Annotated in this window: 65 protein-coding genes, 3 tRNA genes and 1 other RNA gene (1 of these 69 only partly in view); 41 read left to right on the top strand and 28 right to left on the bottom strand. The window is 38.6% G+C overall.

Annotation, left to right across the window (positions count from 1 at the left end; all coding sequences use genetic code 11):
• Position 1 precedes the first annotated feature (1 nt).
• The 3 genes from I6E72_RS10815 to I6E72_RS10825 all read left to right on the top strand — a co-directional run bounded on the left by I6E72_RS10815 (position 2) and on the right by I6E72_RS10825 (position 368).
• Positions 2-77 (top strand) — tRNA-Gly (locus I6E72_RS10815).
• 96 nt (positions 78-173) lie between these two features.
• Positions 174-249: transfer RNA gene (locus I6E72_RS10820), tRNA-Gly, on the top strand.
• A 43-nt stretch (positions 250-292) separates the two neighbouring features.
• Positions 293-368 (top strand) — tRNA-Gly (locus tag I6E72_RS10825).
• Between the two features lie 231 nt (positions 369-599).
• On the opposite strand, the gene I6E72_RS10830 is transcribed toward I6E72_RS10825, so the two are convergent.
• The 3 genes from I6E72_RS10830 to I6E72_RS10840 form a co-directional block, all read right to left on the bottom strand.
• Complete coding sequence (locus I6E72_RS10830; protein WP_010554254.1) at positions 600-1,028, bottom strand: secondary thiamine-phosphate synthase enzyme YjbQ; 429 nt, start codon at positions 1,026-1,028, stop codon at positions 600-602.
• Complete coding sequence (locus I6E72_RS10835) at positions 1,025-1,492, bottom strand: chemotaxis protein CheX (RefSeq protein WP_007580265.1); 468 nt, start codon at positions 1,490-1,492, stop codon at positions 1,025-1,027. Before I6E72_RS10835 ends, I6E72_RS10830 begins: the two co-directional genes overlap by 4 nt.
• Before the next feature lie 75 nt (positions 1,493-1,567).
• Positions 1,568-2,005, bottom strand: a complete 438-nt coding sequence (locus tag I6E72_RS10840) for a transcriptional repressor (RefSeq protein WP_007580267.1) — start codon at positions 2,003-2,005, stop codon at positions 1,568-1,570.
• 95 nt (positions 2,006-2,100) lie between these two features.
• Between I6E72_RS10840 and I6E72_RS10845 the strand changes: the two genes are divergently transcribed.
• Both I6E72_RS10845 and I6E72_RS10850 read left to right on the top strand, forming a co-directional pair.
• A complete protein-coding gene (locus I6E72_RS10845; protein ID WP_007580269.1) occupies positions 2,101-2,721 on the top strand; it encodes a MarC family protein in 621 nt (206 codons plus the stop codon).
• 267 nt (positions 2,722-2,988) lie between these two features.
• Positions 2,989-3,414, top strand: a complete 426-nt coding sequence (locus I6E72_RS10850; RefSeq protein ID WP_197112280.1) for a hypothetical protein — start codon at positions 2,989-2,991, stop codon at positions 3,412-3,414.
• 83 nt (positions 3,415-3,497) lie between these two features.
• On the opposite strand, the gene I6E72_RS10855 is transcribed toward I6E72_RS10850, so the two are convergent.
• On the bottom strand, positions 3,498-3,938 hold the full coding sequence (locus I6E72_RS10855; protein ID WP_197112282.1) for a helix-turn-helix domain-containing protein: 441 nt from the start codon (positions 3,936-3,938) through the stop codon (positions 3,498-3,500).
• Between the two features lie 195 nt (positions 3,939-4,133).
• Here I6E72_RS10855 and I6E72_RS10860 point away from each other — a divergent pair, with 195 nt between their 5' ends.
• From I6E72_RS10860 to I6E72_RS10900, 9 genes are all read left to right on the top strand, one after another.
• Positions 4,134-4,391: a pyocin activator PrtN family protein gene (locus I6E72_RS10860; RefSeq protein ID WP_197112284.1), complete on the top strand. Its 258-nt coding sequence runs from the start codon at positions 4,134-4,136 to the stop codon at positions 4,389-4,391.
• A 205-nt stretch (positions 4,392-4,596) separates the two neighbouring features.
• Positions 4,597-5,811, top strand: coding sequence for a replication initiation factor domain-containing protein (locus tag I6E72_RS10865; protein ID WP_197112286.1), 1,215 nt, complete (start codon positions 4,597-4,599; stop codon positions 5,809-5,811).
• Complete coding sequence (locus tag I6E72_RS10870) at positions 5,804-6,160, top strand: DUF1293 family protein (protein WP_089346633.1); 357 nt, start codon at positions 5,804-5,806, stop codon at positions 6,158-6,160. Before I6E72_RS10865 ends, I6E72_RS10870 begins: the two co-directional genes overlap by 8 nt.
• A gap of 2 nt (positions 6,161-6,162) precedes the next feature.
• The gene (locus I6E72_RS10875) at positions 6,163-6,417 is read left to right on the top strand and encodes a hypothetical protein (protein WP_197112288.1); all 255 of its coding nucleotides are present in this window, start codon (positions 6,163-6,165) and stop codon (positions 6,415-6,417) included.
• Positions 6,418-6,440: 23 nt separating this feature from the next.
• Entirely contained in the window at positions 6,441-6,662 is a 222-nt protein-coding gene (locus tag I6E72_RS10880; protein WP_231620543.1) for a hypothetical protein, read from the top strand.
• 137 nt (positions 6,663-6,799) lie between these two features.
• Complete coding sequence (locus I6E72_RS10885; RefSeq protein ID WP_231620544.1) at positions 6,800-8,281, top strand: collagen-like protein; 1,482 nt, start codon at positions 6,800-6,802, stop codon at positions 8,279-8,281.
• On the top strand, positions 8,278-8,697 hold the full coding sequence (locus I6E72_RS10890; RefSeq protein ID WP_197112290.1) for a hypothetical protein: 420 nt from the start codon (positions 8,278-8,280) through the stop codon (positions 8,695-8,697). The genes I6E72_RS10885 and I6E72_RS10890 overlap by 4 nt, the downstream gene beginning before the upstream one ends.
• The gene (locus I6E72_RS10895) at positions 8,697-10,070 is read left to right on the top strand and encodes a zonular occludens toxin family protein (RefSeq protein ID WP_197112292.1); all 1,374 of its coding nucleotides are present in this window, start codon (positions 8,697-8,699) and stop codon (positions 10,068-10,070) included. The genes I6E72_RS10890 and I6E72_RS10895 overlap by 1 nt, the downstream gene beginning before the upstream one ends.
• A gap of 902 nt (positions 10,071-10,972) precedes the next feature.
• Positions 10,973-11,401 carry a hypothetical protein gene (locus tag I6E72_RS10900; protein ID WP_197112294.1) on the top strand — a complete coding sequence of 143 codons (429 nt, stop codon included), beginning with the start codon at positions 10,973-10,975 and terminating at the stop codon, positions 11,399-11,401.
• 499 nt (positions 11,402-11,900) lie between these two features.
• On the opposite strand, the gene I6E72_RS10905 is transcribed toward I6E72_RS10900, so the two are convergent.
• Positions 11,901-12,965, bottom strand: coding sequence for a site-specific integrase (locus I6E72_RS10905; RefSeq protein ID WP_197112296.1), 1,065 nt, complete (start codon positions 12,963-12,965; stop codon positions 11,901-11,903).
• A 107-nt stretch (positions 12,966-13,072) separates the two neighbouring features.
• On the opposite strand from I6E72_RS10905, the gene dusA reads away from it, so the two are divergent.
• The 7 genes from dusA (at position 13,073) to I6E72_RS10940 (ending at position 18,074) form a co-directional block, all read left to right on the top strand.
• Positions 13,073-14,077, top strand: coding sequence for a tRNA dihydrouridine(20/20a) synthase DusA (gene dusA, locus I6E72_RS10910; protein WP_269435270.1), 1,005 nt, complete (start codon positions 13,073-13,075; stop codon positions 14,075-14,077).
• 244 nt (positions 14,078-14,321) lie between these two features.
• Positions 14,322-15,002 carry a PspA/IM30 family protein gene (locus I6E72_RS10915; protein WP_197112297.1) on the top strand — a complete coding sequence of 227 codons (681 nt, stop codon included), beginning with the start codon at positions 14,322-14,324 and terminating at the stop codon, positions 15,000-15,002.
• 9 nt (positions 15,003-15,011) lie between these two features.
• The gene (locus tag I6E72_RS10920; protein ID WP_024599243.1) at positions 15,012-15,218 is read left to right on the top strand and encodes a PspC domain-containing protein; all 207 of its coding nucleotides are present in this window, start codon (positions 15,012-15,014) and stop codon (positions 15,216-15,218) included.
• A gap of 171 nt (positions 15,219-15,389) precedes the next feature.
• Complete coding sequence (locus tag I6E72_RS10925) at positions 15,390-15,716, top strand: hypothetical protein (protein ID WP_197112298.1); 327 nt, start codon at positions 15,390-15,392, stop codon at positions 15,714-15,716.
• Between the two features lie 79 nt (positions 15,717-15,795).
• Entirely contained in the window at positions 15,796-16,305 is a 510-nt protein-coding gene (locus I6E72_RS10930) for a copper chaperone PCu(A)C (RefSeq protein ID WP_442960307.1), read from the top strand.
• Positions 16,306-16,313: 8 nt separating this feature from the next.
• Positions 16,314-17,300, top strand: a complete 987-nt coding sequence (locus tag I6E72_RS10935; protein ID WP_007580283.1) for a DUF2333 family protein — start codon at positions 16,314-16,316, stop codon at positions 17,298-17,300.
• Positions 17,301-17,303: 3 nt separating this feature from the next.
• Positions 17,304-18,074, top strand: a complete 771-nt coding sequence (locus I6E72_RS10940; protein WP_007580285.1) for a TIGR04219 family outer membrane beta-barrel protein — start codon at positions 17,304-17,306, stop codon at positions 18,072-18,074.
• Positions 18,075-18,107: 33 nt separating this feature from the next.
• Here I6E72_RS10940 and I6E72_RS10945 read toward each other — a convergent pair whose 3' ends face one another.
• On the bottom strand, positions 18,108-18,995 hold the full coding sequence (locus tag I6E72_RS10945) for a TIGR03899 family protein (RefSeq protein WP_182194629.1): 888 nt from the start codon (positions 18,993-18,995) through the stop codon (positions 18,108-18,110).
• Positions 18,964-19,545 (bottom strand): SRPBCC family protein, encoded by a 582-nt coding sequence (locus I6E72_RS10950; RefSeq protein WP_197112300.1) that lies wholly within the window; start codon positions 19,543-19,545, stop codon positions 18,964-18,966. The genes I6E72_RS10945 and I6E72_RS10950 overlap by 32 nt, the downstream gene beginning before the upstream one ends.
• Positions 19,546-19,656: 111 nt before the next feature.
• Between I6E72_RS10950 and I6E72_RS10955 the strand changes: the two genes are divergently transcribed.
• Positions 19,657-21,846, top strand: a complete 2,190-nt coding sequence (locus I6E72_RS10955; RefSeq protein WP_197112301.1) for a bifunctional diguanylate cyclase/phosphodiesterase — start codon at positions 19,657-19,659, stop codon at positions 21,844-21,846.
• A gap of 130 nt (positions 21,847-21,976) precedes the next feature.
• Entirely contained in the window at positions 21,977-24,154 is a 2,178-nt protein-coding gene (locus I6E72_RS10960) for a YgiQ family radical SAM protein (protein ID WP_007580292.1), read from the top strand.
• A 457-nt stretch (positions 24,155-24,611) separates the two neighbouring features.
• On the opposite strand, the gene I6E72_RS10965 is transcribed toward I6E72_RS10960, so the two are convergent.
• The 13 genes from I6E72_RS10965 to I6E72_RS11025 form a co-directional block, all read right to left on the bottom strand.
• Positions 24,612-25,019 (bottom strand): protein disulfide oxidoreductase, encoded by a 408-nt coding sequence (locus I6E72_RS10965; protein ID WP_231620545.1) that lies wholly within the window; start codon positions 25,017-25,019, stop codon positions 24,612-24,614.
• Positions 25,020-25,219: 200 nt separating this feature from the next.
• Entirely contained in the window at positions 25,220-26,578 is a 1,359-nt protein-coding gene (gene mgtE / locus I6E72_RS10970) for a magnesium transporter (protein ID WP_010554268.1), read from the bottom strand.
• Positions 26,579-26,708: 130 nt separating this feature from the next.
• Positions 26,709-26,981 carry an HPr family phosphocarrier protein gene (locus tag I6E72_RS10975; RefSeq protein ID WP_002957937.1) on the bottom strand — a complete coding sequence of 91 codons (273 nt, stop codon included), beginning with the start codon at positions 26,979-26,981 and terminating at the stop codon, positions 26,709-26,711.
• Positions 26,982-27,023: 42 nt separating this feature from the next.
• Complete coding sequence (rapZ, locus tag I6E72_RS10980) at positions 27,024-27,869, bottom strand: RNase adapter RapZ (RefSeq protein ID WP_010554269.1); 846 nt, start codon at positions 27,867-27,869, stop codon at positions 27,024-27,026.
• A gap of 18 nt (positions 27,870-27,887) precedes the next feature.
• Entirely contained in the window at positions 27,888-28,340 is a 453-nt protein-coding gene (gene ptsN, locus I6E72_RS10985; protein WP_024590190.1) for a PTS IIA-like nitrogen regulatory protein PtsN, read from the bottom strand.
• A gap of 4 nt (positions 28,341-28,344) precedes the next feature.
• Positions 28,345-28,632, bottom strand: a complete 288-nt coding sequence (hpf, locus tag I6E72_RS10990) for a ribosome hibernation promoting factor (RefSeq protein ID WP_007580301.1) — start codon at positions 28,630-28,632, stop codon at positions 28,345-28,347.
• Positions 28,633-28,657: 25 nt separating this feature from the next.
• Positions 28,658-30,157 carry an RNA polymerase factor sigma-54 gene (locus tag I6E72_RS10995; protein ID WP_007580303.1) on the bottom strand — a complete coding sequence of 500 codons (1,500 nt, stop codon included), beginning with the start codon at positions 30,155-30,157 and terminating at the stop codon, positions 28,658-28,660.
• 69 nt (positions 30,158-30,226) lie between these two features.
• The gene (gene lptB / locus I6E72_RS11000; RefSeq protein ID WP_007580304.1) at positions 30,227-30,952 is read right to left on the bottom strand and encodes an LPS export ABC transporter ATP-binding protein; all 726 of its coding nucleotides are present in this window, start codon (positions 30,950-30,952) and stop codon (positions 30,227-30,229) included.
• Positions 30,949-31,494 (bottom strand): lipopolysaccharide transport periplasmic protein LptA, encoded by a 546-nt coding sequence (gene lptA / locus I6E72_RS11005; RefSeq protein ID WP_024590191.1) that lies wholly within the window; start codon positions 31,492-31,494, stop codon positions 30,949-30,951. The genes lptB and lptA overlap by 4 nt, the downstream gene beginning before the upstream one ends.
• Positions 31,484-32,038: an LPS export ABC transporter periplasmic protein LptC gene (gene lptC, locus I6E72_RS11010; RefSeq protein WP_007580308.1), complete on the bottom strand. Its 555-nt coding sequence runs from the start codon at positions 32,036-32,038 to the stop codon at positions 31,484-31,486. Before lptC ends, lptA begins: the two co-directional genes overlap by 11 nt.
• On the bottom strand, positions 32,035-32,586 hold the full coding sequence (gene kdsC / locus I6E72_RS11015) for a 3-deoxy-manno-octulosonate-8-phosphatase KdsC (RefSeq protein WP_007580311.1): 552 nt from the start codon (positions 32,584-32,586) through the stop codon (positions 32,035-32,037). Before kdsC ends, lptC begins: the two co-directional genes overlap by 4 nt.
• The gene (locus tag I6E72_RS11020; RefSeq protein WP_024607452.1) at positions 32,587-33,558 is read right to left on the bottom strand and encodes a KpsF/GutQ family sugar-phosphate isomerase; all 972 of its coding nucleotides are present in this window, start codon (positions 33,556-33,558) and stop codon (positions 32,587-32,589) included.
• A 3-nt stretch (positions 33,559-33,561) separates the two neighbouring features.
• Positions 33,562-34,530: a calcium/sodium antiporter gene (locus I6E72_RS11025; RefSeq protein ID WP_024607453.1), complete on the bottom strand. Its 969-nt coding sequence runs from the start codon at positions 34,528-34,530 to the stop codon at positions 33,562-33,564.
• Between the two features lie 255 nt (positions 34,531-34,785).
• Between I6E72_RS11025 and I6E72_RS11030 the strand changes: the two genes are divergently transcribed.
• Genes I6E72_RS11030 through murA form a run of 7 tightly spaced genes read left to right on the top strand, consistent with a single transcriptional unit; the run spans position 34,786 to position 39,450 of the window.
• Positions 34,786-35,601 carry an ATP-binding cassette domain-containing protein gene (locus I6E72_RS11030; RefSeq protein WP_076916424.1) on the top strand — a complete coding sequence of 272 codons (816 nt, stop codon included), beginning with the start codon at positions 34,786-34,788 and terminating at the stop codon, positions 35,599-35,601.
• Positions 35,601-36,380, top strand: coding sequence for a lipid asymmetry maintenance ABC transporter permease subunit MlaE (gene mlaE / locus I6E72_RS11035; protein ID WP_002957949.1), 780 nt, complete (start codon positions 35,601-35,603; stop codon positions 36,378-36,380). Before I6E72_RS11030 ends, mlaE begins: the two co-directional genes overlap by 1 nt.
• A 13-nt stretch (positions 36,381-36,393) precedes the next feature.
• Positions 36,394-36,942, top strand: coding sequence for an outer membrane lipid asymmetry maintenance protein MlaD (gene mlaD, locus I6E72_RS11040; protein ID WP_002957950.1), 549 nt, complete (start codon positions 36,394-36,396; stop codon positions 36,940-36,942).
• A 5-nt stretch (positions 36,943-36,947) separates the two neighbouring features.
• Complete coding sequence (locus tag I6E72_RS11045) at positions 36,948-37,628, top strand: MlaC/ttg2D family ABC transporter substrate-binding protein (protein WP_007580315.1); 681 nt, start codon at positions 36,948-36,950, stop codon at positions 37,626-37,628.
• The gene (locus I6E72_RS11050) at positions 37,621-37,914 is read left to right on the top strand and encodes an STAS domain-containing protein (protein ID WP_010554274.1); all 294 of its coding nucleotides are present in this window, start codon (positions 37,621-37,623) and stop codon (positions 37,912-37,914) included. The genes I6E72_RS11045 and I6E72_RS11050 overlap by 8 nt, the downstream gene beginning before the upstream one ends.
• A 5-nt stretch (positions 37,915-37,919) precedes the next feature.
• Positions 37,920-38,177, top strand: coding sequence for a BolA family protein (locus tag I6E72_RS11055; protein ID WP_002957953.1), 258 nt, complete (start codon positions 37,920-37,922; stop codon positions 38,175-38,177).
• Positions 38,178-38,190: 13 nt separating this feature from the next.
• Complete coding sequence (gene murA, locus I6E72_RS11060) at positions 38,191-39,450, top strand: UDP-N-acetylglucosamine 1-carboxyvinyltransferase (RefSeq protein ID WP_007580318.1); 1,260 nt, start codon at positions 38,191-38,193, stop codon at positions 39,448-39,450.
• Positions 39,451-39,550: 100 nt separating this feature from the next.
• Here murA and I6E72_RS11065 read toward each other — a convergent pair whose 3' ends face one another.
• The 3 genes from I6E72_RS11065 to I6E72_RS11075 form a co-directional block, all read right to left on the bottom strand.
• The gene (locus I6E72_RS11065) at positions 39,551-40,633 is read right to left on the bottom strand and encodes a trypsin-like peptidase domain-containing protein (protein WP_007580320.1); all 1,083 of its coding nucleotides are present in this window, start codon (positions 40,631-40,633) and stop codon (positions 39,551-39,553) included.
• 102 nt (positions 40,634-40,735) lie between these two features.
• Positions 40,736-42,088: a Do family serine endopeptidase gene (locus I6E72_RS11070; RefSeq protein WP_010554276.1), complete on the bottom strand. Its 1,353-nt coding sequence runs from the start codon at positions 42,086-42,088 to the stop codon at positions 40,736-40,738.
• A gap of 131 nt (positions 42,089-42,219) precedes the next feature.
• Positions 42,220-42,663: a YhcB family protein gene (locus tag I6E72_RS11075; protein WP_007580324.1), complete on the bottom strand. Its 444-nt coding sequence runs from the start codon at positions 42,661-42,663 to the stop codon at positions 42,220-42,222.
• Positions 42,664-42,797: 134 nt separating this feature from the next.
• Here I6E72_RS11075 and zapE point away from each other — a divergent pair, with 134 nt between their 5' ends.
• From zapE to I6E72_RS11115, 8 genes are all read left to right on the top strand, one after another.
• Complete coding sequence (gene zapE, locus I6E72_RS11080; RefSeq protein WP_197112303.1) at positions 42,798-43,886, top strand: cell division protein ZapE; 1,089 nt, start codon at positions 42,798-42,800, stop codon at positions 43,884-43,886.
• 285 nt (positions 43,887-44,171) lie between these two features.
• Entirely contained in the window at positions 44,172-44,600 is a 429-nt protein-coding gene (gene rplM, locus I6E72_RS11085) for a 50S ribosomal protein L13 (protein WP_007378318.1), read from the top strand.
• 8 nt (positions 44,601-44,608) lie between these two features.
• Positions 44,609-45,001 (top strand): 30S ribosomal protein S9, encoded by a 393-nt coding sequence (gene rpsI / locus I6E72_RS11090; RefSeq protein ID WP_024590200.1) that lies wholly within the window; start codon positions 44,609-44,611, stop codon positions 44,999-45,001.
• A gap of 580 nt (positions 45,002-45,581) precedes the next feature.
• Positions 45,582-46,172: a ubiquinol-cytochrome c reductase iron-sulfur subunit gene (petA, locus tag I6E72_RS11095; RefSeq protein WP_007580333.1), complete on the top strand. Its 591-nt coding sequence runs from the start codon at positions 45,582-45,584 to the stop codon at positions 46,170-46,172.
• Positions 46,172-47,437 (top strand): cytochrome b, encoded by a 1,266-nt coding sequence (locus tag I6E72_RS11100; protein WP_007580335.1) that lies wholly within the window; start codon positions 46,172-46,174, stop codon positions 47,435-47,437. Before petA ends, I6E72_RS11100 begins: the two co-directional genes overlap by 1 nt.
• A complete protein-coding gene (locus I6E72_RS11105) occupies positions 47,434-48,183 on the top strand; it encodes a cytochrome c1 (protein WP_007580337.1) in 750 nt (249 codons plus the stop codon). The genes I6E72_RS11100 and I6E72_RS11105 overlap by 4 nt, the downstream gene beginning before the upstream one ends.
• Positions 48,184-48,263: 80 nt before the next feature.
• A complete protein-coding gene (sspA, locus tag I6E72_RS11110; RefSeq protein ID WP_002957965.1) occupies positions 48,264-48,890 on the top strand; it encodes a stringent starvation protein SspA in 627 nt (208 codons plus the stop codon).
• Positions 48,890-49,327, top strand: coding sequence for a ClpXP protease specificity-enhancing factor (locus tag I6E72_RS11115; protein WP_007580339.1), 438 nt, complete (start codon positions 48,890-48,892; stop codon positions 49,325-49,327). Before sspA ends, I6E72_RS11115 begins: the two co-directional genes overlap by 1 nt.
• 59 nt (positions 49,328-49,386) lie before the next feature.
• Here the strand turns inward: I6E72_RS11115 and dolP are convergent, their stop codons facing one another.
• Genes dolP through I6E72_RS11135 form a run of 4 tightly spaced genes read right to left on the bottom strand, consistent with a single transcriptional unit; the run spans position 49,387 to position 52,840 of the window.
• A complete protein-coding gene (gene dolP / locus I6E72_RS11120) occupies positions 49,387-49,953 on the bottom strand; it encodes a division/outer membrane stress-associated lipid-binding lipoprotein (protein WP_165721142.1) in 567 nt (188 codons plus the stop codon).
• Positions 49,946-50,539: an SIS domain-containing protein gene (locus I6E72_RS11125; protein ID WP_002957968.1), complete on the bottom strand. Its 594-nt coding sequence runs from the start codon at positions 50,537-50,539 to the stop codon at positions 49,946-49,948. The genes dolP and I6E72_RS11125 overlap by 8 nt, the downstream gene beginning before the upstream one ends.
• Positions 50,540-50,571: 32 nt before the next feature.
• Positions 50,572-50,943 (bottom strand): YraN family protein, encoded by a 372-nt coding sequence (locus tag I6E72_RS11130; protein ID WP_165721141.1) that lies wholly within the window; start codon positions 50,941-50,943, stop codon positions 50,572-50,574.
• Positions 50,944-50,962: 19 nt separating this feature from the next.
• Complete coding sequence (locus tag I6E72_RS11135) at positions 50,963-52,840, bottom strand: penicillin-binding protein activator (RefSeq protein ID WP_197112304.1); 1,878 nt, start codon at positions 52,838-52,840, stop codon at positions 50,963-50,965.
• Between the two features lie 61 nt (positions 52,841-52,901).
• Here I6E72_RS11135 and rsmI point away from each other — a divergent pair, with 61 nt between their 5' ends.
• Both rsmI and rnpB read left to right on the top strand, forming a co-directional pair.
• Positions 52,902-53,759, top strand: coding sequence for a 16S rRNA (cytidine(1402)-2'-O)-methyltransferase (gene rsmI, locus I6E72_RS11140; RefSeq protein ID WP_010554279.1), 858 nt, complete (start codon positions 52,902-52,904; stop codon positions 53,757-53,759).
• Between the two features lie 41 nt (positions 53,760-53,800).
• An RNA gene (rnpB, locus tag I6E72_RS11145) (RNase P RNA component class A) lies at positions 53,801-54,164 on the top strand.
• Positions 54,165-54,238: 74 nt separating this feature from the next.
• Here rnpB and I6E72_RS11150 read toward each other — a convergent pair.
• Positions 54,239-55,318, bottom strand: coding sequence for a mechanosensitive ion channel family protein (locus I6E72_RS11150; RefSeq protein WP_197112306.1), 1,080 nt, complete (start codon positions 55,316-55,318; stop codon positions 54,239-54,241).
• Positions 55,319-55,435: 117 nt separating this feature from the next.
• Here I6E72_RS11150 and I6E72_RS11155 point away from each other — a divergent pair, with 117 nt between their 5' ends.
• Positions 55,436-55,791, top strand: the start of a protein-coding gene (locus tag I6E72_RS11155) for a YihY/virulence factor BrkB family protein (RefSeq protein ID WP_197112308.1). It continues 598 nt past the right edge of the window; the window shows 356 of its 954 coding nt (coding positions 1-356); the start codon lies at positions 55,436-55,438; its stop codon lies off the right edge, out of view.

Consider the following 55,791-nt stretch of genomic DNA (forward strand, 5'->3'; position numbering starts at 1 on the left):
TGCGGTACTAGCTCAGTTGGTAGAGCGCGACCTTGCCAAGGTCGAGGTCACGAGTTCGAGCCTCGTGTACCGCTCCAATTTCTAACCAAAAGAAATTGAAGTGAATAAAAGCTAGCTCAGTTGCTAGGATGTTGAACGCAATTTATTGCGCATCAATAAAATAACTGAAAAATGCGGTACTAGCTCAGTTGGTAGAGCGCGACCTTGCCAAGGTCGAGGTCACGAGTTCGAGCCTCGTGTACCGCTCCAATTTCTAACCAAAAGAAATTGTAGTGTTGAATGAAAATATAATGCGGTACTAGCTCAGTTGGTAGAGCGCGACCTTGCCAAGGTCGAGGTCACGAGTTCGAGCCTCGTGTACCGCTCCAATCTTTTTATATCCTTTCAAAATTTTCTATATTAAAAATCATAAATAAAATTATAATTTAAAATCTCTCTTATCTACTTTATTCTATGTGCAATATTCAGCATTGAAGCCTTGGTTGTTAGAAGCTATCGCTTCGCGCGAGCTCAGCGCCACAAGAAAGGTGTCGTACTTTGAAGTTATGAGGTATGAGTGAGGTACAGAAGAGCTAATACTTTGAAACCTGAAGCTTTTGTTAAAATAGCTCCCCCTGAATAGTTGCTATAACTCGTCTAGAGCCACCAGAATCACGATGTTCACCTAAATAAATGCCTTGCCATGTACCTAACGCTAAATAACCATTTGAAATAGGAATACTTAGCTCGCAGCCTAACGTACTGGTTTTTATGTGTGCAGGCATGTCGTCGTCACCTTCATAATCATGGCGATAATAAGGTTGACGCTCAGGGACGAATTTATTGAAATGGCTTTCCATGTCCATACGAACAGTGGGATCTGCATTTTCGTTTATTGTAAGGCTCGCTGAGGTATGCTGAATAAATAAATGTAACAAGCCTATTTTGTAACTCGCCAGTTCAGGAAGTTGAGATAATATTTCGTCATCAATTATATGAAAACCTCGCTGGCGAGGTTTTAATGTAATTTGCTTTTGCTGCCAACTCATAGTTTATCGAAGCTAACTTCAATGTTTGCATTACCAGCATCACAGCTAAATGGCATGATGATTTTTTTACCTTGGCTTTTATGAGTAATTGTATGACCTTTACCCGATACCACAATAGGCGTTGCCATATCAAAGTCGAAACCTTTCTCGCCAAGTAAATTTTTAGCACCACCAGTTACCATGTTGGTTATTTCGCCAACCATATCGGTAACTTCTTCATCTATGGTATCAGGGCGTTCGCCAAGCATACGCTCCATGATGGTTAATGCTAATCCTTCATCAAATGTAATTGAAAATGATCCACGCGTTTGCGGGCCAACCATACCAATCAAACCTGATACATCACCACAGGCTATCTCATCAGTTTTAATGCGAGGTTTACCCGGCTTCAATTGAGTTTGAGCCATAGTGCTTAAAACATTAATTAAAGAAGATAAAAAAGGATTGATGAATTCTACATTCATAGTGGCTACTCTTAAATTTGTTCTGTGAAATGACTATATAGTTTGAGTATAGTCACTAAGGATAACTTTGAAGGATTATGATGCTCTACAAGATTCACATTTACCATGTGCTTCTATTGTTTGCCCTGATACGACAAAGCCACCTTCGGCAGCTAGATTATTAAGCTCATGCGAAATTACACTCGAGTGTAATTCTTTAACAAAGCCACATGTATCGCAAATTAATAATTGTACCGGGTGAATATGATCAAAATGATGGCACAGCATAAATGCATTTGTGCTTTCAATTTTATGAATAAAACCTAGTTCAGCTAAAAAGTCTAATGCACGATAAATAGTTGCAGGTTTAGCACCTGTTTCAGTTACTTTTAATTGCTCAAGCAAATCGTATGCACCAACACCACCTTGTGCACTGGCTAATAGACGAAATACTTTCTCGCGGATAGGCGTAAAACGCGCACCACGGTTGTCACAAACTTGTTTTGCTTTACTTACGAGTGATTCTATATTCATCATTACTCTTATCCTTATGCTACCGTGATATACTAACATACTGTGTTGTAGTTGCAGCGTTTTTATTAAGCGCTTTTTACCTAGGAAACCCAGTAATGCACGAACTATTGGCTATATTTATTTTCTTTTTTGCGGTTATTGACCCCATTGGCACTGTACCTGTATTTATTGCAGTCACACGTGGTGATGATGAGAAATTTAAACGTAAAGTTATATTTAAAGCGGTAGGCGTATCTGCATTAGTGCTCTTATTTTTTGTACTCGCAGGTGAGCAATTACTTAACGCAATTGAAATTCCACTTTCGGCTTTTCAAATAGCCGGCGGTATCATATTACTTATTTTTGCGCTTTCAATGATATTTGGTGAAAGTAAGCCTGAAGCCGAAATTAAAAGTGTACGCGACAGCACTGAAACCGCTATTTTTCCGCTTGCGATTCCGTCTATCGCGAGTCCTGGCGCTATGTTAGGTGCTGTATTAATGACCCGCAATGAAGAATATACATGGGTTGAGCAGTTACTAACGTCTTCAATGATGCTTGCTGTATTAGCGGTTGTACTGGTTTTATTGCTGCTTGCAACGCACGTACATAGATTAATTGGTGATAGTGGTGCAAGTATAATAAGTAGAATTATGGGGCTTATTTTAAGCTCGGTTGCGGTTACCAATATTTTAAATGGCATAGCCCATTATTTTGGCTTGCAGGTGTTCTCTTAACATTGATGCTTGCCAGGCTTTTGTGTAAAATGCAGCGCCTTTTAAGCTGTGCTTAATAACTTTAATACCCTGAGGTTTGCTTTGAATAAATGTACTTTGGATAGACGCTTTTCTGTGGCACCAATGCTTGATTGGACTGAAATTTAAGTTAAACGTCGCCTCTAGGTGCATATGGAACACCATTGGAACTACTTTTAATTTCTACATTATTCAAACGTGCTCCAATTTATTAGTTTGTATACAATGTTTTATTCACTTAGAGGTTTTATGAAAGGCTGGGAAAAGGAAATTTTGGACTGTTATCCCAGAAGAGGGAAGTTGTTTTTCTGGGTAAACGAAGACGATGCATGGCTAGATTTTTCTTATTCTGTTCTTCCCGCTTTTGAAGAAATTAAAATTAAGTTAGAACCACTTTTTAGAAGAATTAGTATTACTAAAAATAACAATGAGCATACTTTTAGTGCTACTTTATCTTTTGAAGAAAAATATGTTGGTAAATCAGCTTTTCAAGTCGAGGCTGAGCTTTATAATTCTTATATCCATATTTCAACATATGATGGTAAATCGGATCGAAGTTATTTTTTAAGGCTAGACTCCGATCGTTTTCTTACAAAGAAACTTATTATCAGTGAATTTATTACTTTTCTTAATGCTAGATCTGAAGTAATTAGACAAAACCCTCCTATTATTTAAAGTTGTAAACCATTAGAGGTGAACCAAATTTTTTACTATTTTGGTTTATCTTCCAGTATGAAATCGATTTTTCCTTTGTGAATTTATTTTGCTGGTTCTGACTTTATATTCATATTTTCCATAAGTTTTTTATTTCTTAATTTAGCTTCATCAGTATTTTGTTCATAAATATAGTTAAGCTCGCTCATTATTACTTCTGTGATAAATGAAATGCTTACATCTTCATCAGGTGTGATAATCCCTGTCTGTATTGCCCTAAAAATACCATCAGTAACTGATTTTCTTAGTTTATTTTCTTTTTCTTCTATTGATTGGTTTACGTTGCTACCGAATAACAAATAATCCATCGTTACATCAAATTTCTCTGCCGCAATAACACAAGCATCAAAAGGAATTCCTCCTCTATTTCGGGTAGAAGCAGCCCAGTTTTTTTTGAAACCAAGAGCTTCAGACAGCTCATTCATTTTTTCAACTTCGTATAGCTTCAAAAGCCTTGAAAAAATATCGTTTGAATTCAATGTCATAAGTATTTACTTCCTAAATATCAAATAAAATAATTGAAACTCACAAAATATGAGTATAGTATTTATTTTGTGAGTCAGGATCACTGCTTGTGATCTTATGTGTTCTATATCTAAATAGTGATTTTACACATCATAGACTCGATACATAACATTTAAATTGTAGTTTTTATAATTAAAAGGATCTTGGGGATTTTAATGAATACTAACTTTGCACTATTAGCACGCTTTGAAACGCCAGTAATTAATCTGAAAGATGTTTGTCAGGAATTCTTTGGCATTTCAGTTAAAACGGCTATGCAAAAGATAAAAGGCCAAGATTTCCCTGTTCCTACTTTTCGATTAGCAAACTCTGAGCGCTCACCCGTATTTATCAAGGTTGAGGATTTAGCTTTTTATATCGACAAACAATATCAAATCGCCTCGAAAGAATGGCAAACAGTACACATGGTTTAACTGATATGTGTATTGAAATTTACTACGAGAGCGATCCAATTATGGGTTTAAATACCTTATATGATTTAAATGGAAAACGTCATTACGATTTTTTCAGCTCTTTTTATTTATTTAATGTTTGGGCTTCATTTGAATTTTCCAATTCCGAATTAATTGAAGTTACTAACAATAATTATCACCAATTGGTAGAGCAGGGGAAAATCTAATGCAAGTTAAAAAGAAAAAAGATCACTATACCCAAACAGCAGAAAATCTAATGGCTCATGAAAAATCTGATGCAATTAAGATAGACCACTTAGCTTTCGCTTTTCCTATTTCGGCACTTCGTCACTGCCGTAAAGCAGGTGAAATTAAGCCAGATATAGAATTAGCTACTAGTTATAAAAAATCGTTTTTTACAAACAATAACATTCCCCAAATTAAACGCGTAAAGCGGAATGGTATTTACCCAAAACCACCAGTTATTAAATCTAGTCAGGCTTTAAATCTTGAAGAGTATGAAGCCCATAAGAATATGGTTGCAATGCTAATGACAGATTTTTATGAAGAAACATTAAAGGTATGGGTGAATAAAGTTTTAGGTTTTGAAATATCTCCTATGCGTGGTCGTGGTTTGCATGGCTATAAAGACTCAATGACTTTACGAGCTAATGGCCTAGATGTTGGCTTTATAGGTGTTGGAGGACAAAGAGATACTATTTATTTTCAAATATCAGGAACTGGCTGTAAGCACTTATTTAGCCATACAACACCTTTTGTTGTACACCACTGGTTATCAAAGGTTTTTACAGTTACACATTTAAGTCGCATTGATTTGGCTTTTGATGATTTCGATAATAATTTCGACTGTGATTATGCTAGAAAAGCTTACATAGATGGTTGGTTTAGCACTTCAAATACAAATAGAGGTTTTAAAGCGGATATAAATGAAAACCATAAGTATAGGTATGACAGCAAGATGAAAAAGATATTTAGTCAGGAAATGATTTGTGTCGGCTCTCGTAAGTCAATTATCTACTGGCGCATTTATAACAAGAAATTAGAGCAAGGTATTAAACAAGATAATTTTTCGTGGTATCGCTCAGAAGCTGAATTAAAAAAATGGACAGTCGATTGTTTACTTAATTTAGCTGCAACATTTGCTGGCCTTTGTCCCTTTGCTGCATCTGTCGATTTAGATAAAGGGATAAGAACTAAAGCAATGACCAAAGCAAAAGAAATTTGTCTCGATGTTGCTGCCCGTATCCGACACGTTCGTCGTTCTGCAGGTAGAGCATTGGGTGATGTATTAGAAGCTTTTGAGGGGGATATATCAAAAACTATGGGTTTAATTTTACCCGAAGAAACAGGAGGTAAGCTTGGAATACCACCTACCTACCAACAATTAATTAATCACGTGACAGAGGTTCAACATGTCTAACAAAATCATTTTATGTGGTCTACAAATTACTAGCTTTCCTGAAAGTAAAAATCCTGATGCAGAATCAGCATTATTACTAATGCTCTACCCATTGGAAAACGTTAATGCACCAAAATTCAAACGTAAATCGGTAGGTCAATCTACAGAAACACCATTTGGTAAACAGTCATTAAGTATTAACGCTAAGTATGCGCATCGCCTCATAGATACACAGGCTTTTGTTTCTAATAAAGAATATGAACTAGTTGTTGGATTTAATACTGATACTTTCGAAAATGAAATTTCAAAAATAACACCTGTTGATCCAGCTGTTAAAAAACATTTTGATGAATGTTTGGGTAATAAATAATTATGTCAGTTTGTGCGGTTGCCGATGCTAAGGGTCGGTTGTTTATAACTGCGGAAACTGATTGTTCTGAGTTTGTTTTATTGGATCAGGCTGAATTTTTAAGTTTTCAGTCCGGTTCGCTACAGAAACTGCTAGAAACTTTGCATTTACTATTTGCGTTTGATGCTGAGCTTTTTGCAATAGTTGAGTTTGCGCTAATTATGGCTTTCTTAACGTCACATTTCGGCGGGCGTATTGTTCGCTGGTTAGGTAAGTAATTATAACTTTTGGAATAAATTATATGATTTCTATAAAAAATTTAAGTAATAAAAAAGTAGTTTTAATTTCAGCTGCCACAGCTGTTTTAGTAAATTTCACTGCTACAGCTGCTGATTATACGGCAGAAATTGCAACAGCATCAACAGAGGGTACTACTAACGTTACTGCGGTTATTGTTGGTGTTATTGGTATCGCAATCCTTGGTTTTGGGGTTAACGCTATGATTTCATGGTTTAAACGTTAATGGTTATTACTATATTTTTTGCTTGTGCTTTGTATTATGCAATGTTTGAGGGCTTCACTTCAGGCATTAGAGCTTCCTAATATAGTTTTTATAAATATTAAGGGAGCTTAGCTCCCTTACTTATAGGCTCTCTAGTAATGAAAATCTTAATCTTTTTTTTACTTTTCATTTCTTCATTCTCTTACGCATCCTTTACAGCAACTTCAGGTAATTACCCGACCAATAATGAAACCTGCACTGATTTTCTAGGCTGCTATTCTATTTTTGCAAACATTTATCAAGAAGAAAATTACTCTTTAAATGGCAACGCTTTTATCATAGGTCAGAAAGTATATGCGGAGTATGTAAAACCTAGTGGTTATAAAATGAATAAGTATATCACTTTCACATATTCAGATGATTGCTATATGTCTAGCTCAGTAGGCATGATTTGCGGTCTTCCATGTAATAGCGAAAACTCCTGTTTCTCCTATGGTTCTTCGCTTTGCTCTGGCTATATTTCCTCTTATGAATACGATGATCCTGCTAATTGGACATATTCATGCTCTCAATTTGAAGATAACAGTTCTCCTATCGATATTGACCAACTACCAGATGAGTCAATAATTACATCAACTGTTAAAGGTGATAGGGGGTTGAGAGGGCAAACTGGAGAAGCTGGAGTTGATGGTAAAGACGGTCAAGATGGTAAAGACGGAGTGAATGGCTTGGATGGTGTTTCATGTTCTGTCAGTAAGCTTCAGGGAACTATTACTATTAATTGTCCAAGTGGAGATACTTTTATATCAGAGTATTCCATAAAAGAAGATATTAAAAATGAGCTAAATAATGAAAATTGTTTCATAAGTTCTGTTGATGAAATTAATAATAAAATATTTTACTCGTGTCCCGATGGGCAAAAAATAGTTCAAGTTAAAAATGGTCTTGATGGTCTTGATGGAACTGATGGAACTGATGGAACTGATGGAACTGATGGAACTGATGGTGCCAATGGTGCCAATGGTAAAGATGGTCTTGATGGGGCTGATGGTGAAGCTGGTGCCAATGGTAAAGATGGTCTTGATGGGGCTGATGGTGAAGCTGGTGCCAATGGTAAAGATGGTATTGATGGAGCTGATGGTGAAGCTGGTGCCAATGGTAAAGATGGTTTTGATGGAGCTGATGGTGAAGCTGGTGCCAATGGTAAAGATGGTCTTGATGGAGCTGATGGTAAGGATGGTAGCGTTCTTAATCTTCAATCTGTTGCTGATGCTATAGATGATGGTTTTGCCTACTTAAAAGAGCCTATTTCAAACTCACCTAGTCAAAGTAACTCTAATGCTTATTCTTCACTTTTTAGTCAACAGTCTATTGATGAAAATAACAGTGAAGTACAAAATTATAAAGACCTAATACAATCTGCCAATATAACGTTTAAAGACACTGTATCTTCTCAATTTAGCTTTTCATCATCATCATCCTCTGGTTACCAAGCAAGGAATTTAGATTTGGGCTCTTGGGGGCAACATGATGTTTCAATATCTCGAATAACTCAGCATTTTGGCGGCTTGGCTAATATCATTTATTTTTTCGCAACACTTCTTGCACTTTCAATTGTTTTATCTGGAGTTAAATTATGAAAATATTATTATTCGTTGTTTTTGCTTTGTGTTCTTTATCCATATCCGCAGCTGGATCTGGGGAGAGCTCTGTAGATGGTACTATGGGGTTCTTTAATTTTGCATCTAGTTTTTTTTCTGACATAAGTAATTTTTTATTTGTCACGATTCCGGAGTCAATTGATAAAGCTCATATTTGGGTGACCTCTTTCTTACTTAAGTTAAAGTTTTTTGCAATGTATGAATCGTTAAAGTTTTCCCATGAAGTAGCTTTAAGTTTTTTGAATCTTATCGATATATCAAGTTTTGTTAATTCTGCTATTTCCGCTCTTCCTCAAGATATGAAACAACTAGCATCAGATTTGCGCTTTTTTGAGTCATTAACTTTAGTTGTCGAAGCTTGGATAACACGAATGGTTTATTCAGGGATAATGTAATGGCTACTAAAATTTTTCATGGCCCTCCTGGTTCGTACAAGTCTAGCACTGCAATGTGGTATGAAATTGTTCCAGCGCTTCGTCAAGGTCGTGTAGTTATAACTAATCTACAGGGCATTAAGACAATGGAGGCCATACAAAAAGAGTTAAATGAAGTGTTTCCTAATACAGCTAGGTTGTTACGAATTTCAATTGGTAATGATTTAGGTATGCTCTTGATGCGAAATTTTTTTCACTGGTTACCCATTGGTTCTTTAATATTTCTTGATGAAATTCAAGATATATATCCAAATGATAAGTCATTTAAACCTTCAGATTACGATTATAAAAACGAAGGTCACTTCAATGAACATCTTCCTGATGAATTTATAGAAATTTATCATGCAGAGCAGAAATCAATAAAGTCATCAATTAACGTGACTGATTTTCAAGATGATATAGGCGAATCCCTTTTTGATGAAAGGGATTATTTACGATACCCAAGAACGCTACGCGAATGCTTTATGCGTCATCGCCATTACAACTGGGATATTCTCATTGCTACGCCAGACATAAAAGAAGTGTCTTCTTTTATTCGTTCAGTTTGTGAGGTTGCGTACTGCCATTCAAGTAAAGATGCTATACCTATTTCTTACTTTAAAAGACGTCCTAGAATTTTAGAGCACTTACCTAAAACGAATGGCTTAACTGCTTCAAAGACGGATATTGTTAGTTATAAAAAGGTGCCTTTAGATGTTTTTAAATTATATAAATCGACCGCGACTGGAAAAAATACTAAGTCTGGCGCTGGTAAATCGCCTTTTACATTTTCTTTATTATTTGGCTTTATTTTTCTTATCTCCTTTATTGTTTATTTATTTTATTTTTTCCTCGATGACACAAGCGATAAAGTTCCTCAGACGACAAGTACTGTTAAGAACGTACAAAAAACTAATGTTTCGAAAATTCCGCAAGAAATTGCGTACGGTAACAATCAAGATAGTACTGCTGTTAAAAAAAATATTAATGCGTTTGATTCTGTTTCTTTTCGTAATGATTCTTTTCAGAATATGTTTACGTCTTCTCGTTCTCTTTTAGAGCCTTTTGGTGTTACTTCTATTTTTGTTAGTGGTATCAGCACTGTTTACCACTCTAAACACAGTATTCAAAGATATTACGTTTTTAAAATGTATTCTGGTGCTGATGAATTTACTGTTAATTCAGATTTTTTCTATGAAATGGGGTTCAAGATATTTTATAAAAGCGATTGCTTGCTAGAATTGAGATATGAATCAATGAGTGATTATATTTATTGTGAGCCCTCTAAAGTAGAAAATATTCAACAGGATATTGATAGCACTAATGTGGTCGATGTATCACTTTTGGGAGACTGACGCGAGAGGCGGACGGCGAAGCCTGAGCAAGGACAACGAACAAGGAAGGCAAGCAAAGCTTGTTTTCCTTGTTTTAAAACAAACCCCTTAAAACACCCCATGTTAACTTCACACTTCCTATTATCTGTAAGTCATAAAATCACTCTGAGATTCTTTAAAATTAAATGTCGTATTATTAACGATGTCTTTTTATCGTTAAAAATCGTCATTGAACAAACGAAGTGCGTTAGTTGTCTTTGGCTAGAAGTTCCCCGTTATGTATTACGGGGGTAGATTCCACCATTTAATAGGCCTTGAATACCCTTAAGCCTAATGTCTTGAGCTAATTGCGTTTCGGAGGCTTTGATTCGTTATTGGAACTTAAAGATTAATGGGTTCTTAATATGGAAATAAACAAATTATTTCCTTGCGGTAAAGTTTCAGGATAATAAATATGTTTTTAACGTTGTATTGAAAGTTCGGTGGGAGTTTCTTCTTTTTATGCAGAGCCAAAGATGCTTGCTGTTTACGGGTGAAGGAGCGTGATGGGCAGGTTGTATGTGTTGGTTCTGAGAGTTCAAAGATCTTTGTTGTGTGCGGGAGAGAAGGTGTAATGGGCAGGTGCATGTGTTTGTTCTGAGAGCTCAAAGATGCCTGTTGCGTGCAGGAAGTGGAGTTTTATGGAGGTGCTGCAGCTGTTAATTTTGAGAGGACAAGGATCTTTGTTGTTGCGAATGAAAGGAGTTGGTGTGCAAGTTGTGCGTACTGATTCTGATGGTTCAAAGATCTTGGGATTTTCTGATTTATAGGTTTGAAGGATCTTTATTTGATTGTTTTGGGGTTATTGCGGATTTAACGAAGATTTACTGTTGCGCGAAGACTTAAAACTATTTATACTTTATTAAAAGCTAGAGGAGATAATTATGTTTGACAATATAGACTTCAAAAGTGCAGTTTCAAATTCAAGAGGGGCAGCATCTGGCAGCCCTGTTTTTATATCGCACAATAAAGGCGAGAAAAAAGAAGAGCAAACTTATAAGATTAGTAAAGAAGCCATGGATAAGTGTAACTTTAACTATAAAGACAAAGTTGATATTCAGTTTTCGCCTGATTTTAAAGTTTGTAGAATAGTAAAATCTTCTGCTGGATTGACTTTAAGTCAGCAAACAGCAAACAATCCCCAATCATCAGCAGTTACTAGAATGTTGTATAAGGAAAATGTTCATCCTGATCTTCTACAGATGGCATTCGATGAAAATGGGGTAAAAACAAATAAAGCTATGTTTGAGAACGGAGATATAGACTATAAGGATGGAGTTTTAACTTTCGCACTTAAACTAGTTAAGAAATGAGATAAACCCCTAATAACTAGGGGTCAACTCTAAGATCAAAGTTGTCACTTAGGAAGCGACAGAGCTAAAATCTTGCTTGGCGGCGAGTCAATATTAGCCCTTTTGTGCACTAAATGTCAACTTTGAAAAACATAAGCTCCTAAATATAGGAATTTAATTATGGTACTAGAACCATTGGTTTATGACTCTATAAAGAGTCGCAGAGTGTCGGCATGTTGTTGTATAAGAAATCAATTATGCCTTTGGTGTAACATTAATAAAGGGGTTCTAATATGAGTAATCATACTGTAAAAGACGGTTGGGTATACTGCGATTATTTCATTCACTATCGTACTGGGAAGAAGGTATATCCTAAGACGGCAAAGTGTTTTAGGTTTAAAATAGGTCGATAGTATATTTTTAATAAATATCGCTAATTAGTTATTTTTGTAGAAAAGTTAAACTTTTTGCTCCAAGTAGCCTTTTAGCTGTTGAATAAGAGCCGCATTATGCGGCTTTTTTATGTGCTGAATTTATCGTGTAATTTATGCGGAAACAATTGTGTGTAGACTTGCCATAATATGTTTAAATTTCTATGTCCCGTCACTTGAGCTACTTCTTCAATGCTATAACCTTTTTCAAAAAGTCTTGACGCACCTTCTCTTCTTAAATCATGGTATCTTAAATCTGTAATTCCTAGAGATTTCCTGACGCGCTGAAAGCCTGCAGTAACAGACTTTGAATTATACGGAAATACCCTGCTTTCTGTTTGTTCTTGTTTTTTTATCAATTCAAATGAGCCTGCAAGCAAAGGCACTATCATATGATTTCCTTCCTTTTTTCTTGGATCCTTTCTATCTCGCACGATTATAGTTTTATGTTCTTCATTTAAGTCTTCCCATTTTATCGCGCAAACTTCACCAATCCTCATACACGTCAGTATTGAAAAATTAAGAATATCAACGAATGGAATATTACTCCCTTGCTTGTTTTGCCTCACTGTTAATGCTTCGATTAGCCTTTCTAATTCATATTCAGTAGGCCTGCGTGTACGCTTTTGGCTTTTACCAACTAATTTCATTTCAATTAATACAGGTACTGCATCTTCAAATATTTTCCAATTAGCTGTTATATCAAAAACGGGCAGAGCAATTTTCATTACACTACGTAAATAGGCAATATCATGATAAACAGTTGCTCCGCCTGCACCTGCTGCTCTGCGCATTTTACAGTGATTAATTAAATCACTACTTTTTAGTTCATTTGATAAGACCGAGGCTATGGGACAATCACGTAGCATTTGTATAACGTATCGTTTGGTTCTGCCAGTGTTAGCCCACAAATCAACATCATTAAAGTAAAGGTCTAGTAGTTCGCCAATTGTTATTACTTTATTTTGTTTTACGATGCTATTTAATTCCACAGCCTCTTTTTGTATTTTCCCCCAGGTCTTTGCTAATTCTTTTTTGCTGAATGTTCGTGATTCTCTATGTATAATCACGCCATTCTTTTTTACACGCACAGTGCAACGGAAACTAAATTCTCCGTTTGCCTTTTGGCGTTTATCAATTGTTACTGATGCCATGGTATTATTCCTTAATCGTCCTACTAATAATGGGGCGCATTTGGAACACCCTATATGGAAATTGAACGAAAGTACAGGCGATTCAGAGCAGTTTAGGTAGTACATATATGCACACAAATAAGGCTTCAACGCCAGATATTACAGGCTCTACAGTGAATCGCAGGTTTAGTGTTGCACCTATGCTTGATTGGACTGATCGCCATTGTCGTACTTTTCATCGCAAAATGACTAAACATACTGTGCTTTATACAGAAATGATAACCACAGGGGCTATTTTATTTGGTCGAGGCGACTACTTACATTTTAATAAACACGAAGGCCCAGTTGCACTGCAACTTGGTGGCTCTGATCCTAAAGCGCTTGCGCAATGTGCAAAACTGGCAGGTGAGCGTGGCTATGACGAAATAAATTTAAATGTAGGTTGCCCGTCAGACAGAGTTCAAAATGGTCGATTTGGCGCATGCTTAATGGCTGAGCCTCAATTAGTTGCGGACTGTGTTGCAGCAATGAAAAACGAAGTAAGTATTCCTGTAACTGTTAAAACGCGTATTGGTATTGATGAGCAAGATTCGTATGAGTTTTTATGTGCGCTTATTGAAGCGTCTCATAAAGTAGGATGTGATGATTTTATTATTCATGCTCGTAAAGCATGGCTTAATGGTTTAAGCCCAAAAGAAAATCGTGAAGTCCCACCGCTTGATTACCCACGTGTTTATCAACTTAAAAAAGATTATCCGCAGCTAGACTTAAGCCTAAATGGCGGCGTTAAAACAATTGAGCAGAGCCTAGAACATCTACAACATATTGATGGTGTAATGATTGGGCGTGAAGCTTACAGTAACCCATTTATGCTCAATGACGTTGATGAGAAAATTTATGGTGATGCTGCAAACACACAATCACGCCACGACGTAGTGCGCTCAATGTACAGCTACATTGAAGAAGAAATGCGTTTGGGTGCTAATTTTTGGCATATTGCACGTCACATGCTCGGTATTTTTCAGGGGCAGCCTGGTGCACGAGGTTTTAGACGCCATCTTTCTGAAAGTGGTCATGGTAAGCAAGCTGATTTATCGGTAATGGATAAAGCATTAAGCTTTGTACCAGAATAAAGCTAAGCTTTAAAAGTTCTAAATTTAAGCCACTTTCGAGTGGCTTTTTTGATCCTAAATATTAGTCAAAAGCATGATTTATTGGCCAATTACACTCTATGCTGTTCAGCTGGAAGTCACTAAAAACTAGAGTGCTTGTTGTTTATCACTATGATTTTAAGTGTTTTATTTTTGTTTTGATGAACTTGGCACAACTCTTGGAATCTTCTTGTTGAAATTAATTAAAAATCAACAGGAGAATACCATGGGAATATTTAACCGCGTAAATGATGTAATTCAATCAAACATTGTCGCCATGCTTGATAAAGCAGAAGATCCAGAAAAACTTTTAAACCTAATGCTTACCGAGATGCAAGATGCATTGAATGAGTGCCGTAGTACAGCAGCCGCTTTATTGTGTGAAGAGAAAGTAATTAATCGCCAAATTGATACTAAAAAAACAGAATTAGCAGCTTGGCAAGTTAAAGCAGAACGTGCGGTTGAGAAGGGCAGTGATGACCTTGCTAAGTCTGCCTTACTTGAAAAGCAGCGCGTTAACGAAAGCATTGAAGATAAGCAAACTCAACTAGAAACACTGCAAGAGTCTATTGCAAAAATTAAGGTTGATTGTGAGCGTCTGCAGCAAAAAATGGCTATGGCTAAAACTAAGCAAGCTCAGTTAATGCAACGCCATAATGTTGCTATTGCTAGAGAGCGAATCAGTACGCAACTACAAAGCGATAAAGTAGCTCATGCGTTGTCTCGTTTTGAACAAATAGAGCAGCGTGTTGAAGGTATTGAAGCTCAAGTAGAGGCTTATGAGCTGACTGATACAGCAAGCTCTACGAGTGCCCAAATTGAGTCGTTAGTTAAAAATGAAAAAATTGATGCTGAACTGGCTCGCTTAAAAGCGAACTTAAATACTAATTTAAAACAAACTGCTTAGGAGATTGCTATGAACAGCTTTAATCGTCAACGAGGTTGGTATAAAGATACGTTAAATAAAAAAATATCAGGTGTATGTAGTGGTTTGGCGCATCGATTAGATTTTCCGGTGTGGGCAACGCGCTTAGTAACTATTTTATTATTTTTAAGCTTTCCGTTTGCAGTTGCTCTTGGTTATTTTATTGCGCATTGCTGCCTTGAAAATAAAGAGTATTAATACCAATAGGCATAAATATTTGAACAATTTAACGAATTAAATCACTCTATAACGTTGTTAAAATTTATATTTATAACAACTAGATATAAAAACTTTTGCCTAGTTATAGCGCAATTTGCTTATCGTTAAATAAACCCCGTATATAAGCCGGTTGGTATAAGGAGAATTACTATGAAAGCTTTGGCAGTATGTGTAATTATCTATTTATTACTGTTTACTGATTTAATAGCGTTTGTGCACGTCGACTCTTGGCAGTTGCCGTTATGGATTGCTGATATTAGCTGGGCAGGGCTAGAGCTTGTAGGCGCTTTGGCCGCAATTGTTACTGTAGTTACGGTAGTAGCTTTAATTACTATGGGATTAGTAGGTGCGGGTGTAGTGGCATTAGCAGGGACTTTTTTAGCGCTTTTATTCGGATCTATAATGATTGCATGGCCGTTACTATTTGTTGCAGTGTTGTGTTGGCTTGTTGCCGATAACAAAAAAGTAGCCTCTTAATCCTTAATTTGACTGACTATTATAGGTTAACTATGTTAAATTTAGCCTGTAATTTAAAGTTTTCATAAGGATAAGAATGATGACGAAACTATGTTTTTCGATGGCTTCTGCATTAATATTTAGTTTTTTTTCGTCATCGTTGGCGGCGCACTCAGGGCACGATCATGGTTCTGATGTGGCTGTGCTCGAAGTAACTAACGCGCAAATTAGAGAGTTTTTACCTGGCAGTACTTCAACTGTAGGTTATTTAACGCTAATAAATCACAGTGGAGCCGCAGCAACTTTAACTAAGGCAACTATTGATGGCTTAGGGCGTGTTGAAATACACGAGCATTCACATGTAGACGGCATGATGAAAATGCAACAAGTTGAATCAGTTGAAATTAAAGCGCACGAAAGTGTCAGTTTTCAACCTGGCGGTTATCATTTAATGGTATTTGAACCACAAGAGCCATTAAAAGTAGGACAAGATCGTAAACTCACACTATATTTTAGTGACGGTAATCGCTTGTTCACTAATGCTCAAGTCGTGTCGCTTGAAGCGCAAGCTACGCAGTCAAAACCATCTACTCAACACGCTCATCACTAGGAGTACACATGTCGCAACACAAAGGAAAAATAGCAGGAATAGTTGTTTTACTGCTTATCATATTTTACGCAATTGCTGTTTATTGGAGCACTGAGCCTTCACGTTTTGATGTTGTTGCAAACGCCAAAGAGCAAGCGCAGCTTCGTAATGAAAAAATAGTTACGGGTTATGTAACTACTTCTACATTAATTACAGTAGCAAATACCTTACTAGATAAACCCGGTGGCTACTTATCAAATGATGTAATACCACCAAGTATTATTATGGATGATATGCCGGCGTGGGAATATGGCGCGCTAGAAATGGTGCGTGATTTGTCGCTTTCTATGCGAAAAGATTTTAGCCGTTCGCAATCACAATCAACGGAACATGAAGCACTTAAAAAGGCGCAGCCACAGTTTAATATTAGCTCTGAAGCATGGGCATGGCCAAGTGCTGAAGGTGAGTATCAAAAAGGTATTGATTATTTAATGGTATATCGTGGACAAATTGCTAACGAGCATGAGCGCGATAGCCAATTTTACGCACGAGCAGATAACTTACGTAGTTGGCTTAAAGAAGCTGAAAAACGTTTAGGTAGCTTAAGTCAGCGTTTAAGTGCCAGTGTAGGCCAAGAAAAAGTGAACACCGATTTAGCGGGTAATTCATCTAATAAACAAGCAACTCTTGCTCCACTGCAGCAGCAAGTAAGAACACCGTGGTTAGAAATTGACGATGTATTTTACGAGTCGCGCGGTGCTACTTGGGCATTACTACATTTTTTACAAGCGATAGAGTACGACTTTGCTGATGTACTTGAAAAGAAAAATGCGCGTGTAAGCGTTCAACAAATTATACGTGAGCTTGAGGCAACCCAAGAAACAGTGTGGAGCCCACTTATTTTAAACGGGAATGGTTTTGGCTATGTTGCTAACCACTCTTTAGTTATGGCAAATTATATTTCTAGAGCCAATGCGGCTTTAATCGAACTTAGCGAACTACTAGCTCAAGGATAAAAAATGAAAAAGTATTGTTTAGCAGCAGCCCTTTCAATGGCATGTTTAGCACCAGCAGCGCAAGCTGACACTCTACTAGGTTTATACGTAGGTGTTGATGGATGGAAGTCAGATAACGATGGCCAATTTTCTTACAAAAATAATGCATCTCAAGATTTTAATTTTGAAGATGAGACTTTTGTAAGTTATTACGCGGCGCTTGAGCACCCAGTGCCGTTAGTACCAAATATCAAATTAAAGTATACAGAGCTTGAGTTAAATGGTTCTGCGCTGCTTACAGATACATTTAGCTTTAATGGTTCTGATTATGTTGTTGGTTCTACTGTAAATACGGTAAGTGATTTAACGCATATTGATTATATTTTTTATTATGAAATTTTTGATAATGACTTAATTTCAATAGACCTAGGTTTAAATGCTAAACAGTTTGACGGTGATATTGTTGTAAGCGGCACTACCCAAAATGGTGGTACTAACTTTACCGAAACCAAAGACTTCTCTGGTTTTGTTCCTCTTGCATACGGCCGTGCCGAAGCAGGCTTACCATTTACTGGTTTAAGTGTATTTTTTGAAGGTAGCTTTTTGGCTATTGACGACAGTAAAGTACAAGATTACCAAGTAGGCGTGGCGTGGGAACTTATTGATAACTTGGCAGTAGATGTTGCTGTTAAAGCCGGTTACCGCTCTATGGTATTAGAACTTGATGATGTAGATGATATTACTACTGATATTGATGCATCTGGCCCATTTGCGGGTATTCAGGTTCATTTTTAATTAGTATTTTCTAATTAAACAAAGCGTGGCATATTATTTTATTGCGTGCCACGCTAAATCAAACTCTCCCTCTAGCGCATTATTAATCAACTGCTTATAGACCTTATTGACAGGGAAATTAATGAGTTTAGATAGCTCGTCACCTGTTTGCGTAAACTTGTAATAGCTTAATACCAAATCACTACTCTTTGCTTTTAACGTTACCTTTTGCGATAAAAATGAAAGGGTAAGTTCTTGTCCCGCTTTAAGCACTGCAGATTCAATTTCTTTTCTATACAGTAAATTAAGATCCATGAGCGTTAAAATATCAGGAAAGCTAATACCCGTTTTTCCTAAATTTAGAGATACTTTATTGCCTTTTCGTAGCAAATCAAACAAGGACGGTTTTTTGTAAAAGCCGAGTAATATAAAGTGGCTGTCGTCTTTTTCGTTATAGCCTGAGAGCGACACACATTTTTGCAAAGAGTCTGCTTCTCGCTGTGTCATATGTTTTAAAGTTTGTAGGCTTTTAATTGAAAACGTACCAGGATTAAGTGTTTCTCCTGTTAAAATTTTTGCCCATAAAATTTGCATTGATTCATTAGAAGTATCTTCACACAGAGCTATAAAATGCTCTACCCAATCAACATCGGGCTGTTTACTACTTGCTACATCAGGGCAAAACCCCATAGCCATTGCTAAAATTGATTCTATATTTTGTTGTTGTTTAATAAGTAATAAATCTTGGCGCTTTTGAGCGCGAGCTAAAACAGAGTTTTCACTGTTAATATGATAAAGCGGCTTAATTTGGCCCTTAATATCGTAACTTTGCTCATTAGTAGGTAGTACACCGTTATTACCTACTTTTGTTATAGGGTAACCAAGTAAGGATTCGATGATGTTGGCAAGATTAATTCTCGCCTGTGCTGTTTTGACTGTCATGGCTGTGCATTGTCCTTTGTGAATGACTAAGCTGAGCAACAGTTTTAAGGTTATTTAATCCCAGAGACACTGTATTGCGCAGCACATACTCGCTCAAAATTGCGGTGTAGCCAGATATTAAAGGAGTGGTTGTTTGCCCTTCAATATTACATATTAAAGTAACAATACCGTTTTGCTCACTAAAATTAAATGTTCCTCTGATAATATGTTCAGCATTTAAAAGTATGTTAAAGCTGACTTTATTTTGGCTTACCGAAGTTATGATCATTTCACCATACCCCCATTTTCCTTTCCAAGACTGATGAGCCCCTAGGCCAGAACTGGGTTCGCCCAAAGTAAAACGTATGCTGGGGTCTACTTTTTCCCATGGAGACCATTTTTGCCATTGGCTAAAGTCGGTGATAAGCGGCTTTATTACTTTAAGATTGGCATTAATTTCGATTGTTTTATTTACACTATAACTTTGAGGCAGTATTAGCCCTACCAGTGCCAATACTAATAGTAATAACAGTACGCATTTGATTAATATTTTTAATGGTTTAATAAGCACACCTTTTATTAGTTTTTCAAGTTGAAATACAACAACTTTTTATTAATCGACTATAGTATGAATTAGATTATAAACCAAAAATAATTTATTGATTGCTACTTAGGAGAGCGAATGTCGTCAGATCAAAACGATTTTTTATTTTTTGAACAAGATTTTGAAGACGATGCTGTTGTTGAGCAGACTAAGTTTTGGGATATTTTAATTGTTGATGACGAACCTGAGATTCATTCTGTAACAAAATTAGCTTTGTCTGGCGTTGAGTTTTTAGGGGCTGGCTTGCGATTTCACGATGCTTATTCGGGTGCAGAAGCAATAGAAGTGCTAGCTAAAAATAAAAATATTTCGGTTATTTTTTTAGACGTTGTTATGGAAACTGACGATGCCGGTTTGCAGGTTGTAAAAAGGGTGCGTGACGAATTAAATAATCAACATGTAAGAATTATTTTAAGAACAGGGCAAGCAGGTATTACACCAGAAGAAAAAGTAATACGAGAATACGACATAAATGACTATAAAACGAAAACAGAGCTGACTCGTTCTAAGTTAGTAACTTCGCTTATAACCGCTATTCGCTCATACGAGCAGGTATGTCAGCTTGAATATCAAAGTGATGCAATGAACACGATTGTTTCAGCATCAAAGTCTATTTTAGGACTTACTGATGTTAAGCAATTATGCAAAGAAATCATCAAGCACATGAGTATTATTTTAAAATGTTCACCTAGAGGGCTTGTTTGCAGTAAGTTAGATGGCGATGATTTTATTCAGGTCTTAGGTGGTTGCGGGCATTACGAAAGCTATTTTGGTAAAAAATTAATTAATGTTGATAGCAAAGTATTTGAACAAGTTGAGTCGTGTTTTGGTTTGTCAAAGCACCAACACATAGACTCAAGTTCAACATTTATATTAAAAAGTAAGCATCGAAAAGCGGCTTTATATATAGAGTGCGACCACATTCCCTTACAAGCACAGCTACAATTTGCTGAAATTTTCTTAACTAATGTAAGTGTAGCACTTGATAACATAAGGTTATTTGTAAAGTTAAGAGATGCTGCTTATAAAGATGTGCTTACTGGTATTTCAAATCGTACTAACTTTATTGAGCGTGTGGTGAGTTATCAAAAGCCACAAGTGAACGATCATGTATTTGTATTACTTGATGTAGTTAATTTTGCAGATATTAATAACGGCTTAGGGCAAGAGGTCGGCAATAAAGTATTAATTGGCATTGTGCAAAGGTTAAGAGAAAATTACCCAACAGCTAAATTACTATCACGTATTGGCGCTGATGTTTTTGGTTTTATTATTCGCCAAGACGAATTTGACTTAAAAAAGTTGAATGAGCAATTAGGTATTTCATTTTACGCAGAAGAACATTTACTCCCTATCGATTTTAGAGTGGGCTTATGCCAACAACAAGACTTTCAAAGTAGCGGTATTGATACACTGAAAGTTGCTTATATTGCACTTGACCAAGCTAAAAAAGCAAAACATAAAGAAGGCGTTTATTACAATATTGATATGCAAGATAAGATGGCTTGGCGGATAGGGATTATTAGGCAGTTACGTCATGACTTTGCTCGAAATAAATTAGAGGTATGGTACCAACCTCAACTTGCACTAGATGACTTATCGCTAATTGGATGTGAGGCATTATTACGCTGGCCGGCAAGTGATGGCGTGTATATATCGCCGGCTGTGTTTGTGCCACTTGCAGAGGATGCGGGCTTAATTGTTGATATAGGGCAGTGGGTATTAGAACAAGCTTGCCAACAGCAAAAGCGCCTAGAAAATATGGGCACAGAAATTTGTATTGCAGTTAATGTGTCTGTTCCACAGTTTAAAGTAAAAGGTTATGCGCAAACTGTTAAAAATACATTGTTAAAATATAGTGTTAAGCCAAAAAACATAGAATTAGAAATCACCGAGAGCGTAGTAATGGATGAGCTGGAAACGGTTATTAGTACACTAAGTGAGCTAAAAGAACTCGGAATGGAAGTTGCTATTGATGACTTTGGTACTGGTTTTTCGTCGCTGAGTTACATTCAAAGTTTACCTTTGGATCGGTTGAAAATAGATCGTGCATTTATTAAAGATTTACCAAATGATGACACTGGCGCTATTGCTGCCTTAGTTATATCTCTTGGTGCTAAGTTGGGCTTAAAAACGATTGCTGAAGGGGTCGAAACACAAGAGCAAGCCCAGTTCTTAAAAAATTTAGGATGCGATGAAGTACAAGGTTTTATGTATGCTAAACCCATGCCTGAAAATGAATTAATAGAATTTATAAATAAACGCTAAAAAGATTAACTTATTATTTAAGCTAATGAACGATTTAGAATTTAAGGCGCGATATGCTTTGACTACTTTGTATATATAAACAATTTAGTAGGGTATAATTCGCGCCTTTTGTTATTCTACGGCCACAATTATGAGCACACTCAAAGCTAAGCGCGCCTTATTTTCATACCCTAAATACTGGGCTGAATGTTATGGCACCGCGCCATTTTTACCAACTACACGTGAAGAAATGGATGCACTTGGCTGGGATAGCTGCGACATAATAATAATTAGTGGCGACGCGTACGTTGATCATCCTAGTTTTGGTATGGCGGTAATTGGCCGTGTACTTGAAGCGCAAGGTTTTAGAGTAGGTATTATCGCCCAGCCAGCATGGGACTCTAAAGATGCATTTATGGAACTAGGCAGACCGAATTTATTTTTTGGTGTAACAGCTGGCAACATGGATTCGATGATTAACCGCTATACAGCTGAAAAGCGTATGCGCCACGATGATGCTTACACGCCAGATAACGTAGGTGGTAAACGTCCAGATCGCGCCGTAATGATTTACTCGCAAAAATGTCGTGAAGCATACAAAGGAATACCAATTGTTATTGGTGGTATTGAAGCGAGTCTTCGTCGTATAGCTCATTACGACTATTGGCAAGAAAAAGTACGTCGTAGTATTTTGTTTGATGCAAAAGCTGATATTTTAATTTACGGTAACGCAGAGCGTCCGTTAGTTGAAGTTGCACACCGTATTGCCGCAGGCGAAACAATGGATACTATTCAAGATATTCGCGGCACGGCTGTTATCAGAAAAGAACCTTTACCAGGTTGGCGTGGAAGTGACTCCACCGCTATAGATAAAATTGGTAAAATTGATCCAATTCCAAATCCATACGGTGCTGATGATGTTGGCTGTAGTAAATCTGAATTTAAACAAGCGGGTATAGACTTAAAGGCAGAAGCTGCAAAACCAATTATGGTTCAGCCTGCGCGACCTAAACCGTGGGAAAAAACCTATGTTAAGTTACCTGCTTATGAACAAGTAAGTGTTAACAAACCTCTATACGCCCACGCTTCGCGTATTCTACATCAAGAAACAAATCCTGGTTGTGCAAGAGCACTGTTTCAGCGACACGGCGATCGTTCTATTTGGGTAAACCCGCCAGCATACCCATTAGAAACACATGAGATGGATGCTGTGTTTGGTTTACCGTATCAGCGTATTCCTCATCCAAGTTACGGCGACTCTAAAATTCCTGCTTACGACATGATAAAAACGTCAGTTAATATTATGCGCGGTTGCTTTGGTGGGTGTTCGTTTTGCTCAATTACGGAGCATGAAGGGCGTATTATTCAAAGCCGTTCGCAAGAATCAATTATTGAAGAAATTGAACAGATTAGAGATAAAGTACCCGGTTTTACTGGTGTTATTTCTGATTTAGGTGGTCCAACTGCAAATATGTATAAACTGCGTTGTACGAGCAAAAAGGCAGAAAGTACCTGTAGACGTTTATCATGTGTGTATCCTGAAATTTGTAAGCATATGGATACAGATCATACGCCAACAATAGACTTATATAAAAAAGCACGTGAAGTTAAGGGTATCAAAAAGGTATTGATTGCTTCTGGAGTTCGTTACGACTTAGCTGTACGCGACCCGCGTTACGTTAAAGAATTAGTAACGCATCATGTAGGTGGCTACTTAAAAATAGCCCCAGAGCATACAGAGGATGGTCCATTATCAAAAATGATGAAACCAGGTATGGGGGCGTACGATCAATTTAAAGAATTATTTGATAAGTACTCTAAAGAAGCCGGTAAAAAGCAGTATTTAATTCCTTACTTTATATCTGCTCACCCAGGGACAAAAGATGAAGACATGGTAAACATGGCTTTATGGCTTAAATCAAACGACTTTAAGCTTGATCAGGTACAAAATTTTTACCCATCACCGATGGCTAATGCGACGACTATTTACCACACAGAAATGAACTCTTTACGTAATATAAAAAACAATACAGAAGTTGTTCCAGTACCTAAAGGTGCTCGCCAACGTAGATTACATAAAGCTATTTTACGTTACCATGATGCAGCAGGTTGGCCGATGATACGTGAAGCACTGCGTAAAATGGGTAAAGCTAATTTAATTGGTAAAGGGCCTAACTGTTTAGTGCCTGAAGAAGGGCGTGATGAAAAAGCAGGTAAAGGTGGCAGTAAAGGCGGACGTCCTGCACTAACGCGACATACCGGTTTTAGCCAATTTAAAAAGGCAAACACTAAACCAAAAGTAGGCGGTAATCGTCAAAGTACACGTTAGTGATTCAATCTATTAATAACTAGGGCGTGTTGATCTTTGGTGGGTGAATTTGCAGCAGTATGTTTGGTTTTTAGGCAAGGCGGAGCCTATGTAGTGTGGTTATTCCCCATGAATAGGCGATAACGCAGCATAAATACCAAACATGCGCTGCCCTTTGGGTTCTTTCTAGGGACGATTAACTCTTTGTTGCTCGGTTTTTACTTAGCCCACTAGGTTACAAACCTCGCGCCGCGATTTAATCGCCCCTAGATTGAACAAATTTCAATCCACAAAGATCAACACGCCCTAGTAGATTAGTTTAATTACGCTAAGGGTTTTTAAACCCTTTTCATGCGTAAATTAAGTAAACCTTGCTCTTTATTATCTATATTATTGTAGGTGATAAAGAGCGAGCTTTTAGAAACCCCTCTTGAGATAGCACGTATTTAGTGCCTATATACTTGCAGTTAGTTTTTTCTTAAAACGTTGATGATAACCACAAACGTAATTTTAGTGACCATAACGGCTGAATGCCTGTTAGCCCTTGCGTCATTTTATTATCTTTTAAGATTATATAAGATGGCGTGACTTGCCCTTGCCAATCGGCAAATATCTCACCGTGTTGATCGTTGACAGTGGTAAAACTGTAGCCATGATCATTTAGATACTCATGTAGTTTTTGATCCGAGCCTGATTTTATTGCGATACTCACGACAGGGTAGTTATTCTCGTTTGCGAGTTCGTTTATGGCAGGGGAGGTAATACTACAAATAGGGCACCAAGTTCCCCAAAAATAGACAAGTGTTGGTTTATCTTGGCTCATTGCTGACAAATCAATGTTTTGCCCTTTATAATCTATTAATTGTAATTGAGGATTTGCTGGCATAACAGGTTGTCGCCACCAATTGACAGCGTTATAAATTACGAAAAATATGAAACTATATATCAACACACTTTTTAATATTGATAGGCCTTTTTGTTTTGGCGTTTTTTTAGGTGTGTCTTTTTTATTTTTGGTACCCGTTGTCATAGTTGCAGCTTTACCCTAAGTGTTTTTTACTTTAGTTATTTGCAAAAGTTTCTAATTTAAACCAGCAACCAAGTAGCAGTACCTAAAAAGGCGAATATACCCACAATATCTGTCACCGTGGTTAGCACCACACTCCCTGCAAGTGCTGGGTCTATATTCATTCTTTTAAGAATAATAGGGATACTCGCACCAGCAACACCTGCCACCACTAAGTTCATAAACATAGCGAAGGCGAGTACGCCACCAAGCATAAAGTCCCACTGCCATAGGGCAATAACACCTGCTATTAACAACGACCACAAAACACCGTTTAACGCGCCAATAGCAAGCTCTTTCATCATCAAGAAACGTTGGTTTGTTTGATTTATATGACCTACCGCAATACCACGAATAACAAGCGTTAATGATTGGCTACCTGCAACACCGCCCATAGAAGGGACAATACCGTTAAGTACAGCTAAAATAGGTAAAACATCTAAAGTGCCTTCAAAAAAGCTAGCTACAAAAGCAGCTGCAAGTGCAGTTAGTAAGTTGACACCTAACCAAACTGAGCGTTTTTTAGAGCTTTTTAGTACTGGCGCAAAGGTATCTTCTTCATCATCAAGGCCGGCTAAGCCCAATAAACTATGCTCAGCATCTTCGCGGATTACGTCAACGATGTCATCGATAGTGACACGGCCAAGGAGCTGATCGTTATCATCGACTACGGGGGCCGATATCCAATTATGACGTTCAAATAATTGCGCGACTTCACTTTCATCCATAGAGATTGGAATGGATTCACAATCTTCATCCATTAAATCGCGAACAATTTTTTCTGGCGGGTTAGTTAATAATGTACTCAGCGATAAAGCGCCTATAAAGCAGTTATGCTTATCAACAACGTACAAGTCATCGGTACCTTCTGGTAACTCGCCACGTAGCCTAATATACCTAAGTACAACATCAAGCGTAACATCAGGGCGAATGGTCACCGTATCGGTGTTCATTAGCGCGCCAGCAGAACGCTCTTGATACGAAAGTGCTTGTGTTGCACGTTCACGGTCTTGAATGTCCATCGCGCTAACAACGTCTTTATAAACGGTGTCCGGCAGACTACGTAATACTTCACCTAAGTCATCGTGGCCCATATCTTCTGTTGCGGCTGCAATGTGCTTAGGTTCCATTTGGGCAATAATGCCTAAACGAACATCTTCTGAGAGTTCTTCAAGAACATCACCTTGCACATCAGGATCAACCAACTGCCAAAGGAGTCGGCGAATTTTATGTGGTGATGATTCTAATAATAATGCGGTATCACAAGGAGCTGTTTTTGCGAGCATGCGCCTAACTTGAACAAATTGACCACTATTGAGTGACTTAGTCACCTGTTTTAGTTGCTGTAGTGGGTAATCTTGTTCAAAAGCTTCAGGCATTGGCGTCCTTTATAAATTCTTATATTACTTTATGGGGAGAGGTGAGTTAACTGGCGTCACTAACCGTATTTATTTTATATATCTGTTTTAGTTGGGGCATTAGTAATGCGAGCATTATTTTTATAACTGTTTATTCTTGTTCATTAAAACGTTGTGCTATTAATTCTCCAACAGCGTGTAAAGCTTGCTCAGAATCGGGGCCTTTACATACAACTTTTACTTCTTTGCCTTGGCTACTTTCAAGTAACATTAGTGCAAGTACGCTATCGCCTGCGGCTTCTTTGTCATCTTGAAATAATGTAATTGTCGCATCAAACTGCACTGCCAATTGGGCAAGCACGGTGGCTGCTCTGGCATGCAATCCTAATTTGTTTTTTATTAAAAAAGTGTCTTCACAATGCATAACTTACTCTACCTAAGCTGAACAGGTGATTATTCAGCTATATTATTTTTCTTGTTCGCGATGGCGAATTTTCACATTGGGATGTGTCATTGCAAAACTTTCACCGATAGTTTGCGCTAAATATACAGAGCGATGTTGTCCGCCTGTACACCCAATGGCAATGGTTAAATAACTGCGGTTATTTCGCTCTAAGTGCGGTAACCATGTTTGTACAAATGTTTGAATTTGCCATGTGAATTTTTGCACTATGCTGTGATTGGCCAAATAATCTTTAACAGGTTGATCTAACCCATTTAAAGGTTTTAATTCAGGTTCCCAATGTGGATTGGGTAAAAAGCGTGCATCAAATACGTAATCTGCTTCTTTTGGTATACCGTATTTAAAACCAAACGATTCAAACGTGACAATCAGTTGCTTATCTTTTTTACCTAAAATCTTTTCACGAATAGATTCAGCAAGTTGATGAACGCTTAAATCAGTTGTATCTATCATAAAGTCGGCGCGGGTGATTAATACATCAAGTAATTCTTTTTCTTTTTTGATGGCTAAATCAAGAGGCAACGAGTCAATTGATAGTGGGTGTAATCTACGAGTTTCAGAAAAACGTTTGATCAATGTTTGATCGTCGCTATCTAAATAAAATAACGTAGGTTTTGCAAAGCCAGGCAAGTATTCAAGAATATCGTTAAATTCATCTTGTTGTTTAGGGATGTTCCGCACATCAATGCTAACAGCAATTTTATCATAGCTATCAGACACACTGCGAACTAATGAAGGAAGCAAGTTAACTGGAATATTATCTACGCAATAATAACCTAAATCTTCTACAACGCGTAAAGCAACCGACTTTCCAGAACCAGAACGGCCGCTTATGATAATTAACTCCATTTAACACCCTTTATAAAACTATGATTGATTGACAATAACTTGGTAAAGCTCAGTATCTGATTTTGCACTGCGTAACTGTTTACAAAAATCTTTATTGTTTAGTTTATCAGCAATGGTTGCTAGAGTCTTTAAGTGCTGCTGGTTATCGCCATCTGGTACGATGAGTGCGACGAAAATATCAACAGGGCGATTATCGATTGCATCAAAATTTATTGGAGTTTCGCTAACGAGTACTAAAGCCAAAGGCTCTTCTGCACCGCTCATTCTTCCATGAGGAATGGCAATGCCACGCCCTATACCTGTACTACCCAATTTTTCTCTGCTCATTAAAGCATTAAGAATATCTTGTTGCGGTAAATACGGAAGTTTGTCGTGAGCAAGTTCGCTAATGAACTCTAAAATTCTTTTTTTGCTATTAAAAAGGACCGCAGCTTTGCTGCAGTCCTGGCATATAAGTGAGCTTAATTTCATCATATTAGTGTCGAGCAAGCTTCTCTTTGTGTTTAATTACTTGTCGATCGAGCTTGTCGATCAACGAGTCAATGGCGGCATACATATCTTGATGTTCTGTAGAGGCAAATAACTCAGCACCGCTTACGTGTATGGTGGCTTCTGCTTTTTGATTTAATTTTTCTACATCGAGAATGACATGAACATTATTAATATGATCAGAGTGTCTTTCTAGCTTCGCAAATTTGGTATTAATATAGTCTCTTAGTGAATCGGTTAATTCTACGTGACGACCAGTTAAGTTTAGTTGCATAAGCATTACCCTCTTTTTTTGCGTCTTAAATCAAACTTTTACGTTGATTTGACGGTGGAATAGCCAGAGATTCGCGGTATTTTGCGATTGTACGTCTCGCTACTTTAATTCCTTGCTCAGCCAATATATCCGCTATTTTGCTATCACTCAATGGTTTTGCTGAGTTTTCTGCTGCGATTAATTTTCGGATAAGCGCACGGATTGCTGTAGATGAACATTCACCACCGTTTTCGGTGCTTACATGGCTTGAGAAAAAGTATTTAAGCTCAAATATACCACGGGGTGTGTGCATATACTTTTGGGTTGTTACGCGCGAAATTGTTGATTCGTGCATTTCTACCATTTCAGCAACATCATTTAAAACCATTGGTTTCATGGCTTCAGGACCGTGTTCAAAAAAGCCTTGTTGTTGTTTAACAATACAATTTGTTACTTTTAATAGCGTGTCGTTTCTACTTTCTAAGCTTTTAATAAACCATTTAGCTTCTTGTAAATGCGAGCGAATAAACTGGCTGTCACCACTGGATTTTACAGTGCGAGACATTGCCGCGTATTGGCTATTAACACGAATTTTAGGCATGCTATCTGGGTTTAACTCAACAACCCAGCGGCCTTTAATTTTTTTAACTGACACATCAGGAATAACATACTCAGATTCTTCTCTTACAATAGTATCTGCAGGTTTAGGGCTAAGAGTATGTATTAATGTCATTACTTCTTTAAGCTCTTCTTCTTTGAGCTTAGTTTTCTTCATTAATGTACGATAGTCACGAGCAGCTAATAAATCAATATGCTCGGTTAAAATCATTTTTGTTTCATTAATGTAAGGTGTTTCTTTATCAAACTGGTTAAGCTGAATACACAAACACTCTTGTAAGCTACGTGCAGCAATGCCTACAGGATCAAACAGTTGGATGCGTTTTAATACAGCTTCAATTTCATCAAGTTCGACTTCGTTATCATCTTCGTTTTCTTGATTAAAGCTTTCTAAAATCTCTTCGCAGCTTAGTGTTAAAATACCTGAGTCATCGACGGCTTCTACAATAGCAATAGCAATAGCTTCGTCTGTAGGGCTAAATGGCGTTAGTTGTAACTGCCACATTAAATACTCATGGAGCGTTTCAGTAGAGGCGCCTTGGTATATTGATTCGTCTTCAGGCATCGGACCCGATGATGCTGCTGGGGCGGCACTCATGTACTCATCCCAACTAACATCCATAGCCATGTCGTCACTTAGCGTGTCTTTTGCAAGTGCTTCACCACTATCTTGTTCGTATTCGCTTGGAGCATCATCGGCAGATGCGCTAACAGTTATGTCATCTGTATCTGCTTTTTGCTCGTTTTTACCTGCAGCGTCTTCTGAATAGTCTGCTTCTTCAACCTCTAATAGCGGGTTGCTGTCGAGAGCTTCTTGTATTTCTTGCTGGAGATCCAATGTACTGAGTTGCAACAAACGAATAGCTTGTTGCAGCTGTGGAGTCATTGTAAGTTGCTGGCCCATGCGCAGCTGTAGTGATTGCCTCATGTATCTCTAACAATCCTTTTATGTTGTTATAATTAATACTAGCAGATGCTTAAAGACATGGCGTAAATGTTACAGCCTAAATTGCTCGCCTAAGTAAACATCGCGTACTGTTTTATCATTTAATACGTGTTCTGGAGTACCTGATGCAATCAGCTCCCCATGAGAAACAATGTAGGCTTTTTCACAAACATCAAGGGTTTCTCTTACGTTATGATCGGTAATTAATACACCAATCCCACGATTTTTAAGATGTTCTATTATTTTCTTTATGTCTAATACCGAAATCGGGTCAACACCTGCAAATGGTTCATCCAGTAATATAAATTTAGGATCTGCTGCCAGCGCACGTGCTATTTCAACACGACGACGTTCGCCACCCGACAATGCCATACCTTGGCTATCACGAATGTGTTGTATGCTAAATTCATCTAATAATTTATCGAGAGTGTCTTCTCTAGCTTGTTTATTTAACTCTTTGCGCGTTTCTAAAATGGCCATTAAGTTTTGATAAACAGTCAGCTTTCTGAATATTGAAGACTCTTGCGGTAAGTAGCCAATGCCTAATCTAGCACGACTATGCATAGGTAAAAGAGTAATATCGTTATCGTCTATCGATATTTTACCTTTGTCGCTAGGTACAAGTCCTACTATCATATAAAACGTGGTAGTTTTACCTGCGCCGTTAGGGCCAAGTAAGCCAACAATACTGCCAGCTTTGACTTCAAGGCCGACGTTTTTTACAACTTCACGGCCTTTATAGCTCTTTGCTAATAGCTCTGCTTTTAATGTGCTCATGGTTGACCTTTGTCGCTTTTTTTACTTTTTTTAGTCTCGATTGGTACTAAAATTGTGTGAACGCGGTCAGTTGAGTTTTCATCTTTTTCGGCACTGATTAGCTGCTGCTCTATATCGTAGGTAATGCTTTTAGCATTTATTTTTTGTCCCGCTTGCGATACTTGTGCATTACCAACAAGCGTTAAAAAACGCTTAGATACATCATAACGTACTTCGTCAGCACTGGCGCTCATAGTCGTGCCATCTGATTGCTTTTCTTCAAAGTGCGCAGGGCTACCTGTAGCAATTAATAATTGTTTATTATCGCCAAGTTCATCGCGTTTATGTACTTCTAAGCGGTCGGCTGTGATACGGCGGTTACCGTGAATAATTTCAACGTTTTTCTCAAAAATCCCGACATTAGCTTTTAATTGGCCTTCTTGCTTATCGGCGCTTATTGAAATTTGATTTGCAGCCGGTTGCGTGTTTTGCTCTGCAGCACTACTATTAAACGCTAGTATAAGTGTAGGAATAATAAGTGATTTTAATATTTTATTGGTCATAATATATGGTTCGCGTATGGTTAATTAGTTTTATCACTTCGGTTTTTAAGTCGGCTTCTAGGCCTTTACCAGTGATTTTTAAATTGGGTCCAGTGATAATAACGGGTTGCTCCGAACGCATTGTTAATAGCTTTATATCTACCTGAATATTATCAGCATTGATTTTGTCTATCATGGCGTTATCGGTTAAGTTTTTGGCAACCACATTGCCTTCTAAAATTAATTGTTTGTCTTCGTATAATGTTGCTTCGTCTGCATTTATTTGCCACGTTTGCTTTTCGTTATATAAAGTAAAAATAGGTTTTTCAAAAAACGTAAAACCTAATTGTTGATATAGCTCCATTTTAGCCGCAGTGACTTTGTGGCTAATTTTACCTTGTTCGTCATAGGCTGTTTGTTTGAGTTCTATGGCTATGTAATCAGGCTTGGCAATAACTTCAGGCTCAGTCTGAGGCACAATATTTGTTTGTGTAAAATAAGGGTACCAAAGCCAAACCATACAGCTAATGAATAAAACGCTTAATATTATGCGCGCTGCATTCATGAACTAGTGCCTTGTGTAGTCAATGCTTTACCATTTTCAAGCATAAGTAAGTCGGTGAGCTCTCTTACTGCACCAAAGCCGCCAGGCATTTGCGTTACATAGTGTGATAAACGTTTAATAAGTGGATGGGCATCATTTACTGCAACAGCAAAGCCGACTAATTCCATAACGGGCATGTCAGGACCATCATCACCGATATAAGCAATTTGTTCATCGCTAAGGTTGAGTTTGTCTTTTAATTCTTGATAGGCAATGAGCTTATTTTCTTGGCCTTGATAAATATGCTGTACGGTTAAGCTGCTCATACGTTGTTGCACTATTTGTGAATGACGACCAGTAATTACAGCCACTTCAAAGCCACTGTTTATAAGCGCTTTAATGCCAAAACCATCTTTTGTATTAAATGCTTTTAGCTCTTCACCTTGATTACCAAGATAAATACGGCCATCAGAAAATACACCATCAATATCGCATATAAGTAGCTTTACTTTTTTAGCGCGTGCTTTTGCATCATCGCTCAGCGGTTGATAGAGTTCTTCAAATTGCATTTATAACACTCCTGCTTTTAATAGGTCTTGCATGTTTAATGCGCCAATAGGTTGGTTTTTCTCATTGACGACGATTAAGCCATTTATACGTTTGTGTTCCATAATATTAAGCGCTTCAGCGGCTAAAATATCTTGTGTAGCCGTAGTACATGACTTAGTCATAACAACATCTATTTGTGTTGTATGAATATCAATTCTTTGCTCTAAAATACGACGCAAATCGCCATCGGTAAATAATCCCACGAGCTGCTGATTTTCATCAACAATGGCTGTCATGCCTAAACCTTTAGCAGACATTTCAATAAGGGCATCTTTAACTGTTTGTGAAACGCTAATAATAGGTGTATTTGCGCCGCTGTGCATAACATCTTTTAAAGTAAGTAATAAGCGCTTGCCTAAACTACCACCTGGGTGAGATAGCGCGAAGTCATCAGCTGTAAACCCGCGAGCTTCTAATAATGCAACTGCCATGGCATCGCCCATCGCAAGCGTTGCAGTGGTACTTGATGTAGGAGCTAGACCCAATGAACAGGCTTCTTTTTCTACTTTAATACACACATGTACATTAGCAAGGGTCGCCATGGTTGATTGCGTATTGCCAGTCATCGATATCATTTTGGCACCAAGTCGTTTTAAAACCGGAATGATATTTAAAACTTCGCTGGTCTCCCCTGAATTAGAAATAAGCATAACCACGTCATTTTTAGTGATCATCCCTAAATCACCATGACTTGCTTCACCAGGGTGAACAAAAAATGCTGGACTGCCAGTGCTTGCAAGGGTTGCCGCTATTTTATTGCCAATATGACCTGATTTACCCATACCAATGACAATAATACGGCCTTCGCAGTCGTACATTAATTGGCACGCGTTATGAAAGTTTTCATCTACATATTGTGCAATATCACTAAGTGCTTGGCGTTCAACATCTAAAACGCGAAGGCCTTGTTCAATAAAATTTAGCGTTGCCATCATTTACCCTACTTGACTAAAAATATACCCTTGGTAACCCAAAAATGCTATTAGCAATAAGCCGCCTTCTACTCTATTGATACGTTGGGTGCCTCTAAAGTTCAATGACATAATAATAAGAGCAAGTGTTGCGCCAATCATAATTAATACGTCTCGGCTTACTAATGATGGGTCAATGGCAGAAGGGTTAATAATACCGGCAAGTGGTAATACCGCTAGAATATTAAATATGTTTGAGCCAACAATATTACCTAGTGCTAAATCATCTTCATTTTTAAGTACACCTGCAACCGAAGCGGCAAGTTCAGGCAAACTAGTACCGATGGCAATAATTGTTAAGCCAATGACTAAGTCGCTTAAGCCGAAGTATTTAGCAATATCGACAGCCGAACCTATTAAAAAATGAGAGCTAACAGGTAGGAGTATCATGCCGACAACTAACCAAAATACCGCTTTTTTCGTAGGTACATCGTTTGGTACATCGTCGCAGGCTTCTGAGACAAATGGGTCATCTTGGTTTTTTGCACGCATAGATACAATAATTAACCCACCGATGAATACGATAAAGCCAACCAAAAGTGCAACACCTTCATTAAATGAAAAGTAGTTATCTGAGAACACATACCAAGTAGCTAAAGATACGAGCATCACTAATGGCATTTCACGTTTTAATGTACTTGATGAAACTGAAAGAGGGCGAAATAGAGCAGTGATACCTAACACAAGTAAAATGTTTGTAATATTAGAGCCAACAGCATTGCCAACCGCTGTGTCGGTTTTGTTAGCCAGAGCGGCAGAGGCTGAAACCATCATTTCGGGTGCTGAAGAGCCCATAGCTACCACGGTTAAACCAACAATAAGTGTAGGTACACCAAAGTTTTTAGCAAGAGCCGCAGCGCCATAAACAAACCTGTCTGCACTCCAAACAAGAGCTGCAAAACCAAGAATTAAAATAACAAACGAGGTAACCATTGTGTTAAGCCAGTTATACAAAATACGGATGGCGCGAATAGTAACAAAAGCCAAGATGAAAGTATAAATAAAAGAGTAAGGTCAACTAGGTAACAATGCTGCTTTTAAACAGCTAATTTAAAAATTTAAGCCGGGGTTAAGCTGTTTTGAGCGAGTCTTATAATCCTTTTCATGGGTGTATTACAAAATCTTACGAATTGTTTTTTCCATCTTTGACAAAAAAGCTTTAAAATAGGCGCACTAGTGAACATTTTTATGGAGAGCGACTTGTCGCAATCAATAGTAGAAGTCAAGGATGTTAGCTTTTCGAGAGGCAATAGAACTATATATAAAAATATGAGTTTTAGCGTTCCTAAAGGTAAAATTACTGCGATCATGGGGCCAAGCGGAATTGGCAAAACCACTATGTTGCGTTTAATTGGTGGTCAGCTTAAACCAGATTCAGGTGATATTTTATTTGAAGGTGGCAGCATTCCTAAAATGTCTCGTAAAGAGTTATACGAAGCACGTACTAAAATGAGCATGCTTTTTCAAAGTGGTGCGCTGTTTACTGATATGTCGGTATTTGACAATATTGCATTTCCTATAAGAGAGCACACAAAGCTAAGTGAAGACCTTATTCGATTAGTTGTATTAATGAAATTGCAAGCGGTTGGGCTACGTGGCGCTAAAGATTTAATGCCCTCTGAGTTGTCCGGCGGTATGGCAAGGCGTGCTGCACTTGCGCGCGCTATAGCACTTGATCCTGAGCTAATCATGTACGATGAGCCATTTGCAGGACAAGATCCTATTTCGATGGGCGTATTGGTTAAGCTAATTAAGTCGCTTAACGAAGTATTGAGTTTATCGTCTTTAATTGTGACACACGATGTGACAGAGGTAATGAGTATTGCCGATCACGTTATAATTATCGCCGATCAAGGTGTAATTGGTTGTGGTACTCCTGATGAAATGCGCAATCATGAATCTCCTTTAGTTCAACAGTTTTTAAAAGGCTTGTCGGATGGTCCAGTACCATTTCATTTTCCGGCTCAAGCTTATGCAGACGAACTACTTGGAGAAAAAGCATAATGTTGGATTTATTTCAAAAGCTAGGGCATAAAACGCTAGGACGTTTTGCGGCTCTTGGCCGTTCGGCTTATATGCTATTTAGTGCGCTTGCGCATGTTCCTAATTTTAAAAAAGGCACACCGTTACTTGTTCGCCAACTTTATATGGTCGGTTCGCAATCGTTGCTGATTATTATGGTGTCGGGTTTGTTTATCGGCATGGTGTTGGCTCTACAAGGTTACACCGTATTAGTTGGTTATGGCGCTGAGGATAGTTTAGGGCCGTTAGTGGCACTGAGTTTATTGCGAGAACTGGGCCCGGTTGTTACTGCATTACTATTTGCAGGACGCGCAGGTAGCGCATTGACTGCTGAAATTGGCTTAATGAAAGCAACAGAGCAACTTTCATCACTTGAGATGATGGCAATCGATCCGCTAAAACGTATTATTGCACCGCGCTTTTGGGCGGGTTTTATAAGCATGCCATTGCTTGCATTGATATTTTCAGCCGTAGCAATCATAGGCGCTCATTTAGTGGGTGTAGATTGGCTGGGGGTTGATACAGGTAGTTTTTGGTCAATCATGCAATCACAAGTGTCGTTTCAGCAAGACATACTAAACGGTATTATTAAGAGTTTTGTATTTGCCATAGTGGTGACCTGGATTGCGCTTTATAAAGGATATGACTGTGTGCCGACCTCAGAAGGGATCAGCAAAGCAACCACCGAAACGGTTGTTCATTCGTCATTAGCAGTTTTAGGTTTTGACTTTATTTTGACAGCGGTAATGTTTACCAGCTAATAGGGTATAGATAATGAATTCACGGAAATTAGAAATTTTAGTTGGTTTTTTTGTAGCACTTGGCATTTTAGCTTTTGCGATGCTCGCACTTAAAGTTGCCAATTCAGGTATTAGTGGCTCTGGCGAAACATATACGCTTAATGCCAAGTTTGAAAACATTGGCTCATTAAAAGCACGTGCACCAGTAAAAGTAGGTGGTGTTGTAATTGGTCGTGTTGAATCAATTTATGTTCACCCACAAGAATTTTTACCAGTGGTAAACATGACCATTGATGCACAGTATTTATGTCGTTTTTCAGACACAAGCTCAATCTCTATTTTAACGTCGGGTATTTTAGGTGAGCAGTACTTAGGTATTCACCCTGTCATTTCTCCAGATTCGGCTAAACAACGTTGTTTAGGCGAAACAGTGACTGAAAACAAGCAAGATGAAGCAATTGACGATTTGTTTGGTGTGGAAAGTAAAGCACTAGGTGATGGCGATTCAATTACTGACACTAAGTCTGCCATTGTACTTGAAGAATTAATCGGGCAGTTTTTATTCAACCAAGGTAGTGAGTAATTATTATGTTGAAAAAGTTTTTAGCTATTGTAGCAATTGGCACAATGACGCTAACTCAAAGCGTAAGTGCAGCAGATGTGAAATTAATCGATCCAAATAAAATGGTACGCCAAGTTGCTGATAATACATTTGCACGTATTAAAAAAGATCAGCCATTAATTGTTAAAAATCAAGAGCATCTTCGCGTAATCGTTGAAGAAGAATTAATGCCTTATATCGACTACAAATATGCAGCACTTCGCGTACTAGGTAGTGAAGTATCTAAAGTACGTGCAATTACCGACGAAGCTGAAAAAGCCAAAGCAATTAAAGAAATTCAACGCTTTATTGGTGTTTTTAGAGAGTATTTAGTTGCTACTTATGCAGGTGTATTCACTCAATATACAAACCAAAAAGTTGAGTTTGGTGCAGAACAAGCATTTAAAGGCAAAGATGTCGTTGTCGTTAAAACTAAAATTATTGAAGATGGTAAACCTGATATCAGAATCGATTTTAAAGTACGCGAAGACCGTGACGGTGAATGGCGCGCGTACGATATGATTGCTGAAGGTATTAGTTTACTAGATGCAAAACAAAGTGAGCTACAAGGTATTTTGCGTCAGCAAGGTATTGATAATGTAAGTAACCTTTTAGAGCAAAAGAGTCAGCTACCAGTTCAGTTTAGAGGCAGTAACTCGAATGACTAAATTGGCAATAAGCCAAGTTGATGGACAACATTTTCGAGTAAACGGTGAGCTTACTCGAAATTCAATTGGCGATGAACAGCTTCTGAACAACAAGCTATTAACCAAGCATAAAATCATCTATTTCGACCTAAGTGGTGTATCTAGGGTTGACACAGCGGGCTTAGCTTGGTTAATTCACTCTTTTGCAGAATTAAAGCAGCAAGGCATTCGCCTTGAATTGCAAAACCTACCTGAGCAATTGCAAAATTTAATGCAATTGGGTCAGGTTACAACCCTATTTGAGTGAGAGTTATGGAAACTAGCCAAGTCGAAACATTATTACGCGAAGAACTTCAATTAGCTGAAGTACATGTAAAAGCCAATGGTAGTCATTATGAAGTTGTTGCAGTAGGTGAATGCTTTGACGGTTTAAGCCGAGTTAAAAAGCAGCAGCTAGTTTATGGCCCATTAATGAATACAATTTCAGATGGCACAATTCACGCAGTATCTATTCGTGCATTTACTCCTGTAGAGTGGAAGCGTGAACAAAAATTTATTTTACCGCAATAAATAGGGCCTCTTAATGGATCAATTTGTAATTCAAGGTGGTACTTCACTTGCTGGTGAAGTGACTATTTCTGGCGCTAAAAATGCCGCACTTCCTATTTTGTTTGCTTCATTATTAGCTGATGGAAAAAGTACATTTACTAATGTACCGCGCCTTCGCGATATAGTGACCACAGAAGCCTTATTAAAAACTCTAGGCGCTGATGTTAATTGGCACGGCGATACGCTAGTGATTGACGGCGCAACGGTTAATAAAACATTAGCGCCATACGACTTAGTTAAGCAAATGCGTGCCTCTGTACTTGCATTAGGCCCTTTAGTTGCACGTTTTGGTGAAGCTCAAGTGTCTTTACCTGGTGGGTGTGCTATTGGTGCTCGCCCTGTTGATATACATATTCAAGGTTTGGAGCGCATGGGCGCACAAATAAACGTTGAAAATGGTTATATTAATGCCAAGGTAAACGGTCGCTTAAAAGGCGCTGAAATCTTTATGGAAATGGTAAGCGTAGGCGCTACCGAAAACCTATTGATGGCAGCTGCCCTCGCTGATGGTAAAACCATACTTGATAATGCTGCACGTGAGCCCGAAATAATTGATTTAGCTAACTGCTTAATTGCTATGGGCGCTAAAATTACGGGTGCAGGCACTAGCCGCATTGAAGTTGAAGGCGTTGAGCGTTTAGCAGGATGTGAGCACAGCATTTTACCCGATAGAATAGAAACAGGTACATTTTTAGTCGCTGCAGCAATGGCAGGCGGTGAAGTACTTTGTAAAAACACTGACTTTCATTCTCTTGAGCCTGTGATTGAAAAGCTACGTGCAACAAATGCACACTTAGAAGTACATAACGACAGTATTTATCTTGATATGCGCGGCCGAGAACTGAGAGCCGTAAATATTAAAACAGCTCCACACCCAGGTTTCCCTACGGATATGCAAGCTCAGTTTACAGCATTAAATGTAGTAGCGAATGGTAGTGCGACTATTACAGAAACGATTTTTGAAAACCGTTTTATGCATGTACCTGAGTTGCAGCGTATGGGCGCTAATATTCGTTTAGAAGGGCATACCGCAATTTGTGGTGAGACTGAGAGCCTAACGGGCGCGCAAGTGATGGCAACCGACCTACGCGCTTCAGCTAGCTTAATCTTAACGGGTATAGTGGCACAGGGTGAAACGGTTGTTGACCGTATTTATCACGTTGATAGAGGCTATCAGCGCATTGAAGATAAGCTAAGTGCGTTGGGTGCAAATATTAAACGTCGAAGTAGTTAAGTAGATATTTAACTAGCTAAGCTATTTTAAAAAGGTCGGATACGCAAATTGCTATCCGACCTTTTTATTGACGATTTATGAAAGTTGGTATTATTTTTTATTAAAGCTTTGTTTCAAGCTCAGCTACCACCACCATGATTTTTTCTATTTTACCATTCCGGTAAAGCTCAAATTCTATTTCTTTACCTGGTTCTGTATTACCTATTTCTTCCAGCACTTTTTGTGGATTTGCTACCGAAAGCCCTGCAATTTTAATAACAATATCTTGCTCTTCAATACCCGCTTGCCATGCTGGTCCCAAAGGGTCTAAATTAGTAATACGCATGCCAGTAACTGGGGTTAGGCTGTCGTTTACTTCCTTGCCGGTACTATCTACTGCTGTGCCTTCAAAGCCTAAATAGCCGCGCACAACACGACCATGACGAATGAGCTTACCCATTACTTTTTTAGCAAGTGAGTAAGGAACCGCAAAGAATATTCCTTGAATATTCAAGTTCTCACGCGTTTTAAACTGCGCAGAAGTAATGCCGACTAAATCACCATTGGAGTTAACTAATGCGCCGCCAGAGTTGCCCACATTAATAGCCGCATCCATTTGCAATAAGTTATTGTACGGACTGTCTGTAATTTTTTGCTTACCCGTTGCGCTAATAATGCCTTGCGTGATTGTTTGGCCTAAATTAAGCGGGTTACCTATGGCAAGTACAACATCGCCTACACTGGATACATAGCTATCATTTACAGGAATTACCGGGAGGTGATCTGCGTTTATTTTAAGTAAGGCTAGATCAGTAATAGTATCAAAACCAATTAGCTGTACATCAAAAAAGCGTCTGCCATCGGTTAGAATAACCATAATTTGATCTGCATTATTAACAACATGGTAGTTGGTAAGAATATAACCGTCTTGCGACATGATGACGCCAGAGCCTAGCTCTTGTACCGTGTTTTTTCTTTTATAACGAGGTTCTTTGGAAATACTTTCTGAAAAAATAGTAACCACAGAAGGCGCTGCTCGTTTAACTGCATCAGAAAAACTCAAGTGACTCGAACTCATTGCGCTTGGTAGGGGAACATTTGGCAGTAAGGCCGCTCGCATATTAGGGCTGAAAAAAACCACTAAAAAAGCAATACTTAGGCCTGCAAATAAAGGGGGAAGAATAAATTTTATTAGTTTCAGCACGATTTTCTTATTATGTAAGTGAGCAATCTCTTTATGATGACATAAAAAAAATAACAGCGGCAAGTGCCACTGTTATTTTTATTACATTAATAGTGCTATTTATTACTGAATTAAAATAAATATAGACTCACGACCACGTTGCACGCCAAGTACTATATTACCTTTTGTACTGTCGATGATTTTATTCATGTCGCGAATCGTTTCAACTCGTTGACGATTCACTTGCATAATAATATCGCCTTCTTCAAGGCCAACACGGGCAGACGGTGAGCGAGGATCTACAGAAGTAACCTCAACACCTTTATTACTGTTTTTTTGTACATTTTCAAGTGTCGCGCCTTGGAATGCAGGATGCAGCTCTTCACCGGTCGCTGTAACACCTGATGCACCATCAAGAGTTACTTTCACTGTTTTAATTTTACCATCGCGGTAAATGCCTAGTTTTATCTCACGGCCTTCACCTAGCGTAGCAATTTTGCTGCGTAGTTCATGGAAGCCGCTAATGTCGCCACCGTTTATGCTAACAATAACGTCACCAGCTTCAATTCCAGCCTTACTGGCGGCAGTGTCGTCCATTACTTGCATTACATAAGCACCTTGTTTGACATCAAGTTGCTGTGCTTTTGCAAGTCCAGCATCAAGTGGACGACCAGAAATGCCTAACGAGCCTCGACGTACTTCACCATGTTCAATAATTTGATCGACTAGATTTTTCATCATATTAGATGGAATCGCAAAACCAATACCCACGTTGCCGCCAGAAGCACCTAAAATAGCGGTATTAATACCAATCAACTCACCATTGAGGTTAACTAAGGCACCGCCAGAATTACCCTGGTTAATAGCTGCGTCGGTTTGAATGAAATCTTCGTAGCCCTCAATGTTTAAACCACTTCGACCAAGGGCACTAACAATACCTGATGTAACTGTGTGGCTAAGGCCAAATGGGTTACCAATAGCAACCGCAAAGTCGCCCACTCGTAAATTATCTGAGTTAGCGAGTTTGATTTCGGTTAAGTCATCAGCGTCTATTTGTAAAAGAGCGATGTCTGATTCTGTGTCAGTACCAATTTTAGTTGCTTCAAATTCACGGCCATCTTCGAGAGTAACTACCATTTTTTCGGCGTCTTGGATTACGTGGTTATTAGTCACTACATAGCCCTCATCAGCATCAATAATGACCCCAGAACCTAATCCACTAAATTGGCGTTTTTGACTGCGAGGCTGTTGCTGTCCAAAAAAATATTCGAGAGGATCTGCGCGGCGGCGTACTTCTTTAGAGCCTGAAACTTGGATACTTACAACACCAGGAGATATTTTCTCTAGCATGGGGGCAAGAGTGGGTAGTTGTTGACCATTTACTGCAATTGGCATTTTTGCATAAGACGCTACAGGGCTCATTAATAAGCTTGTAGATAAAATAGCTGCGCTGATAAGTGATAATTTCATTTTCATAGTCAGGGGTAACTCCACTTAAGATAAAGCAAAAACAAAAAGGGCTACTTTAAAAGCAGCCCTTTTTGGTTTATTAAGATAAAACAACAAAGCTGTTATATCTAAAGACTATGGGGTCTAAAAAAAGTTCATCAAGATACTTTAGAATGTTCTGAAACTTTATTTTGACCAGCAAATAAACCAGATTCACCCGATACATAATCAGCTGGTTGCGCTGCGGCTGAAGAACGATCTGAACGACGTTCTTTTAAAGACGCTTGTAGTTGTTCTGTTGTTTCTTTAGAAAAATAAGGTTCTGCTGGTGCTTTATTTCTATCTTCTAGAAGAAGTTGGTTTGTTTCTTCAACGTGACTAAGCAGTTGATCATAGTTTTCTTTCATTTTATTTACGAGCTTGCCAGTATTCGCTAAATGATCAGCTACATCTTGACGATACTGCTCTAACGCATTTTCAGCTTGCTCTGCCTGCTCTTTTAATTCATCTTGTTTGAATTGTTTTTTAGTAACAAATGCGCCAATAAAAAATGCTACAACAGCAGCAATAACAATTAAACCTACCCACATAACTGTGCCCATAAAAACTACCCCTTTGGGAAAATAACTAACGAATGCCGATTCAATTATAAATCATACTAAGTGTAATATACCCCGAGTTATGATGCGTGTTAATATGCTTTGCAAATTAAACTGTGTTTTAACTGTAAATAGATATGACTCCTTGGCAAACATACCAACAAGACTTAAAGCGAGATGACTTTGTACACGACGCAGCACAAGAAAATGCTGTGCGCCATTTACAACGTCTATACGATGACCTAACTCAGGCAAAGCCAAAACAAAAAGGTTTTTTTGCTAAGTTATTTAGTAAAAATGAACCTGCGCCTATAAAAGGTTTGTACTTTTGGGGTGGAGTAGGGCGTGGTAAAACTTATTTAGTTGACACTTTTTACGAATCACTACCGGGCACACGTAAAATGCGCGTGCACTTTCATCGATTTATGCACCGAGTGCATAATGAGCTTAAAAAACTAAACAATACGGCTAATCCATTAGAAAAAATAGCTGACACTTTCAAAGCTGAAACAGACATAATTTGTTTTGATGAGTTTTTTGTTCAAGACATTACCGATGCTATGTTGCTAGGTGGCTTAATGGAAGCGCTATTTGCACGGGGTATAGTACTTGTTGCTACATCTAATATAGTGCCTGATGAGCTTTACAGAAATGGCTTGCAGCGTGCCCGCTTTGTCCCTGCTATAGAACTGGTTAAGCTCAATACAGAAATAGTTAATGTAGACTCAGGTATTGATTACCGGTTACGCACTTTAGAGCAAGCCGAAATTTTTCATAGTCCGTTAGATAAAGAAGCGGATAAAAACTTATTTGAATACTTCGATAAGCTATCGTCAGAGCCTGGACAATTAGATGAGCCGATAGAGATAGAAGGTCGTTTAATCAAAACGCGAAAAGTAGCTAAATGCGTGGTGATGTTTGAGTTTAGTGAATTATGCGAAACAGCGCGTAGTCAGGTTGATTACATGGAGATTAGTCGCTTATATAATACGGTGATTATTTCTAACGTAAAACAGCTTGGGCAAACTAATGATGATGCCGCTAGACGCTTTATTGCTTTAGTAGATGAATTTTACGAGCGCCATGTAACTTTAATTATATCGGCTGAAAAACCTATTACCGAACTTTATACCCAAGGTAATTTAAACTTTGAATTTAAGCGCTGTATAAGCCGTTTGCAAGAAATGCAGTCTCTAGAGTATTTAGCTAGAGAGCATTTGGTTTAAATTAGTAGGTAAAAGTGTAATAGGTTAGCCATTAAAAATAAGAGGTGCATATATAGTACTTCTTATTTCTAAAATTTCTTGTGGAAAAAACAACCGGCGAGTAGCAATGTGTTTTAAGTGCTGGTATACTCCCGCGTCTGCCACGTTGCGTTCTATGCCCTCATATAGTCTAGCCACTTGTGAGCGGCGCAAAAGTCTAAAACTCGAAGGGGTTATAGCAAACTTAGAGCAGTAGTTAATATTAACTACTTGTGGTTTTAATTGAAAAACATTGGATTTTTATAAATGAAAACGTTTGTTGCTAAACCAGAAACAGTAAAACGTGACTGGTACGTAGTTGACGCTGAAGGTAAAACTTTAGGTCGCATCGCTACTGAAATCGCTCATCGCCTACGCGGTAAGCATAAAGTTGAATATACACCGCACGTAGATACTGGTGATTATATCATCGTTATCAACGCTGAAAAAGTTACTGTAACTGGTAACAAATTCAAAAACAAAGTGTACTATTCACACTCTGGTTTTCCAGGTGGTCTTAAGTCTACTACTTTTGATAAACTTCAAGCTGCAAAGCCTGAAATGATCATCGAGAAGGCTGTTAAGGGCATGTTGCCACGTGGTCCTTTAGGCCGCGCTATGTACCGTAAACTTAAAGTTTACACAGGTACTGAGCACAACCATGCTGCACAACAGCCTCAGGTTCTAGACATTTAAGGAGCACCATCATGGCAAATCAATACTACGGTACAGGTCGTCGTAAAAGTTCAAGTGCTCGCGTATTCTTACGCCCAGGCACTGGTAACATCGTAATCAACAAACGCTCTCTAGAAGAGTATTTTGGTCGCGAAACAGCACGCATGGTTGTTCATCAAGCTCTTGAGCTAGTTGATATGACTGAAAAATTTGACCTTTACATCACCGTTTCTGGTGGTGGTACAACTGGTCAAGCTGGTGCTATCCGTCATGGTATCACTCGTGCACTTATGGAGTTTGACGAATCATTACGTTCACAACTTCGTAAAGCAGGTTTTGTTACACGTGATGCACGTAAAGTTGAACGTAAGAAAGTGGGTCTTAAGAAAGCGCGTAAGCGTCCACAGTTCTCAAAACGTTAATCTATACGTTATCAAGAATTCAAAAACCCAGCTTATGCTGGGTTTTTTGTTTTCAAATCAAAATGTTTACATTTGCAACTTAATATAAAGTTATTTATATCGACGGTGATACTGGGTGATTGCAGTAATTAATGATGATCAAATTGATTAATAACTGCGTATTAATCAAACGAAAGTTAAAAAACACTCAGATAGCTGCAAAAAAGTTAAATAATTATCGTAATTAGTTTAAATCCATCAGTTAATTGGTGGAATTTTTTGCTACAATTGGCATTGAAGTAAAATGAGTGAGTTTAACCGCACTATGTACAGTTTTTACTGTTTCCTCTTAGTGGTGTTGATCTTGGTCAGTATATTGTTTTTACAGAAGCGTTATTATAGTCGTTCGGCTTTATTCTCGAACCTACTTAATCAAATTTTGATCAAGTTAGTTTTATTCGAGCATAGGGCTTTGAATAACCTTGTTTTAATCAAGGGTTTTAATTATGATCGCTTCTATTTTAAAAATTCGAATAATTAACCTGCTGTAACTGATGTTCTCAATATAGCAAGTGTTGAGAATCATAGTGGAGATAAGTGGATGAGCAATGCGCCTGTAGACAATGGCCGACGTCGCTTTTTAACCATAGCTACCTCTGTTGTAGGTGGTGTTGGTGCGGCTGGGGCTGCTGTTCCTTTTATTGCGTCTTGGAATCCAAGTGAGCGAGCTAAATCTGCGGGTGCGCCTGTAGAAGTAGATATCAGCAAACTTGAACCGGGACAATTAATACGTGTCGAGTGGCGTGGTAAACCTGTATGGGTTGTATCACGGACCCCAAAAATGCTTGAGCAAATGAAAGAACATGAAGGTCAACTTCGTGATCCGCATTCGCAAGAGCCACAACAATTAGAATCATCAACAAATGATTACCGTTCATTACGTCCAGAAATCTTTCTGGCTGTAGGTATTTGTACGCATTTAGGGTGTTCACCTGGCTTTTTCCAAGGTAACTTTAGTGAGAAAGTTGAAGGAACCGATGATGGCTTCTATTGCCCATGTCATGGTTCTAAATTTGATATGGCTGGCCGTGTATTTCAATCGGTACCTGCTCCATTAAACTTAGAGATACCACCTTATACTTTTCTTGATGAGACCACTATTTTAGTGGGCGAAGAAAAAGGGGCAGCCTAATGTTTGGTAAGATTATTGGTTGGATAGACGACCGTATCCCAATGACACGTGTTTGGAACATGCATATTGCACAGTATCCAGCACCTAAAAACTTTAACTTCTGGTACTTTTTTGGCTCATTAGCCATGTTGGTACTAGTAAACCAAATCCTAACGGGTATTTGGTTAACGATGAACTTTGTTCCGTCTTCTGAAGGTGCATTCGCTTCAGTAGAATACATCATGCGTGATGTAGAATATGGCTGGTTATTACGTTACTTGCACTCAACCGGTGCATCAGCGTTTTTCATCGTTGTATATATGCATATGTTCCGTGGCATGATCTACGGTTCTTATCAAAAACCACGTGAGTTACTGTGGTTATTTGGTATGTTTATTTTCTTAGCGCTAATGGCTGAAGCATTCATGGGGTATTTATTACCATGGGGGCAAATGTCGTTCTGGGGTGCACAGGTAATCATCTCCTTATTCGGGGCTATTCCGGTTATTGGTGATGACTTAACACTTTGGATCCGTGGTGACTATGTAATATCAGGTGCAACGCTTAACCGCTTCTTTGCATTACATGTAATTGCACTACCACTGGTTATTGTAATCTTAGTTTTCTTACACATTGTTGCTCTACACGAAGTGGGTTCAAATAACCCTGAAGGTATTGAGATTAAACGTAAGAAAGGCTCAGTAGCTGAAGAAGATAAGCCTAAATTTAAATTTCATGAGTATTACACCGACAAGAAAGATATTGTTGATGCGATACCGTTCCACCCTTACTACACAGTTAAAGATATTGTGGGTGTGGTTGGTTTCTTAATATTGTTCTGTTGGGTTGTGTTCTTTATGCCAGCGATGAATGGCTTCTTTTTAGAAGGTCCAAACTTCGAGGCAGCTAACCCACTTAAAACACCTGAGCATATTTTCCCGGTTTGGTACTTTACGCCATTCTATGCAATCTTACGTGCAATCCCTGATAAGTTAATCGGTGTTGCGGCGATGGGTGCATCGATTGTGGTACTTGCGTTACTACCTTGGGTAGACCGTGGTAGAGTTAAATCGGTTCGTTACCGTTGTGGTTTCCATAAATGGAACATTGCAGGTTTTGTTGTAACTTTCGTTCTTCTAGGTTGGGTGGGTGCAACTCCACAAACTGATATGAAAACGATTATTTCTCAAATCTGTACTGTGACTTACTTTATGTTCTTCGTACTGTTGTTTGTATACAGTAAGAACGAAAAAACTAAGCCATTGCCAGAGAGGTTAACGAAATGATGAAGAAGCTTATTATTGGTTTATTTGCTTTATCAGTAAACTTGTTGCCGAACATGGTTATGGCAGCGGGTCCATCGGTTCCTTTAATGGAAGCGAACAACGACCTTACTGATCAACCATCTTTACAACGCGGTGCAAAGTTGTTCATGAACTACTGTCTTGGTTGTCACCAAATGCAGTATCAACGTTATGAACGTACTTTTCGCGATATCGGTATCCCAACAGAGGTTGGTTTAGAGCAGTTGATTTTTGACGGCTCTAAAGTAGGTAGTCATATTACTAACGCGATTACAAAAGACGATGCAGCAAAATGGTTTGGTGCGGCTCCGCCGGATTTAACTCTAATTGCTCGTGTAAAATCACCAGATTATATTTACACGTACTTAAAATCGTTTTATAAAGATGAATCTCGCCCGTTTGGGGTTAACAACATTGTTTTCCCATCGGTAGGTATGCCTCACGTTCTTCAAGAACTACAAGGTTTACCAACACCTATCACTAAGGAAGTACAAGAGCATGGTCACACTGTGACTAAAGTTATTGCTACCGAAACAGATGGTACGGGCGAATTAAGCATAGATGAATACGACCAAGCGGCTCGTGATTTAACAAACTTCCTTGAGTACGTGGGTGAACCTTCACGTCTTGAATCAGAAGCGCTAGGTATTAAGGTAATAGGATTTTTAATTATCCTGTTTATCTTGGCATTTATGCTTAAGAAAGAATACTGGAGAGATGTTCATTAGGTTGAACATTTTTAAAGGTAATTTTGCAATAGGGGCTTAAGCCCCTTTTGCTGTTTTAGTTATTTAATGGAGGTATAGGCATGGCCGTAGCTGCCAATAAGCGCCCTGTAATGACCCTTTTTTCTGGTGCTAACTGTATGTATAGCCACCAAGTACGTATTGTACTTGCGGAAAAAGGTGTAAGTGTAGATATTCATTTGGCTGAAAAAGATAACTTGCCAGAAGCACTTCACGAAATTAACCCTTACGGTACAGTGCCAACACTGATTGACCGTGAGCTTGGTTTATACCAGGCAAACATCATCATGGAATACCTTGATGAGCGTTTTCCTCATCCTCCACTAATGCCTGTTTACCCGGTAATGCGTGGTCGTAGCCGCTTAATGATGCATCGTATTGATACTGATTGGTACAGCCTAGCTGACAAAATCAGTAACAACACGTCAGATGCTGCTCAAGCTCGTAAAGAGCTAACAGAAGCATTGCTTGCTGTAGCACCTATTTTTAGCGAAGCACCTTACTTTATGAGTGAAGAGTTTAGCTTAGTAGACTGTTATTTAGCTCCACTGTTATGGCGTTTACCAGAGTTTGGTATTGAGCTTAATGGTGCAGGGTCTAAAGAGCTTAAAGAGTACATGATCCGTTTATTTGAACGTGAGTCATTCCAAGCCTCTTTAACTGAAGCTGAGCGTGAGATCCGTTTATAATGACGCCTAATCGTCCTTATTTATTACGTGCTTTTTTTGATTGGATAGTCGATAACGAGTGTACACCGCATTTAGTGGTAGACGCTGGATTTGCAAATGTACAAGTGCCAACACAATTTGTTCAAGACGGACAAATTGTTTTAAACATAAGTCCATCAGCGGTCACACAGTTTTCGTTAGACTTAACCCAACTTAGCTTCAGTGCGCGCTTTGGTGGTCAGCCAATGCAAGTGTATGTACCTCTAGGTGCTGTGCTTGCAATATACGCGCGTGAAAATGGCGAAGGAACAGTCTTTACCGCAGATGAGTTTTTAGAGGACGAAGACGATTTTGTGCCAGAGCTTGAAAGTGTTGATTCATCAGCTGAGTTTATTGATGAAACACCACCAGAAAAGCCTGAGAAGAAAAAAGGCTCTCATTTACGCGTTATTAAATAACAAGTAAATGCCAAAAAAAACCGCTGAATAAGCGGTTTTTTTATGTCTGTATTTTGTGTTTACAAGTATTCAAATACTTTAATTACACGCTCTACGCCAGAAACATTGCGGGCAATATTTACAGCTTGAGTTGACTCAGAGTCAGATACTAAGCCCATTAAAAAAACTTCAGCATTTTCTGTCACTACTTTAATGTTATTACTGCTAATGTCTTTTGCTGTTAGTAGCTGGGCTTTTACTTTAGAAGTTAGCCAAGAGTCGTGAGTTTGTGTAGTAATGCCAGTATTTGAGCCAATACGAATTTGGTTATGTATTTTACGAATACCTGAAACGCCCTCAATAGTGCGCTGCGCTTCGTTTCTCATTTCTTCGTTAGCAACTTGGCCAACAAGTAAAACAATACCGTTAACACTTACAGCGCTTATATTGGCAAATTTTTCAAGACGTTCTACTTCGCTAAGTGCAATACTGGCTTTTATTTCAATATTGTTATCGTCAATTTGAGAGCCAATAGTACGGCGGTCGTTCGCTGCAGTTACTGCACTGGCTGTACCTGCAACAACAGCGGCTGCGCAGCCTTGCAGTAATACAACAGTACCTAAAACAATAAGAGAGCGTTTAAACATAATTTTCATCCTGAGGGAAAAGCGTTAAATCAACAAGTTCGCTTAAACAATGTAAGTTAACTAAATGGGATTCGATAATGCGGCTAGGGCGTTTAGATGGCGATCTAATTTCAACATCGTTAGGTCCAAGTAGGCCTACCAACTCGCCACCATCATCACCAACCATAACTATGACCTTCATATCTTTAGTTAGTGCAGCTTCAACGGCAGAAATAACATGTTTTTCGTTACCGTTTATAGCCAGTACAAGCAATAAATCACCTTGTTGGGCAAAAGCGCGGACTTGGCGAGCAAATGTATCGTGATCGTCTACTTGAGTACTTTGCCCAAGATTAACGTTTTCTTGCGATAGAGCAATTGCAGGTAAGCAGGGACGTTCGGTTTCATAATGATTAACCAACACACCCGCCATATGCTGAGCGAGCATGTGGCAATTTGCAGTACCGCAGCAAATGAGTTTATTTCCGTTGATCAGACTTTGTGCAATAGTAAATGCAGCTGACTCAAGAGCACTAGGTAGCACTTCACCAGCAGCGATTTGAACTTGAATGCTTTCTGTAAAAATTTCTTTAATTGTGTCTTGCATAGCCTACCAATAATTTATCTTTGTATTTGCGTTTAAAATACATTTTTAAGCCAATTAATATTAGGAGATGCTTCTCCTGTAATGGCTACATAATCAATTCTTAGAGCTTGGTTAGTTAAATTTTTAGCTGCTAAGTAATGATAAATACTACGTTTTAATCGAGCTTGTTTTTGTGGACTAAGCGCATAGTTGGCACCGCCACGAGCATTATTTTTGCGAAACTTAACCTCAACGAATATAAGGGTATCGCCTTCTTTCATAATGACATCAAGCTCACCAAAGGGGCAGTAATAATTACGTTCTATGGGTGTTAGCCCTTGAGTAACTAAGTATTTTTGCGCTTCAAGCTCATAATACTGGCCTTTTTCGCGACTATTGTGCCACAGCTCTTTAAACCACGACATGCCGCCCCCTTAATTAAGTTTAATTGATAGTTTGTATGTCACCCGCTGATTGCATAAACAATGGTACAGGGCGTTGTGTTTCTAATTGCACAGGCTTAATGCGACGGTTTGTATATTGAGCCCAGTCGAGCGTGCGTTCTATATGGCCGTTGGTATTAACAGATAACTTACCGCTTAAACCACTATATTGATTGCCTGGCATTACGCTTAACTGCCTGATGTCATGTAATATTGATACAGCATCGTACGCCATTGCAAATAAGCGCTGGCTAATATCTACTTGCTCTGGCCATAACGAATCATACTGCTGGCGTAAGTTATGTTGTTTAATTTGCGAATCGAGCATCCACGGCAATTCAGTGAAGTATAGGCCGTCTAAGTCGCCTTTGTCAGTACTGTCAATTTGTTTACTATGACTTTTAGAGCTGGCATAAAGTGGAATACGATCTGCAAATGTACTTACGTTTACATCAAGGTAAGGTTTAATTAAGCGTGTTTCTATTGCATCACCCAAAATATAAATAACGTCTATATCACTACGCGAACGGGTTTCGTTTTCTACTTCCTGTTTAAATAGTGCTTTAATCGTTTTTATGCGCTCTTTTGATTTATCAACTTCTAACAAGCTGGTAATTGTATTAGGCATATCTTTTTTATCGTTATAAAAACCTATTTGCGGCTTGGTTTCGCTATAGCGTTGCCACTGTAAGTTAAAGTAATCAACCAAGCGTTGGCCATTTGCGTTATTTGGTGCAAGCAACATAGGTTTCTGATAGCCCTTAGTTAAAAAGTGTTCTAAGGCTTGTTGTACTTCGTGCTCAGGGTTTAGTGCAAAGTAATAATGCTGAAGCGAAATTCGCTCACCATCAAAGGTGTTTAAATGTAGTACCGGAGTATCAATAAAAGTTTGTGCATTGGCAAGTTTATCAATATTTGCTTTAAGTAGAGGACCAATTACAAAGTCAGGCTTTATTTCTTCAAGTTGTGCTGCAATTTCTTCTGTACTTAAGTTTTCATCAATAAAAATAGTGTCGTTGATATTTTGCGTATCAAGTGCAGCTAATACGCCAGCTTTAAGGGCATCACCTAAACGTTCGTTAGGGCCCGATTGTGGAAATAACACAACTAAGCGCTCTATATTGATAGGAGCAAGTTCAGTAAGCATTTCATCTTGTTCAGGTAATACAGTAAAAGCCGGATGCCCAATATAGCGTCTGCGCCAATTGTTGATCGCTTGATCTAACTCTACGCCACTACTTGCATATACTTGATGATATAACGCTAGGTTAGCCCACCCTTGCTGAATAACCGAACCACGGTTAAAGCGTTCAAGCGCGTAAGAAGAAAGTTGCTTTAAGTTATCCCACAAATTTTGATTAAGTTGAGGGATTTCTATATTATTTTTTGTTGCTGTTTCAGAGGCTCTAAAAAAGTAGGGGGCAGCTTTTTTAGGAAAATTTTGCGATGCGTAAATGCTGGCCGTTAAAAACTGATGCCAAGCAAAATGCTCAGGTTGAGTCAGTTGTCCGTCTAGCGACTGTAAAATAACCAAAGCTTGATCATTTTTATTCTGTTGTTTTTGTGCAAATGCAATATAAAGACGGTTCTGGATTTGATCAACACTTGCGGTTAATTCAAGCTCATTACCAATTATCTCCAATAAAGGCCAGTTTTGCTCACTAATTGCTGCATCACGGGCGCTATACAATAACTGTATTTTATCGGCACCTTGGCGGTTTTGCGCCAATTGATAGATGGATTGCGCACTGGTTGCCTGATTTTGCAGTGCATTAGTGCGGTTACTTACGTTATCGCTGTTTTTAGTTGGTTTTTCGGTTGTGCTACACGCCGATAACCCTGACAATATAATTAATAGACTAACTAGTTTAAGTCGCACAATGATTTCCCAATACGTTAACGCGATTTGCTTATATTACTGACTGACGCAGGAGACCTCAATGTTAAATGAGGAGAATTCACAGAAAATTGGCACTCTTTACATTGTTGCCACCCCAATTGGCAATTATGACGACTTAAGTCACCGTGCCATTGCGACATTATCGCAAGTTGACTTAATAGCTGCTGAAGACACTCGCCATACCGGCAAGCTACTTAGCCACTTTGGTATTAAGGCAAAAACGTTTGCATTACACGACCACAACGAAAAGCAAAAAGCACAACAAATTATTGATCAACTTAATCAAGGTTTAAATATTGCTTTAGTATCTGACGCTGGTACACCGCTAATTAGTGATCCAGGCTACGCTGTTGTAAATCTATGTCGTGAACAAGGCGCTCATGTTACACCTGTTCCAGGTGCATGTGCTGCAATTACAGCCGTGTGTTGTTCAGGCTTACCAACCGACCGCTTTCAGTTTATTGGTTTTACGCCAGCTAAAAGTAAAGCTCGCCAAGACTTTTTTACCGAAGCTGTTAACTCAGGTATTACCAGCATAATGTACGAAAGTACGCACCGTATTATGGCAAGCCTTGATGATTTAGCACTAGCCCTTGGTGATGAGCAGCAAGTTGTGTTTGCTAAAGAGCTAACCAAAACCTTTGAAACATTTTTTAATGGTAGTGTAAGTGAGCTTAAACAGTTTTTAACTGATGATCCTACCAAGCAGCGCGGCGAAATAGTGCTTATGCTTCCGGGCAAACCAAAGCAAATAGACGATGTTCCGCCTGAAGCGCGCAAAATGCTGGCACTTCTTGAAAGCGAAATGCCAATGAAAAAAGCCTGTGGCGTTGTTGCTGAATACTTTGGAATGAAGAAAAACGCTTTATACAAAACAATTATTGAAGAAAAAGAGTAAATTTTACTGCGCTTGGTATTAGCCTCATGTATACTGCGCGCCGAGTCAGCCAAGATGATCGCTGCCTGTGACTAAAATGATCAGGGGGAGGAAAGTCCGGGCTCCATAGGGCAGAGTGCCAGCTAACGGCTGGGGGGCGTGAGCCCACGACAAGTGCAGCAGAGAGGAGACCGCCAATCTCGATTGGTAAGGGTGAAAGGGTGCGGTAAGAGCGCACCGGGCCGCTAGTAATAGTCGGTTGCAAGGTAAACTCCACTCGGAGCAAGACCAAATAGGGTTCCTTATGGCGTGGCCCACGTTGGAACCGGGTAGGTTGCTTGAGCCATAGAGCGATTTATGGCCTAGACGAATGATTATCACTTTCTTCGGAAAGGACAAAACCCGGCTTATAGGCTGACTCACTCATTCAATAAAAAGCCCGCAGTTAACGCTGCGGGCTTTTTTGTGTTTAAATTTTAGTTAATAAAATTTAAGTATTATTAAATAATATTTTTCCCTTGTTCTGGATCGCGAGATTGCTCTGCTTGTTCACGTATTTCGTCGGTATCACTGCTTACATCATCAAGCGTTTTAGTTTGATCAACAGTTTCATTCTTTTCGTTTTGTATTTGCGATGGTTGTTTTTCCTCTAAACTAGAAGCATTTTCATTAGGGTCGGTGAGTATAATTCTCTCTCGTGCGTCATCAGGCATGCTGATGTTTTGTTTTGTGAACTCATTGACTAATTCGCGCATAAGCTGGGAGGCTACTTTTAATGGACTGTGCTGCTCGCTATTAACCCAAAAATACAAAATGAAGTTAATAGTAGATGAGCCTAAGTTTTTTATTAAAACCTGCGCGGGTGGGTCGCTAAGTACTGCATTTTGTTGATTGGCAATATCGAGGGCGAGGGTTTGTGCGCTGCGGATATCGTTATCGTAGCCAATACCAATTTCTACTTTGCCGCGCATTTTTGGATTGGCAGTCAGGTTTTTAATGGTATTTTTATATACAGTCGCATTGGGTATTTGAATATGATTGCCATCGTAATCAACAAGCGTGGTTGCTCTTGCGGTTACTTTTTTAACAATACCTAATCGGCCATCCACTTCAATTACATCGTCAATTTTAAAAGGTCTTTGTACGCTCAGTAATAAACTAGCAATAAAGTTCTCTGCTATGTCTCTAAAAGCAAAGCCGAGTATTAAACCTATTAACCCAGTCCCACTCATAATAGCAACAGCAAACTGAGTAAGCCCTGCTAAACGTAAAAATAAATATACCCCAAATAAAATTATTAGGGTGCTTATGCTGCGCCTTATGACTAAGTGAACAAGCTTGCTGTCAGTCATATAGTCAATGGGTTTGATTAGTAATCTAGAAAGTGGTCCTGAAATTAAGTAACTGAGTACTAAAAGCATTATGCCGAGTAAAAGAGTGGGTAATATTTGCGCTGTTACGTGAAGTAATTGCACGCCTTGCTCATAAAAGAAATTCCACGAAAGTGTATCAACTTTGATCACGTCAGTTATTGGTGTTGTATTATTTAGCGCTACACTGCTTTTTAGGGTACCGAGCATGGCTTATCTTCCGTGTTAGAGTCATTTATAGATAAATATTAGCAAGTTTGGTACCAAACGCTTATAACTTGGCAAATATTTTGCTGTAGTAACGTAATACAAATATTGAGGTTTAGAATGAAAGAAGCTAAACGAGGACAGCAAGCAGAGCAGCCTGCACATATCCCTTTTATAGGTTGGTGGGATATTGTTAAACGTATTTTTAAGCAAATGAGTGAAGATAACTTATCTATAGTGGCAGCCGGTGTGGCATTTTATGCGTTACTTGCTATTTTTCCAGCCATTGCGGCGATGGTATCAGTGTATGCGTACTTTTCATCCCCAACAGATATTAGTGAGCACTTAAGTAAAATAGTTACTTTGCTTCCACCAAGCACTAGTGAACTGATTTTATCTCAGGTTTCTAGCCTAGCTAAAACATCAAGTGCAAGCTTGAGCTTAAGTGCAATTGGTACACTCATACTTACTATTTG

The organism is Pseudoalteromonas sp. NSLLW24, from assembly GCF_015864725.1.
GTDB lineage: Bacteria > Pseudomonadota > Gammaproteobacteria > Enterobacterales > Alteromonadaceae > Pseudoalteromonas > Pseudoalteromonas arctica.

Bases quoted from the DNA above. Each gene is read 5' to 3' on its own strand.
- I6E72_RS11070 (WP_010554276.1), bottom strand. From the start codon at position 42,088: ATGAAAATGAAATTATCACTTATCAGCGCAGCTATTTTATCTACAAGC.
- I6E72_RS11025 (WP_024607453.1), bottom strand. From the start codon at position 34,530: ATGGTTACCTCGTTTGTTATTTTAATTCTTGGTTTTGCAGCTCTTGTT.
- I6E72_RS10885 (WP_231620544.1), top strand. From the start codon at position 6,800: ATGAAAATCTTAATCTTTTTTTTACTTTTCATTTCTTCATTCTCTTAC.
- hpf (WP_007580301.1), bottom strand. From the start codon at position 28,632: ATGCAACTAAACTTAACTGGTCGTCACGTAGAATTAACCGATTCACTA.
- I6E72_RS10965 (WP_231620545.1), bottom strand. From the start codon at position 25,019: ATGCCAGCAAATCCTCAATTACAATTAATAGATTATAAAGGGCAAAAC.
- mgtE (WP_010554268.1), bottom strand. From the start codon at position 26,578: ATGCCTGAAGCTTTTGAACAAGATTACCCACTACAGCAACTAAAACAG.
- kdsC (WP_007580311.1), bottom strand. From the start codon at position 32,586: ATGCAATTTGAAGAACTCTATCAACCGCTGAGCGATGATGCAAAAGCA.
- I6E72_RS10845 (WP_007580269.1), top strand. From the start codon at position 2,101: ATGCACGAACTATTGGCTATATTTATTTTCTTTTTTGCGGTTATTGAC.
- I6E72_RS10875 (WP_197112288.1), top strand. From the start codon at position 6,163: ATGTCAGTTTGTGCGGTTGCCGATGCTAAGGGTCGGTTGTTTATAACT.
- I6E72_RS10855 (WP_197112282.1), bottom strand. From the start codon at position 3,938: ATGACATTGAATTCAAACGATATTTTTTCAAGGCTTTTGAAGCTATAC.
- I6E72_RS10940 (WP_007580285.1), top strand. From the start codon at position 17,304: ATGAAAAAGTATTGTTTAGCAGCAGCCCTTTCAATGGCATGTTTAGCA.
- I6E72_RS11130 (WP_165721141.1), bottom strand. From the start codon at position 50,943: ATGTCGTGGTTTAAAGAGCTGTGGCACAATAGTCGCGAAAAAGGCCAG.
- zapE (WP_197112303.1), top strand. From the start codon at position 42,798: ATGACTCCTTGGCAAACATACCAACAAGACTTAAAGCGAGATGACTTT.
- I6E72_RS10900 (WP_197112294.1), top strand. From the start codon at position 10,973: ATGTTTGACAATATAGACTTCAAAAGTGCAGTTTCAAATTCAAGAGGG.
- I6E72_RS10945 (WP_182194629.1), bottom strand. From the start codon at position 18,995: ATGACAGTCAAAACAGCACAGGCGAGAATTAATCTTGCCAACATCATC.
- I6E72_RS11115 (WP_007580339.1), top strand. From the start codon at position 48,890: ATGACGCCTAATCGTCCTTATTTATTACGTGCTTTTTTTGATTGGATA.
- I6E72_RS11125 (WP_002957968.1), bottom strand. From the start codon at position 50,539: ATGCAAGACACAATTAAAGAAATTTTTACAGAAAGCATTCAAGTTCAA.
- I6E72_RS10835 (WP_007580265.1), bottom strand. From the start codon at position 1,492: ATGAATGTAGAATTCATCAATCCTTTTTTATCTTCTTTAATTAATGTT.
- I6E72_RS10920 (WP_024599243.1), top strand. From the start codon at position 15,012: ATGAACAGCTTTAATCGTCAACGAGGTTGGTATAAAGATACGTTAAAT.
- petA (WP_007580333.1), top strand. From the start codon at position 45,582: ATGAGCAATGCGCCTGTAGACAATGGCCGACGTCGCTTTTTAACCATA.
- I6E72_RS10925 (WP_197112298.1), top strand. From the start codon at position 15,390: ATGAAAGCTTTGGCAGTATGTGTAATTATCTATTTATTACTGTTTACT.
- lptA (WP_024590191.1), bottom strand. From the start codon at position 31,494: ATGACCAATAAAATATTAAAATCACTTATTATTCCTACACTTATACTA.
- I6E72_RS10905 (WP_197112296.1), bottom strand. From the start codon at position 12,965: ATGGCATCAGTAACAATTGATAAACGCCAAAAGGCAAACGGAGAATTT.
- I6E72_RS10850 (WP_197112280.1), top strand. From the start codon at position 2,989: ATGAAAGGCTGGGAAAAGGAAATTTTGGACTGTTATCCCAGAAGAGGG.
- murA (WP_007580318.1), top strand. From the start codon at position 38,191: ATGGATCAATTTGTAATTCAAGGTGGTACTTCACTTGCTGGTGAAGTG.
- mlaE (WP_002957949.1), top strand. From the start codon at position 35,601: ATGTTGGATTTATTTCAAAAGCTAGGGCATAAAACGCTAGGACGTTTT.
- I6E72_RS10995 (WP_007580303.1), bottom strand. From the start codon at position 30,157: ATGAGGCAATCACTACAGCTGCGCATGGGCCAGCAACTTACAATGACT.
- I6E72_RS10895 (WP_197112292.1), top strand. From the start codon at position 8,697: ATGGCTACTAAAATTTTTCATGGCCCTCCTGGTTCGTACAAGTCTAGC.
- I6E72_RS10840 (WP_007580267.1), bottom strand. From the start codon at position 2,005: ATGAATATAGAATCACTCGTAAGTAAAGCAAAACAAGTTTGTGACAAC.
- ptsN (WP_024590190.1), bottom strand. From the start codon at position 28,340: ATGAAATTAAGCTCACTTATATGCCAGGACTGCAGCAAAGCTGCGGTC.
- I6E72_RS10915 (WP_197112297.1), top strand. From the start codon at position 14,322: ATGGGAATATTTAACCGCGTAAATGATGTAATTCAATCAAACATTGTC.
- rplM (WP_007378318.1), top strand. From the start codon at position 44,172: ATGAAAACGTTTGTTGCTAAACCAGAAACAGTAAAACGTGACTGGTAC.
- dolP (WP_165721142.1), bottom strand. From the start codon at position 49,953: ATGTTTAAACGCTCTCTTATTGTTTTAGGTACTGTTGTATTACTGCAA.
- I6E72_RS10890 (WP_197112290.1), top strand. From the start codon at position 8,278: ATGAAAATATTATTATTCGTTGTTTTTGCTTTGTGTTCTTTATCCATA.
- mlaD (WP_002957950.1), top strand. From the start codon at position 36,394: ATGAATTCACGGAAATTAGAAATTTTAGTTGGTTTTTTTGTAGCACTT.
- I6E72_RS10975 (WP_002957937.1), bottom strand. From the start codon at position 26,981: ATGCATTGTGAAGACACTTTTTTAATAAAAAACAAATTAGGATTGCAT.
- I6E72_RS11075 (WP_007580324.1), bottom strand. From the start codon at position 42,663: ATGGGCACAGTTATGTGGGTAGGTTTAATTGTTATTGCTGCTGTTGTA.
- I6E72_RS10830 (WP_010554254.1), bottom strand. From the start codon at position 1,028: ATGAGTTGGCAGCAAAAGCAAATTACATTAAAACCTCGCCAGCGAGGT.
- sspA (WP_002957965.1), top strand. From the start codon at position 48,264: ATGGCCGTAGCTGCCAATAAGCGCCCTGTAATGACCCTTTTTTCTGGT.
- I6E72_RS11100 (WP_007580335.1), top strand. From the start codon at position 46,172: ATGTTTGGTAAGATTATTGGTTGGATAGACGACCGTATCCCAATGACA.
- I6E72_RS10955 (WP_197112301.1), top strand. From the start codon at position 19,657: ATGTCGTCAGATCAAAACGATTTTTTATTTTTTGAACAAGATTTTGAA.
- I6E72_RS10865 (WP_197112286.1), top strand. From the start codon at position 4,597: ATGCAAGTTAAAAAGAAAAAAGATCACTATACCCAAACAGCAGAAAAT.
- I6E72_RS10930 (WP_442960307.1), top strand. From the start codon at position 15,796: ATGACGAAACTATGTTTTTCGATGGCTTCTGCATTAATATTTAGTTTT.
- I6E72_RS10870 (WP_089346633.1), top strand. From the start codon at position 5,804: ATGTCTAACAAAATCATTTTATGTGGTCTACAAATTACTAGCTTTCCT.
- I6E72_RS10860 (WP_197112284.1), top strand. From the start codon at position 4,134: ATGAATACTAACTTTGCACTATTAGCACGCTTTGAAACGCCAGTAATT.
- I6E72_RS10935 (WP_007580283.1), top strand. From the start codon at position 16,314: ATGTCGCAACACAAAGGAAAAATAGCAGGAATAGTTGTTTTACTGCTT.
- I6E72_RS11030 (WP_076916424.1), top strand. From the start codon at position 34,786: ATGGAGAGCGACTTGTCGCAATCAATAGTAGAAGTCAAGGATGTTAGC.
- rapZ (WP_010554269.1), bottom strand. From the start codon at position 27,869: ATGGAGTTAATTATCATAAGCGGCCGTTCTGGTTCTGGAAAGTCGGTT.
- rsmI (WP_010554279.1), top strand. From the start codon at position 52,902: ATGTTAAATGAGGAGAATTCACAGAAAATTGGCACTCTTTACATTGTT.
- I6E72_RS11050 (WP_010554274.1), top strand. From the start codon at position 37,621: ATGACTAAATTGGCAATAAGCCAAGTTGATGGACAACATTTTCGAGTA.
- I6E72_RS11105 (WP_007580337.1), top strand. From the start codon at position 47,434: ATGATGAAGAAGCTTATTATTGGTTTATTTGCTTTATCAGTAAACTTG.
- I6E72_RS11150 (WP_197112306.1), bottom strand. From the start codon at position 55,318: ATGCTCGGTACCCTAAAAAGCAGTGTAGCGCTAAATAATACAACACCA.
- I6E72_RS11055 (WP_002957953.1), top strand. From the start codon at position 37,920: ATGGAAACTAGCCAAGTCGAAACATTATTACGCGAAGAACTTCAATTA.
- dusA (WP_269435270.1), top strand. From the start codon at position 13,073: ATGCACACAAATAAGGCTTCAACGCCAGATATTACAGGCTCTACAGTG.
- I6E72_RS10960 (WP_007580292.1), top strand. From the start codon at position 21,977: ATGAGCACACTCAAAGCTAAGCGCGCCTTATTTTCATACCCTAAATAC.
- I6E72_RS10880 (WP_231620543.1), top strand. From the start codon at position 6,441: ATGATTTCTATAAAAAATTTAAGTAATAAAAAAGTAGTTTTAATTTCA.
- I6E72_RS11045 (WP_007580315.1), top strand. From the start codon at position 36,948: ATGTTGAAAAAGTTTTTAGCTATTGTAGCAATTGGCACAATGACGCTA.
- lptB (WP_007580304.1), bottom strand. From the start codon at position 30,952: ATGAGCACATTAAAAGCAGAGCTATTAGCAAAGAGCTATAAAGGCCGT.
- lptC (WP_007580308.1), bottom strand. From the start codon at position 32,038: ATGAATGCAGCGCGCATAATATTAAGCGTTTTATTCATTAGCTGTATG.
- I6E72_RS11020 (WP_024607452.1), bottom strand. From the start codon at position 33,558: ATGGCAACGCTAAATTTTATTGAACAAGGCCTTCGCGTTTTAGATGTT.